This is a genomic window from Afifella marina DSM 2698, from assembly GCF_900102695.1.
GTDB classification, from domain to species: Bacteria; Pseudomonadota; Alphaproteobacteria; order Rhizobiales; family Afifellaceae; genus Afifella; species Afifella marina.
On record NZ_FMVW01000002.1, the window covers coordinates 169,469 to 226,307 of the forward strand.

The following is a 56,839-nucleotide window of genomic DNA, read 5'->3' on the forward strand; positions in this document are numbered from 1 at the left end:
CGGTCTTTTCGGGGCGGTCTCGGAAGCCGGGGAACTGGTCGGCCTTGGAGAAGCACGCCTCCAGCAGGTCGCGCCACGGTGCGCCGGTGCCGACGCTCCGAAGGCCGCCTTGATGATGTGTCTCCGCTTGGGGCTCCAGGAGCCCATATGGCCTAGGAGGCGGCTTTCAACGAGAACGTCACGGTGGCGTTGTCGCCGGACCCCCCGGAATGATCCACGCTGTAATCCGAAGACAGCGGGCCATCCAGCTTGATGTCGTAGCCGTTGGAGCCGACGAAGGGATTGTCCCAATAGACATAAAGGGTCGTTTGCCCATCCTGCAAAAGATAGGTCACAGACCCCTCGGTTCCCGTCATGAAGCCATCGGATTCACTCTCCCAGCTCACCGTCAGGGGCTGGGCTGCGCTGCCCGCGCCGATCTGTTCCGGCGGCAACATGTCTTCGGTCCAAATGCCGTGTGCCAGATTCCAGGATTGCCTTGTCAGAAAGGCATTCGTGCCATTCTGGAACTGGACGAGCGTGCTTCGAGCGGCCGTCATTTGCGCCTGCCTTTCCGGTTCGCGGCAGGCCTTCCGATCGACTCCTGCCCGATGATGTTGTGAGGCCATTGCGGCAGCACCATCGATTGAATGACCGCCGGGGGCGTTGCGGCCTGGGCGGTGATCGCCCAGCCGTCATTGTACGCCGCCCGCGCATAGTATCCCCAAGATGTCGGGAACCCGAGAAGTACGGGTCGAACGTCGTAGGCTGCGTTGTCGTAGAAGAAATATGTCCGGGCGGCAAATCTCCAATCGAGGTAATCGCACTTCTTTAAGGAGTCGGCGAGAAGAAAGCCTGGATCGTCGTCGAATTCGACCGTATATTCGACGTCGTCTTCCGTGACATCGACTTGCGTATCGAGGTACGGGTAGATGGTTCCGTCAAAGTAATAATTTCCATTCGTCGTCAGAATTTGTGTTGCGCGGCCTTTATAGAAAAAATAGTAATTTACATTAACAAGATTTATCGCGTAAATTCTGCCGCTGTTCGCAAAGCTATGAAATTTCGTGAACAGCGTGATGCCGGAATCGTCGTGATCTCCGGCGAATTTCACCCAAAGCTCTCCGTCTTCGTCTTGGATTGTCGCGTGGGCGCCAAAATATTCGAAAGTCGTCGGGTATGCATAGCCGGCCTTTCCCACCTGAAAATCCGAAGAGGCGAAGAACGGTCCTGGGGGATCTCCCGTATATGTTCCTCTCAATTGGACCGTGATTGGAATGAGGACGTTCAAGGGGAGCGCCATCTCCGGAATCATATTGAGGGGATAGGCGTTCATATTGGCCGGGTTCGTCGTCCCGGCGTCGACCGCATAGGCGATGCTGTCAAAAAGATAGGTGTTGCCAAGGACGGTCCAGGCGGGGTCCTGCATCTCTCCGGGCGGAATGGGCACGCCATTGATCGTTCCGATGAATTGGCTGACTTCGCCCGCCTCAAGTGTCTCGTTGGCCTGGACAAGCGCTTCCCCTTCGGCTTGCGCTCGTGCATTGCGCCGCAAGATGGCATCATCAGAAGGTAGTCCTTTTTCTGATGATTTGTTTTTATGTACTGAAATGCCAAATGAATTCATAGAACAAACCTCTCGCCGCAAGAGATATCCTATTGATTTCATGGTACGACAAGATATTATTCTGTCAACGGTGTTGCGATGTCATCTCTTTCTGCCTCTGAGCTGTGTGTTTCACATGGCCAGCGCCCGGCCCGTCGACTTGCTCACCGAGAGCCGGCGGTGGGGCTTCATCTGGGAGGTGGCCGAAAGCTGTCGGGGAGTGGCCAGGGAGGGGCAAGACGTCTTCCGATGATGCGGGGCCTGCTGCATGTGCGCGCGTTGCCGCAGCGCCGAGAAGGCCCGCAAAAAGGGCGGTGTTAGCCGTTTTGTGACCATATTGTTGCCCGAGGAGGCCGTTCTTCTTCCGCGATGTTCGCGGATTTACGGAGCGGGACAGGAATGGGCAGTTTGCCCCCCGAAAGGGGGATGGGGGAAGGCGACGACGGATCGTCCGCAGACCGGATTTTCAAGGCGGGATTTTTCATTTCGCTCGTGTTCATCGCCTTCGTTGCGGGGGCGATCATGACAACGGCGGGGGTGACGCCCGGCCCGCAGATCAGCGATGCCTATCTCGGCGGCAAGGCGCTCTATGATCGCGCCACGACGACGCAGAATCTCTACCTGACGGATCTCTGGTATCCCGAGCGCCGGTCCGACAAGGGCGTGACGGTGAACGATGCGGCACGCACCGAGCAGGGGCTGACGCTCTACACCTCGGGCGACGATGCGGTGGCGCGGCTGATCGCCATGGACGGGACGGTCGTGCACGAATGGCGCCGGCCCTACAGCTCCGTCTGGCACGAGGGCGCCGCCGTGAAGCGGCCGCAGCCCGACGCCTTCGTCTATTTCCGCAAGGCGATCGCCTATCCGAACGGCGATCTTCTCGTCGTCTATGAGGGGGCGGGCGACACGCCCTACGGCTATGGCGTCGCCAAGCTCGACAAGGATTCCAACGTCCTCTGGAGCTATCTCGGCAACGCCCATCACGACATCGATGTCGGGCCGGACGGACGGATCTACGTCATCACCCATGAATTCGTGGACAAGAAGCTCGACGGTTTCGACAATTTCAAGCAGCCGCGGCTCGACGATTTTCTGGTTATCCTGTCGCCGGATGGCAAGGAAGAGAAGAAGATCCCGCTCATCCAGGCAATGGCGCGGTCGGAATTCCGGCAGATGCTCTACACGGTGTCGGCCTTCGCCGTGTCGGACCCGCTGCACACCAACAATGTCGATTACATCACGGCGGAAGAGGCGGCGAATTTCCCCTATGCCAAAGAGGGGCAGCTTCTCGTTTCCTTCCGTGAACTCGGCGCCGTGGCGGTCCTCGATCCCGATGAGGAGACCATCACCTGGGCGAAGCGCTCCGACTGGCTCGGCCAGCACGATCCGGACATTCTGCCGAACGGCGATCTCATCCTTTTCGACAATTTCGGCAATTACGAGCGCGCCAATGCCCGCTCGCGCGTCATCGAGGTCAATCCGCGCACGTCGGAAATTGTCTGGGAATATGGCGGCACGCCCGAAGCGCCGCTCGACAGCATGATCCGCTCGGCGCAGCAGCGGCTCAAGAACGGCAATACGCTCATCACCGAATCCTCCGGCGGGCGGCTTCTGGAGGTGACGCGCGAGGGCGACATCGTCTGGGAGTACATCAATCCCGTGCGGGCCGAGACGCTCGCCGGCGAGACCGTGCCGCGCCTTTCCATCCTGTGCTGGGGCCAGCGACTGCCCCCCGATTATTTCGACGCCTCTTTCACCAGCTCGTTGCAGGCGACGAGCCAGACCGGGAAGAAAACGATATGAGACGGTTTGTGTTTTTTGCTGTGACCGCAGCACTCCTGCCTTCTGCCGCTTTCGCCTATGTGGGCCCGGGCGCGGGGCTCAGCCTTCTCGGCGCCTTGTGGGCGCTTGTCGCCGCGATCGGCCTTGCGATCAGCTTCGTCGTCGCCTGGCCGGTGCGTAAAATGATGCGCAATCGCCGCAAGGCGGGCGCCGCGCGACAGGAGAATGCCACCGGTGCCGCGCCGCTTTCTTCCCAGGCCGCGACCGCAGAGCCGGCCGGCGTCAGCGAACGGACGGCGAATGGGGCTTCTTGATCTGCCGGCGCCGCTGTTCGGCTGGATCGACGGACAGCTGTCGCACATTCTGCCCTCCTTCCTGGTGGTCTTGATCTGGGCGTCGGTCGCCTCGATCGCCTCCATGGAGCTCTATCGGCTGTTGTCGCCGCAGGCGCGGATTGCGGAATTGCGGGTTGCGCTGAAAGGCGCGCAGGAACGGCTTGGCGAATTCGACGGGCCGTTCGAGGAAGCGGGCGGGCTCATCCGCAACATGCTGGGGCTTGCCCTGAAGCGGGTGTTTCTGGTGCTGCCATCGACGCTGATCGCCTCGCTGCCGCTTCTCACCCTCATTTTGTGGCTCGATTCCTCCTATGCGCGCACGATGCCGCCGGAGGGCCAGAGCGTCACCGTGCGGGCCTCGGGCAATTACGGCGGCGAATGGGTGGAGGACCGGCCGGCGCCGCGGGCGATCGTCAAGGATGCGAACGGGACGACGATCGCCGACGTGCCGGTGAAGGCGCCGGTGCCGGTCGTGCACAAGAAGCAATGGTGGAACTACATCATCGGCAATCCGATCGGCTACCTCGCCGACGAGGCGCCGGTCGACGAGATCGAGATCGATTTGCCGAAGCGGGAGATCGTCACGGCCGGCCCGTCCTGGGCGCGCGGCTGGGAGATCATCTTCTTTCCGGCGCTGATCCTGATGTCGTTCGCCGCAAAATCCATCCGCAGGATCGAATAGATGGCGCAGGATCGAATAGATGGCAAAGTCTGAGACGGGCGGCCCGAAGGTCAGCGGCTGGATGGACTTTCTGAGCGGCCTCGTGGAGCGGCATCCGAGGGCGTGGATCCGGCTCGGCGATTTCGAGACGCGGATGGCGCGCGAGCGCATCGCGGAGACGCAGGTGGAGCGGCCGATCTATGTGACGGGACTGGCGCGCTCCGGCAGCACCATGCTTCTCGAACTTCTTGCGACCCATCCCGACGTCGCGACGCATCGCTACCGCGATTTTCCGGCCGTGATGACGCCGTTCGCCTGGAACTGGTTCACCGACCATGCGGCGAGCGGCGAGGCGCCGGCGGAGGAGCGGGCGCACAAGGACCGCATTCTGGTGACGCCGGAAAGCCCGGAAGCCTTCGAAGAGGTGATCTGGATGGCGTTCTTTGCGGGTCTGCACGATCCGGCAGCTTCCGCCGTGCTCGACCGGGCGACCGCACACCCGGAGTTCGAGGCGTTCTACCGCGAGCATATCGCCAAGCTTCTCGTGCTGCGCGGCGGTCGGCGCTATCTCGCCAAGGGCAATTACAACGTCACGCGGCTTTCCTATCTGCAAAAACTCTTTCCCGATGCGCGCTTCCTGGTGCCGGTGCGCGATCCTGTCTGGCATATCGCCTCTTTGATGAAGCAGCACCGGCTGTTCGTGGAAGCCGGGCAGGCCGATCCGCGCATCACGCGGCATCTGAGCCGCACCGGGCATTTCGAATTCGGCCTGGAGCGGCGGGCGATCGGGCTCGGCGATAGCCAGGCGCCGGAGATCATGCGGCTGTGGGCCGAGGGCCAGGACGTCGAAGGTTGGGCGCGTTACTGGGCGGCGCTTTATGGGCATGTCGCCGATAAGCTCGACGCCGATCCGACGCTTGCCGCAGCAACGCGCATCGTGCCGTATGAGCGGCTTTGTGCCGATCCGGCGCGCGAGATGGCCGCGATCGCCGGCCATTGCGGGGTTCAAGGCGGCAATCTGCCGGCGCTTGCGGCCGAGCGGATCAGCGAGCCGTCCTATTATCGGCCCGATTTTACGCCCGACGAGTTGAGGACGATTGCGGCGATCACCGAGGAAACCGCGATGCGCCTTGCCCGGCATGCCGCGGATGTGCCCGCCAAGGCGGAGGCGCGCGCCGTCGCAATGGCCTGAGGGAGCCGGGGCGCGCCGGGGTGAACCGGCGCGCGGACAGTGGACAATCCGAAGGCAGATACCATACGGTAGCAAAAGGTATTACCTTTTGGTGCGGAGACGCGCATGGCATCTGCAACCTCGATCAAGCTCGATGACGAGATGAAGGTGCGTGTCCGGCATCTTGCCGAGGCGCGGCAACGCACGTCGCATTGGATCATGCGGGAAGCCATCGCGCAGTATGTGGAGCGCGAGGAGAAGCGTGAGGCGCTTCGGCGCGACACGCTGCAGGCGTGGGAAGAGTTCCGCGAGACGGGCCTGCACGCGAGCGCTGAAGAGGTCGACCGCTGGCTGGAGAGCTGGGGAACTGACGACGAAACGCCTGCTCCCGGATGTCACAAGTAAGATTTGCCCCGGCGGCGGTCCGAGACCTGCAACGGCTTCGCGAATTTCTGCGGCCGAAGAACCCTGATGCCGTGCGCCGAGCTGGTGAAGCGATCCGGCAGGGCGTGAGGGTTCTTGGGACGCATCCGCGCCTCGGCCGGATGGTCGATGATCTGCCCGAAGAGTTCCGGGAATGGCTCATCGACTTTGGCGAGAGCGGCTACGTCGTGCGCTACCACATCGATGAAAATGCGGTAACCATTCTTGCGATCCGGCACCAGCGTGAAGCCGGATACTCCTGAAGGTCCGTTTAGGGCGCCGTGCGTTGCACGGGCCTGTGAGGCAAGAGGTCGGGTGAACCAGCGCGCCGGGGAGGGCGCGCCGGGATTTTTCAAGCGAGTTCAGGCAGGACGGCTTCGATCTCCGCCCGCCGGGCCTCGTATTCGGCCGGCAGTTTCAGCCTCTGGCCGAGATCCGTCTTTGTCTCATCGATGGCAAAGCCCGGATCGTCGGTTGCGATCTCGAAGAGGACGCCGCCCGGCTCGCGGAAATAGACCGAGCGGAAATATTTGCGGTCCTTCTGCTCGGTCGTGGCGATGCGATGCACCTCGCGCAGACGCCGCGCCATCTCCGCCTGGCCGTCCTCATCGGCACGGAAGGCGATGTGGTGGACAGAGCCCGCGCCCATGCGGCCGCGCAGGAACTCGCCGGCGGCATGCAGGTCGACGATCGTGCCCGGCATGGCCGGCGCGCTGCCCCTGGCCTGGAAGCGCACAAGCGAACCGTCGGTGCCGGCCGCCTCGAAACCCAATACGTCGGTCAGGACCTCCGCCGTCGGCTCCGCATCCTTGAGGAGGAGCTTGACGCTGTGGATGCCGCGGATTGCATGTTCCTGCGGGATCTCGTCCTCCGACCAGCCGGGCGCGGCTTCGGCGCCCGCAACCCCGACGAGCGCGAGATGCGTGCCGTCGGGATCGGTGAAGGAGATCGCCGTCTCGCCGAAGAGTTTTGTGGGCGCCTCATGGGCGACGCCCTTTTCGACGAGCCGGTGCGTCCAGAAGCTGAGCGAAGCTTCCGGCACGAGAAAGCGCGTTTCCTGCGCTTCGCCAATGCCGGCGCGGCCGGGGGCGGCATGCTCCAGCGGGAAGAAGGTGAGGATGGTGCCCGGATGGCCGGCCTCGTCGCCGTAATAGAAATGGTAGCCGCCGGGATCGTCGAAATTCACCGTCTTCTTGACGAGGCGCATGCCGAGGATGCGGGTGAAAAAATCGAGATTGCGTCGCGCCGAAGCCGCGATCGCGGTCACGTGGTGGATGCCGTTGTGGCGCATGGGGGAAGCTCCAATCAGGCGCGCCCTTCAAGAACGCGCGCTTTCGTTCTCTCCACAGATAGGCCGGCCAAGGGCGATTGCGACGGGGAAGACATTGCATTGATGCAATGATATATGTGCGAAGAAGCCGTTTGAATTGCGTGTGGGGAATGTTCAGTTTCGGAGAAGAACAACCGAAATTGGAGCGACAGATGATCGACACCCGCCTTGCCCCCTATGGCGCCTTCCTCCTGCGCATCGCGCTCGGCGTGATGCTTCTTGCCCATGCCTATATGAAGATCGTGACCTTCACCGTGCCGGGCTTTGAAGGCTTTCTCGCCCAGCTCGGGCTCCCGACCGTCCTCGCATGGCCGATCATTCTGGGCGAGCTCTTCGGCGGGCTGGCGCTGGTTGCCGGCGTTTATAGCCGGCTTGTCTCCATCCTGGTGCTGCCGATCCTGTTGGGCGCCATCTGGGTGCATGCGCCGAACGGCTGGAGCTTTTCGGCGACGAATGGCGGCTGGGAATATCCGGCGTTTCTTTCGCTGGCGGCCTTCGTTCAGGCGCTGATCGGCGACGGGGCCTTTGCGCTGCGCCGCACGGTTTTGCCGGCTTCCTCCCCGGCCGGCCGGGTTGCCAAGGCGGCATGAAGGCTCGCGATCCATTTCGACATGACCGGCCGCGCTCTCTTCGGGAGCGCGGCCGCAATTCTGTTTGAGGGAAAGATTGGTCGAGCCGTTCAAGAATCTCGCCTGGGATGATTTCCGCCTGATCAAGGCAATTGCCGAAGCCGGCCGGCTTCCCACCGCCGCCGAGCTTCTCGGCATCAACCATTCGACGGTGTTTCGAAGGCTCGGGCAGATCGAGGCAACGCTCGGGGTGAGCCTCTTCGAACGCCATCGCACCGGCTATGTGCCGACGGCGGTGGGCGAGGAGATGGTGGAGCTCGCAAGCGACATCGACGAGCGCATCACCGGATTCGGCCGCAAGGTCGCCGGTGCCGAGGTGGTGCCGGAAGGCGAGGTGCGCGTGACGACGAGCGACACGCTTCTGACGCATCTCTTCACGCCGCTGTTTGCACGCTTTCGCGAGAAGGAACCGCGCGTGCGCCTCGACATCGTCGTCTCCAACCAGGCGCTCAATCTCTCCAAGCGGGATGCCGACGTGGCGATCCGGGCAACCGACAATCCGCCGGAGAATCTCGTCGGGCGGCGCGTGGCCCGCATCAATTGGGGGCTTTACGGGCGGGCGGCCGATTTTCCCGATCCGGGGAAGGTCGAGGTCTCCGATCTGTTCGAGCGGCCCTGGGTGGCGCTCGGCGAGCGGATGGCGGGGCTCAAGGCGGTGCGCTTCGTCCACGAGCATGTGCCGGCGGAGAAGATCGTCTACCGCATCAGCAGCGTTCTCGGCCTTGCCGAGGCGATCGCGGCGGGGATCGGCATCGGACATCTGCCCTGCTTCATCGGCAATGCCGAGCCCGGTCTGACGCGGATCGCCTCCGCCGAGCCCGCTTTCGCCACCGATCTCTGGCTTTTGACGCATCCCGATCTCCGCCATGCCGCGCGCATCCGCGCGCTTCTCGACTTTCTGGCAGCGGAAATCGCGCGTGATCGCGATTTCATCGAGGGGCGGAAAGGCCGGGAAGTCGAGGACGGGCAGACCGGCAGGCAGACCGGCGGGCACACCGGCGGCCAGATCAGCGGGCCGGGTCGGCAGGCTGGCACCAGCGCCGGCGGATAAAATTCTCTCCGATCTTTAATCTGGAAACAGTTTCACCTGTGGTTGCACAGCGCTATTGTGCAGCGCAGCAACCATATCGATGCGTAGCCGTTTTCCTTTGCCGTTCCAGGGAAGCGGCTGCAGAGGAACCACGTTGAGAAACCTGTCCGACACGATTGCCCGGCTTTCCGCTTTGAAGGGATTTCATGTCCCGCGCGGGCCGGTGGTCGACCGCCTTTTTGACATTGCGCGCTTCGGGTCAAACCCGGGAGCGCTGCGCGCCCGCGCCTATGTTCCGGACGATCTGCCGGAGGAAGCGGCGCTCGTCGTGGTCTTGCACGGATGTACGCAAAGTGCGGCCGGCTATGACCACGGGGCGGGCTGGTCGCGGCTCGCCGACGAGGCGAAATTCGCGCTTTTGTTTCCCGAGCAGCAGCGCGGCAACAACCCCAATCTCTGCTTCAACTGGTTTCAGGACGGCGATATTCGCCGTGGTGCCGGCGAGGCGCTGTCGATCCGCCAGATGGTGGAGCATATGGTGGTGACCTATCGGCTCGACCGGCGGCGCGTCTTCGTCACCGGCCTGTCGGCGGGCGGTGCGATGGCGGGCGTGATGCTTGCGACCTATCCGGAGGTCTTTGCCGGCGGCGCGCTGATTGCCGGCATTCCTTATGGCAGCGCCACCTCGATGCCGGCCGCCTTCGACCGGATGCGCGGCCACGGCCTGCCCGGCGAAGAGGAGCTGCAGGCGGCCGTGCGCGGTGCCTCCGACCATGACGGGCCCTGGCCGATCATTTCACTGTGGCACGGGACGGGCGACCGAACCGTCGATCCGATCAATGTGGAAGCGACATTGGCGCAATGGCGGGCGCTGCATCACGTGGCGGCCGAACCCGACCGGACGGACGAGGTCGACGGCTATCCGCACCGCGTCTGGCACGACCGCAGCGGACGCGCGGTGATCGAGGAATTCTCCATCACCGGCATGGGCCACGGAACGCCGATCGAGGCGGACGGGCCGAACGGCTACGGCACGCCGGCGCCCTTCATGCTCGACGTGGATATCTCTTCCACGCTGCATATCGCGCGCTTCTTCGGGCTCGTCTCGGATGCCGCGGGCGCCCGCACACGCAAGGCGATCATGCGCATGGCGGACACGCCATTGCGGGCGGCGGCGCAGCCGCTTCGAAACGGCGCCGAGGTTGTCGCGAAGGAGCGGGTGGCGAAGGAGCAGACGGGCAAGGAGCGGCCGGGCAAGGAGCAGAGCGCCGAGAAGAAGACGGCGGAGAGCAAGACAGCTCGGGAGAGCGGCAGCCGGTCTAAAAACTCCGGGCCTTCCGTCTCCGGTGTCGGCAAGGTGATCGAGGATGCGCTGCGCAAAGCCGGCTTGATGCGCTGAGTTTCGGATCCGGTGCGCCGGTCTTTCTCCGCCTGATATTTTCAATCTTGTGATAAATTGCCTCCGGCAGACGCCGGAGGGGGCAATGCCCAAGAATATCGTCATTCTCTTCGACGGAACGTCGAACGAAATCTCCGAAGACCGTACCAATATCCTGCGCCTTTACGGCACGCTGGAGAAAACCGACGAGCAGCTCGTCTGGTACGATCCGGGCGTCGGGACTTTGGCGTCCGACAATTCCTGGGTAAGGTGGTGGCCGCGGGTCGTCGAATTCTGGGGCATGGCGACGGGCTGGGGCCTCGATGGGAACGTCAAGGAAGCCTACCGGTTTCTTGCCGAAAACTGGGAGATGGGCGACCGAATCTATCTCTTCGGCTTCAGCCGCGGGGCCTATTCGGCCACGGTGCTCGCCGGCTTCATCCATGCGATCGGCATTCTCGAGACCCGCAATTTCAACCTCCTCGATTATGCCTACCGCGCCTATCGCGGCGTCGGGGCCGAGCGCGAGACGAAGCTCGACGAGATCCGGCTCTACAACCGGGTTTTGCAGACCGAGCATCCGCCGATCCGGCTTCTCGGGCTGTTCGATACGGTCGCTTCCCTGATCGAGCATGGCGGCTATGGCATCCGGCTGCGCTCGCATGCCTTCACCAATGCCAATCCGAGTGTGGAAAGCGTGCGCCATGCCGTGGCGATCGACGAGATCCGCGTGATGTTTCGTGCGCAGCTCTGGCCGGAAACAGAGAGCCAGGATGTGCGCGAGGTGTGGTTTGCCGGCGTGCATGGCGATGTCGGCGGCGGCTATCCAGAGGCGGAGAGCGGCCTTGCCAAGGTGCCGCTCGCCTGGATGATCGGCGAGACGGCGGATATGGGGCTCGTCTATTCCGAAGAATTGGTGCGGCGCCTCGTTTGCGGCGAGGGGGCTGCGAAATACGAAGAGCCCGATCCGCTCGGCAAACGGCACAAATCGATGAACTGGTTCTGGGCGATCTTCGAATTTCTGCCAAGGCTGTGCGCGCCGGGCTCTCACGGGCGGCGCTTTCTCGGTCTTGCCCCGCCCGCCTTCTTCTCGGGGCGGAAGATTTCCGAGGGCGCGCGCATCCATCGCTCGGTGATGATCCGGCGCGACCGGCTCGGCGAGACGCATAAGAACCTGCCGGAGGAGTTTGTCGTCGAGGGTTGAGAGCGATTTTTGGCTGTTGCGGCCGCCTGTGAAGCGAGGCCCGGTCTTTTGAGCTTCCCCGTCATCGGCTATCAAGCGACATGACCTATTCCATTCTGGCCCGGGAGCCCGAGACGGGGGCGCTCGGCATCGCCGTGCAGTCGAAATTTCCGGGCGTCGCCAATCTCATCTGCCATGGAAGGGCGGGTGTCGGGGTGATCGCGACGCAGGCTTTTTCCAATCCCGATCACGGGACAAAGGGGCTCGACCTTCTGGCGCTCGGCGTGCCGCCGGAGACGGTGCTCGATTTGCTTCTCGCCGAAGATCAGGCCCGGGGCGAACGCCAGATCGCCATTCTCGCAGCCGACGGGCGCGCGGCGCAGCACACCGGCGCGGCGGTGGAAAGCTGGGACGGGGCCGCCTCCGTCGCCTTTGGCGAGGATGCGCTCGCGCATGGCAATTCGCTCACCTCAGAAGACGTGCCGGCGGCGATGGTGGCGCGCTTTGAAAGTGCCACAGGCGATTTCCAGGAGCGGCTGATTGCGGCACTCGTTGCCGGTGAGGAGGCGGGCGGGGAACTCCGCGGCGTGCAATCGGCGGGGCTGCAGGTGTTTCTGGCCGGCGCCGGCTATGGCGGGCGGCAGGGCAAGGCCGTCGATATCTCCATTTACGATCATACCGATCCCATTTCGGAGCTATCGCGCTGCTACAGGCTCCACCGTCTTTCCTATTTCGGATCGGATCCCGACAATCTCGTTCAAATTGATAGCAAAATCGCTCCGTATTTAATTCGATTGCTGATGCGTGAGGGCTATCTCGATCCGGATAGCTCCAAATCGGCGGACATCTGGGGGCCGGACAAGATCGCCGCGATGGCGCGCTTCATGGGCGTCGAAAACTACGACAACCGCATCCGCGACGACGATCTCATCGATACCGAAGTGTTGAGCGATATCCGGGCGCGAAAGGGCAGCTGAGGCGCTTTCGGTCATATGACCTTGTAAAGCGGATCATATGGATTAGTTTCCCATGCGGGAGACCATGATGGAAGACGCGCTCAAAGAGCATTCGGCAGAAGATATGCGGGCGGTCGCCTTGAAGGCGGTGGGGCGCATCGCCGATTCATGGTCGCTGACCGGGCGCGAGGCGGCGTTGCTTGCCGACATGTCGGAATCGACCTGGAAGCGGGCACGCAGGCCGGGCTTTGCCGGTGATCTCACGCGCGATCAGATGCTCAGGCTGAGCGCCATCGTCGGCCTCTACAAATCGCTCGAACTCTATTTCAATCCGCCGATCGCGCGCCAATGGGTCCGGCTTGCCAATAGGGGGCCGGAATTCGACGGGCGCCGCCCGATCGACGCGATGATCGAAGGCGGCCTGCCGAAAATTCTGCGCGTACGCAATTACGTCGATGCGCTGCGGGGCGGGGCGTGAAGATCACCGCACTCGAAGCGCGCGGGCTCGTTCGTCTCATTTCGCAAACGCATCACAAGCCGCCGGTGCTGCGCGGCCTCGTCGACAGCGACGAGGAGGCGGAGATCCTGGCGGAACTCGAAGGCGAGACGAGCGCCCGGCTGATTGCCGAACGCGAGGGAAGCCCGGCGCTCGACCGGCGCGAACTGGTCTTCGCCCGCCGCGCGCACGATCTCAAAGTCTATGGCGAGAGCCATATCAACGCCGCCTTCACCTATACGCGCCCGACGGGCAACCGCTTCAATTCCGGCGAGCGCGGCGCCTGGTACGCGGCCGACGATGTGGTGACGGCGACGGCGGAGGTCGGCTTCCACAGGACGCGTGAGCTCGCCTTCATCGGCATCTTCGACGACGAAGCGCATTATGTGGAGCTTCTCGCCGATTTCATCGGCGATTTTCCCGAGATCGAGACGGGCAGAGCCGTGCCGGAGAGGGAGGCGGCGGCGCTCGATCCCGATCCCGCGATCGGCTATACGGCGGGGCAGGCGCTCGCCGCCGAACTCCGCCGCGACGGGCATCGCGGCCTTCTCTATCCGTCGGTGCGGCGACCGGGCGGGCGCTGCTTCGTCGCCTTCGATCCGGGCATCATCCAGAATGTGCGGCCGGGCGCCTCCTGGCGGCTCGTCTGGCGCGGCAGCCCGGAGTTTTCCGTCGAAGGGCGATAGGTTGTGTCTTCGCGGGACGGCCGCGGTTCTTGTTCCGGCAAAGATCTGATCTGCCCTGACCCGACTGCGTGATTGCGGAGCGGTGTGATCTGCCGCCCGACAAGAGATGTCGCCAGAATCTCTCCAAGAAGAACACGAACAAGCGGCCGCAACTCTCAGAGGAAGTCTCCAGCCTCACGACAGCCTGAGATTTTATCGGTTCCAAGACCGTATTTTCTGCTTGGAACGAGACGCCCATGCTCCGACTTGCCATCGCCGCCCTTGTGGCGGTTCCAGCCTTCGCTGCGAACGCCGACCCTCTGCCGACCGATCCCGTGGCGCCCGATCCCACAAGGCTCATCGACGCCCAGGTGATGGACGATATCCGGACGTGGATGAATTCGGAGGTCGTCCGGCTCTCCGTCAGGACCCAGAACCAGCGTTATGGCGCATTGGAGCAGGTAAAGATCGATCAGCTCGACGAGCAATGGAAAACGGAGCGCGAGGCGGTCGACAAGCCGCTGATCGCGGCGACGCTTTCAAACCCGCTGTCGGTCTATCTGACGCGTATGCAGGGGCAGTCGGCCGGTCTTTTCGTCGAGATCTTCGTGATGGACGACAAGGGGCTGAATGTCGGCCAGTCGTCGATCACTGGCGATTTCTGGCAGGGCGACGAGGCGAAATTCCAGGAGACGTTTCCGAAGGGTGCAGGCGCGATCTTCATCGACGCGCCGGAATTCGACGACACGCTGCACATCTGGCGGGCGCAGGTGAACATGACGCTCGCCGAAGAAGCCGACAGGACGCCGATCGGGGCCGTCACCGTCGAAGTCAATCTGACCGAGCTGGCGCGCCGCAAGCTCGCCATGGCCAAGTGATCGGAGACCTGACCGTGCTCAACAATATGTCCGTGACACTGAAAGCAATCCTGGCCTTCACGGTTTTGACCGTGATCGGCCTCGTGCTCAATATCGTCATCTATCTGCAGGCGGTCGAGGCCGAACACGCAGTCGCCAATTACGGCGAACTTCAGACTTCGATCATCGAGATCGGCGAGCTTGAAAGCTTGATCGACGACCAGGCCGTCGGCCTCAAAAACTTCCTCCTGACCGGCAACCGCGACTGGGTTGAGAGGGTCGAGGCGAAACGGGCCGATACCGAAGCCCTGGCGGCGCGGATCGAGCCGCTGCTCGCCCATCTCGATGTCGCCGACAATGTCGGGGACGCCATGACGGAGTGGCGCCAATGGTATGAGGATTTCGTCCTGCGCCAGATCACGCTGATGCGAGATCCGATGACCGTCGATCTCGCCAAGGCGATCGAAGCGGCCGGCAACGGGGAGGCGGCCTTCCGGGCGATCAAAGCGGATATCAAGACGAGCCTTGCAGAGCTCGCCGAGCGCCAAAATGTTCTGGCGATCGCGCAGAACGGCGCCTTGTCCATGGTCGAGACCGTTGCGATCATCAGCGCCGCAATTAGCGCGCTCTGCGCCGTTCTCTTCGGCATCTTCAACCATCTGAGCGTCGTACGTCCGCTCGGCAATCTCGCGAAGGTCACCCAGGATCTCTCCGAGGGCCACACGGATGTAACGATCACGGAAGTGAAGCGCGCCGACGAGATCGGACGGATGCACAACGCGCTGTCCGTCTTCCGGGCGAGCCTGGTGCGGGCGCGAGAGCTTGAGAGCGCCGCTGCCGAAGAGCGCGAGACCGCGAACCGGCAGCGCCGCGAAGCGATGCTGCGCCTCGCCGACGAGTTCGAGGCGTCGGTTCTCAGCCTCTCCGGCGAGATCAGCGCCGCCTCGCAGCAGCTGGAGGAGACGGCCGGTCTTCTGCAGGAGGTTTCGAGCTCCACGAGCGAGCAGTCTCTAACTGTGTCGTCGGCGGCGGAACAGGCGACCAACAATGTGCAGACGGTGGCCAGCGCCACGGAGGAATTGTCCGCCTCCACGCGCGACATCAGTGCCCAGATCGAGGCCTCCTCGAAGGTTGCCCGCACGGCGGCCGACGAGGTGGAGCGCTCGAGCCAGGCGGTCGACGGGCTCAATGCCGTCGTGCGGCGGATCGGCGACGTCACCAAGCTCATCACCGATATCGCTTCGCAGACCAATCTTCTGGCACTCAATGCCACGATAGAGGCGGCGCGGGCCGGCGAGGCGGGCAAGGGCTTTGCGGTCGTTGCCGCCGAGGTGAAGGCTCTCGCCGAACAGACGGCCAAGGCGACGGAGGAGATCAACCGCCAGATCGGCGATATCCGCTCAGCGGCGGACATTTCCATCGAAGCCACTCGCTCGATCGCGGAAATGGTGCGCGACATTGCCGAGCGGTCCGACGATATCGCGACGTCGACCGAGCAGCAGAATGCCGCCACGACCGAGATCGCTCAAAACATCACCGAAGCCGCATCCGGCACGCAGGAGGTCAGTGCCTCGATCAGCAAAGTGTCGGAATCGGCGATGCGGACCGGCGATGCGAGCAACGAGCTGCGCAAATCGGTCGGCGATCTCGACCAGCGGCTCGGATCCCTGCGCGGGGCGATGAACCAGTTCCTGGAAAACGTCCGTGCCGCATAAGGCCCGACTCGGGTAAAGCTGCAGCGACATTGGAGCGGGCGTTGGCCCGCTCCGGAGCCGTCCCAGTTTCGAAAGGTTTCCTTTTCGCGTCGGCAGGGCGGTCCGGCTAGAGAGACGCAAAGCGCGATGCGGATATCGGGCAAGCGGCTCAAGGCAGCGGATCGCCGCCGACGCGAAGTCTCATCGGCCTAGGGGGTGAACCCCAAGCCCGCAATAGAGCGGTTCATCCGAGCCGCTCTATCGGCGCTTCAACATCGCGTCATCGGGCGCGTCATCGGGCGCGTCATCGGCGCGTTCGGGCCAGAATCTCGCCGACGATGCCTCTTCGGAAGGTCAGGACGCAGATGACGAAGATCGCGCCCATGACGACCGTCACCCAGGAGCCGATGGTCGACAGATAGTTCTGCAGCGCGATGACGATGCCGGCGCCTGCGACGGGTCCGAGAATGGTGCCCATGCCGCCGATCAGGGTCATCAGCACGACTTCTCCCGACATGTGCCAATTGACGTCCGTCAGGGTGGCACTCTGGAAGACGATCGCCTTCGTCGCGCCGGCAAGGCCGGTGATCGCCGCCGACATGGTGAAGGCGAGCACCTTCAGGAGCGCGACGGGATAGCCGAGCGAGATCATGCGCGGCTCGTTCTCGCGGATGCCCTTCAAGGCCTGTCCGAAGGGCGAGTGGACCGTGCGGTGGAGAACGAAGAAACCCGCGGCGAAGATCACGGCGACGAAATAATACATGGTCAGCGTGTCGCGGAGATCGATGAGCCCGAAGACCGTGCCGCGCGGAATGCCCTGGATGCCGTCCTCGCCATGGGTGAAGGGCGCCTGCAGGCAGAAGAAGAAGACCATCTGGGCGAGCGCCAGCGTGATCATGGCGAAATAGATGCCCTTCTGGCGGATGGCGATCGCCCCGAAGACGAGGCCCATGATGCCGGCCGTCAAGGTGCCGGCGGCGATGCCGAAGACGGTGCCGATGCCCCAGACCTTGACGGCGTGACCCGCCACATAGGCGGCCATGCCGAAGAAGGCGGCGTGGCCGAAGGACAGAAGCCCGACATAGCCGAGCATCAGATTGAAGGCGCAGGCGAAGAGGGCGAAGCACAGAAGCTTCATCAGGAAGATCGGATAGATGCCGAGGAAGGGCGCCACCGCGAGGGCGGCGATACCGATTGCTGCGATCAGATAGCCGGCGAGACGGTGCCTGCGGAACGTGTCGTCGCTGAGTTCGACATTGGAGGTCGTGTCGGTCATTCGCGGGGCCTCCCGAAAAGGCCGTTCGGCCGCAAGATGAGAACGATCGCCATGATGACGAAGACGACGGTGGAGGAGGCCTCCGGGTAGAAGGTCTTCGTCAGGCCTTCCACGATGCCGATGCCGAGCCCGGTGAGGATGGAGCCCAAGATGGAGCCGAGGCCGCCGATGACGACGATGGCGAAGACGACGATGATGAGATGCTGGCCCATGATCGGGCTCACCGTATAGACGGGCGCGGCGAGAACCCCGGCAAAGGCTGCCAGCGCCACGGCGAAACCGTAGGTGAGGGTCATCATCAAGGGCACGTTGATGCCGAAGGCGCGCACGAGCTCGCGGTTTTCCACCGCGGCGCGCAGATAGGCGCCGAGACGCGTGCGCTCGACGAGAAGCCAGGTGCCGATGCAGACGATGAGCGAGGCGACGATCACCCAGGCGCGGTAGGTCGGCAGGAACATGAAGCCGAGATTGTGGCCGCCGGTCAGAATTTCAGGCGGGGCGTAGGGCTGGCCGGAGACGCCGTAGAAATTGATGAAGGTGCCCTCGATGATGAGGGCGAGGCCGAAGGTCAGAAGCAGGCCGTAGAGATGGTCGAGGTCATAGAGGCGCGACAGCATGGTGCGCTCGATGACGATGCCGAAGACGCCGACGATCAAAGGGGCGACGAGGAGGCTCGGCCAGTAGCCGATGCCGAGATGATGCAACAAGAGCCAGGCGACGAAGGCGCCCATCATATAGAGCGCCCCGTGGGCGAAATTGATGACGTTCAAAACGCCGAAGATGACGGCCAGGCCGAGGCTCAACAGCGCGTAGAACGAGCCGTTGATGAGCCCGATCAGAAGCTGCCCGAACAACAGGGGCGCCGGCACACCCAGGATTTCCTGCATACGAGCCTTTCCTTGCGTGGGGGGACCTGGCGTTGGAGGAAGGCCCGGGCGGCGGTGCCGCGCCGGGCCGTTTTATGGGCGATCAGTTGCTGACGAGCTTGCAGCTGCCCTTGTCGAGCGGTTGGAAGGCCTCATCGCCCGGGATCGTCTTGACGATGTTGTAGTAATCCCACTTGCCTTCGGACTGGTCCGGGCTCTTCACCTCGACGAGATACATGTCGTGAACCATGCGGCCGTCCTCGCGGATCTTGCCGTTCTCGGCGAAGAAATCGTTGATCGGCATTTTCTTCATCTGGGTGACGACCGCTTCGCCGCCGTCATCGTCGATCTCGTCGACGGCCTTCAGGTAATGCGTGACGGCGGAATAGACGCCGGCCTGCACCATGGTCGGCTTCTGGCCGTTCATCTTCTCGGCAAAGCGGTCGGCGAATTCGCGCGTCTCGTCGGTGCGGTCCCAGTAGAAGCCCGTCGTCAGCGTCAGGCCCTGCGCGACATCGAGGCCGAGGGCGTCGACATCGGTGATGAAGCCCAGAAGGGCCGCGAGCTTCTGGCCGCCCTGGACGATGCCGAAGGAGTTCGCCTGCTTGATGGCGTTGGTGGTGTCGCCGCCGGCATTGGCGAGGCCGATGACATCGGCGCCGGAGGCCTGCGCCTGCAGCAGGAAGGAGGAGAAGTCGGAGGTGGAGAGCGGGTGATTGACCGAGCCCAGAACCTCGCCGCCATTCTCCTTCACCACGGCCGAGGTGTCCTTTTCGAGCTGATGGCCGAAGGCGTAATCGGCGGTGAGGAAGAACCAGCTCTTGCCGCCCTGTTCGACGACCGCCTTACCGGTGCCGACCGACATGGCGTAGGTGTCGTAGGTCCAGTGCACGAAGGTCGGGGCGCATTGGTCGTTGGTGAGCGCGGTCGAGCCGGCGCCGGAATCGAGGAAGGCTGTGTCCTTTTCCGAGGTCACCTGCTGCACGGCAAGGGCGACGGAGGAGGTCGGCACGTCGACGATGACGTCGACGCCGTCCTGGTCGATCCATTCGCGTGCGATCGAGGAGCCGACATCGGGCTTGTTCTGGTGGTCGGCGGAGACGACTTCGATGTCGGCGTCGCCGACCTTGCCGCCGAAATCTTCCACCGCCATGCGGGCGGCGACGACGGAGCCTTCGCCGGAGAGATCGGCATAAAGGCCGGAGCGATCGTTCAGGACGCCGATCTTGACGACGTTGTCGGAAATATCTGCCTGGGCGGCACCCACCATCGCGGCAAGTGCGGCAAGCGCGGTTGAGGCCAGTGCGACCGATTTGATGCTCATTGGGGTTCTCCTCTCGTTTGGACTTTTTATGGTTTTCCGGGCGCCGTCCGTTACACGCCCAGAAGTTCGTTGAGTTCGCCCATGCGCGTCTTGATGTCGTCACGCTGGTAACGGTCGACGACGCGGCCATGCTCGATGACGTAGTGACGATCAGCGAGCCGGGCGGCGAAATGGAAGTTCTGTTCAACCAGCAGAACGGTGAAGCCGAGCTCCTGCAGGCGGCGCACGCTGGCGCCGATCTGCTGGACGATGACGGGGGCGAGGCCTTCCGTCGGCTCGTCGAGCAGAAGGAGTTTCGCGCCGGTGCGCAGGATGCGGCCGATCGCCAGCATCTGCTGCTCGCCGCCCGACAGGCGGGTGCCGGAGGCGCCGAGAAGCCGCTCCTTCAGATTTGGAAAAAGCTCGTAGATTTCGGGGATCGGCAGGCCGCCCTTCTGCACGACGGGGGGCAGGAGAAGGTTCTCCTCCACCGTGAGGCTCGCAAAGATGCCGCGCTCTTCCGGGCAATAGGCGATGCCGCGGCGGGCGACCTTGTCGGGCTTCAGGTCGATGAGTTCCTGGTCGTCGAAGCGGATCGAGCCGGTGCGGCGTCCGACGAGGCCCATGATGGAGCGCAAGGTCGTCGTCTTGCCGGCGCCGTTGCGCCCCAGAAGGCTGACGACCTCGCCTTCGCGAACTTCGAAATCGACGCCGTGGAGGACGTGGGATTCGCCGTACCAGGCGTTGAGATCAGAGACTTCGAGGATGGTCTTGCGCACGCTCATGCCTCCGCCTCGTCGCCCGTGCCCATATAGGCCTCTCGGACCTCGGGGTTTTGTGAGACCTCGTCGTAGCTGCCCTCCGCCAGGATCTGGCCGCGCTGTAAGACCGTGATCGTGTCGGAGAGGTCGGCGACGACTTCGAGATTGTGTTCCACCATCAAGACGGTGCGGTTTTGCGCCACCTGGCGGATGAGATCGGAGACGCGGGCGATGTCCTCATGGCCCATGCCGGCCATCGGTTCGTCGAGGAGCATGACCTTCGGTTCGAGCGCCAGCGTCGTGGCGATTTCGAGCGCGCGCTTGCGGCCATAGGGCATTTCGACCGCCAGAGTGTCCGTGAACTCCGACAGGCCGACGGCTGCGAGAAGCTCGTAGGCGCGCTCGTGCAGCCGCTCCAGAACCCGGCTCGACTTCCAGAAATGGAAGGAGAGGCCGGTCGGGCGCTGCAGCGCCAGGCGGACGTTTTCGAGCGCCGTCAGATGCGGAAAGACGGCGGAGATCTGAAAGGAACGCACGAGCCCGTCGCGGGCCACGTGATGCGGCGTCGAGCGGGTGATGTCGTGGCCGGCGTAGCGGATCGTGCCCGAGCTCGGCTGCAGGAATTTGGTGATGAGGTTGAAGCAGGTCGTCTTGCCGGCGCCGTTCGGACCGATGAGGGCATGAATCGTGCCCTCACGTACCCCGAGATTGACGCCATCGACCGCCGTGAAGCCGGCAAAATACTTCGTGAGATTCTCGGTCTCGAGAATGAATTCCGACATTTCCCCGCCTGATCACAGTTGCCCAATGCGCAGCGGGTTTGCGGGGAAGCACGTCAATCCTCCCTGCGGCCCCGCCGTCTTTTGTTCACAGCAGCCGCGGAGCGGTTCTTTGTTTTATTCCGCTCGGTGCATGTTGTCGCACCGCTTTGCCTGAAACTTCAAGTCAGATCGGGCGGGCAATGCGGAGATTTTCTGAGAAACGTCGCCTGACGTAGGGGCGGGAACAGGTTTTTCTTGCGCCTGACGCGGTGTTCTCATCCGAAAGTCGTGTCTCGCAGTTGTGCCGGCAGTCGTGCCTTGCCGTGGTGCCTGGCAGGCGTGCCGGCGAGGCGCCCCGGCCGTGGCGCTCTGCGAAGTGGCAGTCCGGCAGGCGAACAAGAGAAGACGAGGCGAAACAGAAGATGCTTGTCTTCGCCGCCGCTTCCGCCGTTTACTGGGGCGCGGGAGGCGGAAACAGCGGAACGAGGTCGACGATGTGCCATCTCTTTGCGGGCATGCCCCGCGAACTCTACGACAGCGAGACCCGCTCTGTCCGGCTCTCCGGCCATGCCACCTCGATCCGGCTGGAGACGGCCTTCTGGCAGGTGCTCGAAGAGCTCGCCGCCGAGCAGGGTTTTTCGCTCGCCAAGTTTCTGACGACGCTGCACGACGAGGTGCTGGCGCTGCATGGCGAGGCACGGAACTTCTCATCGCTCCTGCGCTGCACCTGCCTCGTGCATCTGGAGCGGCGCGGCGCTGCCGCACGGCCCGACGAGGAAGCGGGGCTTGCCGCCGGCAAGACGCAGCGTCCGACGGGTGTTTCCGGCGAGGCCGTCGCGCTCGGCTGAGGCGGGAGAGGGCTACACGAGACGAGAGCCCAATCGCCCAAAACGGCCGTTTCGGGCGGAAGACGCCGGTGCGACCGGGCGAAAGCATCATTGTATTATCATGATACTACCAGCCTTCCGGGCGGGGCAGTAGACTTGCGTCTGTCAGCCGGGATGAGCTGGCGGATGAGGAAGAGGTGCGCTGCGCTGGCAATCTGGCCCGATTGGGCGCACCGACTGGGCACACCGACTGGGCACACCGATTGCCGCTGCTTGGTGTGGCGGCACGATGTGGTCCCGCGCCAGAGCCGTCCGCTTCGTCCGCCGAGCTGCCCGCTGGCGTGAGACATGAAAGGACGATTGTGGCGAAGATAATTCATATGATGATCCGCGTGGCCGAAGAGGCGCGCTCCGTCGAGTTCTACGACAAGGCATTCGGCCTGAAGGTCGCCCGACGCTTCGACTTCGACGATTTCACGCTCGTCTATCTCGCCAATGAAGAGAGCGAGTTCGAGCTGGAGCTGACTGTCAACAAGGATCAGAGCGAGCCGTATCAGCTCGGCAACGGCTACGGCCATATGGCGGTCTCCGTCGCCGATCTCGAAGGCGAGCATCAGCGCCTCGTGGCCGCTGGCCTTTCGCCCAAGGATATCAAGGCGATGGCACATGAGGGCAAAGCGCTCGCGCGGTTTTTCTTCATCGAAGATCCGGACGGCTACAAGATCGAAGTTCTGGAGCGGCAGGGCCGCTACAAGTGAGTTTGCGGGCCGGTGCCTGGCGCCGGCCCCAAACCGCGGAGACGACCGCAAAATAAGCGGCGCTCCCAATCAAGAAAAAATCCCTAGGAGGAAATGCAAGATGACGAGCCTCACACGACCGACGAGACGCGGCTTCCTGAAGGTTGGAAGCGGGCTTCTCGCCATGACGATTACGCCGGCGGGTACTGTGGTCGGGCGCGCCTGGGCGCAGATGCCCCGTTCCACAAAGCCGGAGACTTTCGCGACCCTCGTGCAGATGTCGCGCGACTGCTATCCGCACGACCAGCTCGAAGACCGCTACTATGCCAAGGCGGTCGATATCCTCGACGAGGCGGCACGCGCCTCGGAGGAAGAGCTCAACCTGCTCGAGGAAGGGGTCGCCGCGCTCGATCAATCCGCGCAGGACGCACATGGCGTCGATTACGCGGCCATCGAGAACGAGGCGGACCGGGTCGCGCTGCTTGAAGCGATCGCAGACGAGCCCTTCAAGCAAAAGGTGCGTTCGAACCTCGTCGTCGGCCTCTACAACCAGAAGGAGCTGTGGCCGATCTTCGGCTACGAAGGGGCTTCGGCGGACAAGGGCGGCTATATCGACCGCGGCTTCGACGACATCGCCTGGCTCTAGGCCGGCAGTCTCAGCGACGAAAAGCACCAAAAACAGACGGGCCCGTCCGGCTGCGCATGCGCGGCCAGCCATCGGAGTCCGGGAGGAAACGACATGCCAGCTCCTTACGACAAGAACGACGACAGCGTCGTCGTCATTATCGGCTCGGGTGCCGGTGGCGGCACGCTCGGCACGCAGCTCGCCCTCAAGGGCATCGACACGGTGATCCTGGAGGCAGGATCGCGCCACGAAACCTGGGATTTCATCAACGACGAATGGGATTCCTTCAGCCAGCTCGCCTGGAAGGACAAGCGTCTCACCTCCGGCGACTGGCGGGTGGCGAAGGATTTTCCGAACCTGCCGGCCTGGATCGTGAAGGCGGTCGGTGGTTCCTCCGTGCACTGGGCGGGCGCCTCGCTGCGCTTCCAGGAGCACGAGTTCAAGACGAAGACGCATTACGGCGAGATCGAGGGCGCGACGCTCCTCGACTGGCCGATCGATCTCGAAGAGATGGAGCCGTGGTATGCCATGGCCGAAGACCGGATGGGCGTGACACGCACCAACGGCATTCCGGGCCTGCCCGGCAACAACAACTTCAAGGTGTTGGAGGCGGGCGCCCGCAAGATCGGCTACAAGGAGGTGCATACCGGGCGCATGGCGATCAATTCCGAGCCGCGCGACGGACGGGCCTCCTGCCTGCAGATCGGCTTCTGTTTCCAGGGCTGCAAATCCGGCGCCAAATGGTCGACGCTGGTTGCGGAAATCCCGAAAGGCGAGGCGACCGGAAAGCTCGAAGTGCGGCCGGATTGCCAGGTTCTGCGCATCGAGCACAATGACGAGGGCCGCGTGACCGGCGTCGTCTATGCCGACAAAGAGGGGCGCGAGCAGCGGCAGAAGGCGCGCATCGTCTGCGTCGCCGGCAATTCGATCGAGAGCCCGCGGCTTCTCCTCAATTCGCATTCGTCGAAATTTCCGGACGGGCTGGCGAATTCCTCCGGCGAGGTCGGCCGCAATTACATGCGCCACACGACCGGCTCGGTCTATGCGATCTTCGACAAGCCGGTGCATATGTATCGCGGCACGACCATGGCCGGGATCGTGCGCGACGAGGCAAAGCACGACACCTCGCGCGGCTTTGCCGGCGGCTACGAGTTCGAGACCCTGTCGCTCGGCCTGCCGTTCATGGCGGCGTTTCTCGATCCCGGCAAATGGGGGCGGGATTTCGCCTCCGCGATGGACGGCTACCGCAACATGGCCGGCATCTGGATCGTCGGCGAGGACATGCCGCGGGCGGAAAACCGGGTCACGCTGTCAGACGAGACCGACGATTTCGGCATGCCGATCCCGGATGTGCATTTCGACGATCATCCGAACGACAACGCCATGCGCCAGCACGCCTACACCCAAGGTTCGGCGATCTATGACGCGGTCGGCGCGGTGCGCACGATCCATACGCCGCCCTATCCCTCGACGCACAATCTCGGCACCAACCGGATGAGCGAGAAGGCGCGCGACGGCGTCGTCAACCGCTATGGCCAGACGCACGACATCGACAATCTCTTCGTCTCCGACGGCTCGCAATTCACGACCGGAGCGGCGGAGAACCCGACCTTGACGATCGTGGCTTTGGCACTGCGGCAGGCGGACCACATCGCCGGGCGGATGAGCAGCGGCGAGATCTGAGACGGGGGATTTCGACGGGGGATTTCGACGGGGGATTTTGACGGGGGATTTTGACGGGGGCGCCCGGCGGGGCCGGGCGTCGGCTTTTCTGACGGTGTTCGACGAGGGCGGGTGCGCCCCCGTTCAGGCGCGTTCGGGCTTCGGCTGGCGGATCATCGGGGCGGCTTCGACGACGAGGGGGTCGAGGCCCGTGGCGCCATTTTCCAGGATCTCGAAGAGTTTTGCCCGCATGCGCGGTTCCCAGAATGAGTTGATGTGGTCGGCGACGCCGGCGGCGGCCTCGTCTTCCGGCCGGCTTTTGAAGAAGGTGGCGATCTGGTTCGCCATATAGGCGAGTTTGTCAGGCGACATGGGTGAGCCTTGCCGAGGTTTCGGGCGTGCCGGTGATGCGGTGGGGATGGGTGAAGACCTCAAAATCGCGGTCGCGGACGATGGCGACGACGGTGATGCCGGCGGCTTCCGCCATCCGCACGGCAAGTGCCGTTGGGGCGGAGACGGCAAGCAGGATCGGGCTGCCGGCGGCGGCCGCCTTCTGAACCATTTCGACGGAGACGCGGCTCGTCAGCACGATGGCGCCCTGGGCGGCCGGGAGCAGGCGGCGGGCGAGCGCGCCTGCAAGCTTGTCTAGCGCGTTGTGGCGGCCGACATCCTCGCGCACCGCGACGAGACCTTCGCCCGGAACGTAGAGGCCGGCGGCGTGCACGGCGCGGGTTGCGGCATGCAGCGGCTGGGCGCGGGAGAGCGCGCCCATGGCACGGGCGATGTCGGCCGGCGACAAGGTGAGATCGGAAGCGGGGACAACCGGCGGCTCGCGCATGGCGCCTTCCAGGCTTTCGATGCCGCAGAGCCCGCAGCCGACGGGGCCGGCAAGACGGCGGCGGCGCTCGGCGAGCTTTTCGTCCGCTTCCTCGGCCAGCATGATCTGGACGTCGATGCCGTCTTCGAGCTCGACGATGTCGATGGCGTCGATCGCCTCCGCCGTCTCGACGATGCCTTCCGTCAGGGTGAAGCCGACGGCGAAATCGACGAGATCGGCAGGGGTCGCCATCATCACCGCCTGGGTGGTGCCGCCATAGGTGAGGGCGACGGCCGTTTCTTCCGGCAGATCGCGTTCGCCCGCCCGCGCCGTGCCGAGGCGATGGGCGATGCGGGCGACCGTGTGATGGGTCTTTTGCATCATGCGCGCTCCCTCATTCGGCCGCTTCCATCGCCGGAGCGATGCGGCGCGCCTGACGGGCCTGCTCCTCGTATTCCTGCTGCCAGTCGCTCGGCCCGTTCGACAGCGCGACCTGGACGGCGGTCACCTTGTATTCCGGGCAGTTGGTGGCCCAGTCGGAGAAATCCGTGGTGATGACGTTCGCCTGCGTGCCGGGATGGTGGAAGGTCGTGTAGACGACACCCGGCGCGACGCGGTCGGTGATGCGGGCTTTCAGCGAGGTCTCGCCGGAGCGGCTTGCGAGCCGGACCCAATCGCCATCCTTGATGCCGCGCTGTTCGGCGTCGTGGGGATGGATTTCGAGGCGGTCCTCCTCATGCCAGACGGTGTTTGCCGTGCGCCGCGTCTGCGCGCCGACATTGTACTGAGTGAGGATGCGGCCGGTCGTCAAAAGGAGCGGGAAGCGCGGGCCGGTCTTTTCGTCCGTCGCCACATATTCGGTGACGACGAATTTGCCCTTGCCGCGCTGGAAGCCGCCGACATGCATGACCGGCGTGCCCGTGGGAGCCTTGTCGTTGCACGGCCATTGCACCGAGCCTTCCTTTTCCAGAAGCTCGTAGGTGACGCCGGCAAAGCTCGGCGTGGTGGCGGCGATCTCGGCCATGATCTCGCGCGGATGGGTGTAGTTCCAGCCGCAGCCGAGCGCGTTCGCCAGAAGCTGCGTCACCTCCCAATCGGCATAGCCGTTCTTCGGGGCCATGACGCGGCGGACGCGGTTGATGCGCCGCTCGGCGTTCGTAAAGGTGCCGTCCTTTTCCAGGAAGGTGGAGCCCGGCAGGAAGACATGGGCGTAATTCGCCGTCTCGTTCAGGAAGAGGTCGTGGACGACGACGCATTCCATGGCGGCGAGGCCTGCGGCGACATGCTTGGTATCGGGGTCGGATTGCAGGATGTCCTCGCCCTGGATGTAGATGCCGCGGAAAGAGCCGTCGACGGCCGCGTCGAGCATGTTCGGGATACGAAGCCCCGGCTCGTCGTCGAGCGTCACGTTCCAGAGCTTTTCGAAGATGTCGCGCGTCGCCTCGTCGGAGATGTGGCGGTAGCCCGGCAATTCGTGCGGGAAGGAGCCCATATCGCACGAGCCCTGGACGTTGTTCTGGCCGCGGAGCGGGTTCACGCCGACGCCCGGACGGCCGAGATTGCCGGTCGCCATGGCGAGGTTGGCGATGGCCATGACAGTGGTGGAGCCCTGGCTGTGTTCCGTCACGCCGAGGCCGTAATAAACCGCGCCATTGCCGCCGGTCGCATAGAGCCTGGCAGCCCCGCGGATGGCGGCGGCCGGCACGCCGGAGATTTTTTCCACCTCTTCCGGTGAGTTGCGCGGGTCGGAGACGAAGGTCGCCCAATCCTGGAACTCGTCCCAGTCGCAGCGCTCGCGGATGAAGGCCTCGTCGAAGAGGCCCTCGGTGACGACGACATGGGCGAGCGCGGTCAGGATCGCGACGTTGGAGCCCGGCTTCAGGGGCAGGTGATAGGACGCCTCGATATGCGGCGAGCGCACGAGATCGATGCGGCGCGGATCGATGACGATGAGTTTTGCGCCTTCGCGCAGCCGCTTCTTGAGGCGCGAGGCGAAGACGGGATGGCCGTCCGTCGGATTGGCGCCGATCAGGATGACGACGTCGGTCTTCTCGACGCTGTCGAAATCCTGCGTGCCGGCGGAGGTGCCAAAGGTGGTCTTGAGGCCGTAGCCGGTCGGCGAATGGCAGACGCGGGCGCAGGTATCGACATTGTTGTTGCCGAAGCCGGCGCGCACCAGCTTCTGGACGATGAAGGTCTCTTCGTTGGTGCAGCGCGAGGAGGTGATGCCGCCAAGCGCGGAGCGGCCATATTGATGCTGGATGCGGCGGAACTCCGAGGCCGTGTGGGCGAGCGCCTCCTCCCAGGAGACTTCGCGCCAGGGATCGGTGATCTTTTCGCGGATCATCGGATTGAGGATGCGGTCCTTGTGATTGGCATAGCCGTAGGCGAAGCGGCCCTTGACGCAGGAATGGCCGCGGTTCGCCTTGCCGTCCTTGTAGGGGACCATGCGGATCAGCTCTTCGCCGCGCATCTCCGCCTTGAAGGAGCAGCCGACGCCGCAATAGGCGCAGGTGGTGACGCGCGCATGCTCCGGCAGGCCGTTGTCGATCACCGACTTTTCCTGGAGCGTCGCCGTCGGGCAGGCCTGGACGCAGGCGCCGCAGGAGACGCATTCCGATGCCAGGAACGCCTCGTCCTGGCCGGCGGCGACGACGGAGCCGAAGCCGCGGCCTTCGATCGTCAGCGCGAAGGTGCCCTGCACCTCTTCGCAGGCGCGCACGCAGCGCGAACAGACGATGCATTTCGACGGGTCGAAGGTGAAATAGGGGTTGCTCTCGTCCTTCGGCCGGTAGCGCGGGTTTGCCTCGCCATTGTCGCGCGCCTTGACGTGGTTGGCGCCGTCATAGCCGTAGCGCACGTCGCGCAGGCCGACCTCGCCCGCCATGTCCTGAAGCTCGCAATCGCCGTTCGCCGCGCAGGTGAGGCAGTCGAGCGGGTGGTCGGAGATATAAAGCTCCATGACGCCGCGGCGGATCTCCTTGAGGCGCGGCGTCTGCGTGTGCACGACCATGTCGGGTGCGACCGGCGTGGTGCAGGAGGCGGGCGTGCCGCGCCGGCCCTCGATCTCGACGAGGCAAAGGCGGCAGGAGCCGAAGGATTTCACCATGTCGGTGGCGCAGAGCTTCGGTACCTGAATGCCGGCTTCGGCGGCGGCGCGCATCAGCGACGTGCCGACCGGAACGGTGACTTCAAAGCCGTCGATGGTGAGGGTCACCGCCTCTTCGGAGGTGGAGGCGGGGGTGCCGTAGTCGATTTCGTGGATGAGGCTCATCAGGGCTACTCCTCGGCTCTACTCGGCAGCTTCGGCAAAGCGGGCGGGGTGGAAATCGTCGGGGAAATGTTCGATCGCGCTCAAGACCGGGAAGGGCGTGAAGCCGCCGAGGGCGCAGAGCGAACCGAAACGCATGGTCTGGCAGAGGTCGGTCATGAGCGCGATCTGCGCCTCCGGGTCCTCGCCCGCCGCGATCTTGTCTGCGACCTCGACACCGCGCACGGAGCCGATGCGGCAGGGGGTGCACTTGCCGCAGGATTCAATCGCGCAGAATTCCATGGCGAAGCGCGCCTGCTTCAGCATGTCGACGGTGTCATCGAAGACGACGATGCCGGCATGGCCGATCAGGCCGCTCTTGGCCGTATAGGCCTCGTAATCGAAGATCGTGTCGAAGAGGGCGCGCGGGAAATAAGCGCCGAGCGGGCCGCCGACCTGCACCGCCTTGACCGGGCGGCCGCTTCTCGTGCCGCCGCCGATCTCGTCGACGAGCTCGTGCAAGGTGAGACCGAAGGCGATCTCGAAGAGGCCGCCATTCTTGACGTTGCCCGCGATCTGGATCGGGATCGTGCCGTGCGAATGGCCGACGCCGAAATCGCGGAAGAATTCCGGACCGTGGTCGAGGATCGCCGGGACGGTGGCAAGCGAGATGACGTTGTTGACCACGGTCGGGCGGCCGAGAAAGCCCTCATGGGCGGGAAGCGGCGGCTTGGCACGTACGACGCCGCGCTTGCCTTCGAGGCTGTTGAGAAGCGAGGTTTCCTCGCCGCAGACATAGGCGCCGGCGCCCATGCGGATTTCCATGTCGAAGGCATGGCCGGAGCCCAGAATGTCGGGCCCGAGAAAGCCGTGGCGGCGGGCAATCGCGATCGCGTCGCGCATCGTCGCAATCGCATGCGGGTATTCGGAGCGCGTGTAGACGTAGCCGCGCGTCGCGCCGGTGGCGAGGCCCGCGATCACCATGCCCTCGATCAGCATGAAGGGGTCGCCCTCCATGATCATGCGGTCGGAATAGGTGCCGCTGTCGCCTTCGTCGGCGTTGCAGACGATGTATTTCTGCTCGCCCTTCGCTTCCGCCACGGTCTTCCATTTGATGCCGGTCGGAAAGCCGGCGCCACCACGGCCGCGGAGGCCAGAGGCGATCATCGTTTCCACGATTTCTTCCGGCGCCATCATGACGGCGTGGCGGAGGCCCTTCAGGCCGCCATGCGCCTCGTAATCGGCCGGATCGAGCGGATCGATGATGCCGCAGCGCGCGAAGGTGAGGCGGGTCTGGCGGGCGAGGAAGGGGATTTTTTCCGTTTCGCCCTGAGCGAGCGGGTGGTCGCCGCCGGTGAGAAATCCGGCGTCGAAGAGGGAGGCGACATCTTCGGGCGCGACCGGGCCATAGGCGAGGCGGCCGTCTTCGGTCACCACCTCCACCATCGGCTCCAGGAAGAAGAGCCCGCGCGAGCCGTTGCGGATGAGGCGAATGTCGAGGCCGCGGGCCTCGGCCTCGCGGGCGATTTCGGCCGCGACCTTGTCGGCGCCGAGCGCGAGCGCGCCGGCATCGCGCGGGACGTAGACTTTCAGGGGCTCGGTCATCGCCGGGCCTCGTCGAGAAGCGGCGCGAGGCGGGTCTCGTCGAGGCGGCCGGTCACCTCGCCGTCGAGCATCGCGGCCGGGGCGCAGGAGCACAGGCCGAGGCAGTAGACGGGTTCGAGCGTGACGGCGCCGTCGGGCGTCGTCTCATGCCAGTCGATGCCGAGCGCTGAGCGGACACGGTCGGCGATCTTCTCGCCGCCCATCGACTGGCAGGCCTCGGCCCGGCAGACTTTCAGGACATGGCGGCCGGACGGGCTGTGGTGGAAATCGGGATAGAAGCTGACGACGCCATGGACTTCGGCGCGGCTCAGATTGAGGCGGTTCGCGATGACCGGCACGGCCTCTTCGGGCACGCAGCCGAACTCGTCTTGCAGATCGTGCAGGATCGGCAGGAGCGGGCCTTCGAGGGCGGCATTGGCATCGACGATCGCTGTGGCGCGGACGGCAACGTCCGCTGCGCCTGACTGGGCAGTCATTCTTCCTCCCATGGCCGGCGATTGTTTTTGCCGGATTTCTTATTGCGGCAATTTTGACGCGCGACGTCATGTCTTATCAATAGCGTTATCCCGTCGAGTGATCGGGAAAACCTATCGAGCGCTAAGCTGAAGGCCGTTTCTCTCGGGGCAGAAGCTGCGAAACCTTGCGGGCTTCTGCGAGAAGGGCGGCAAGGACCGGCGTGTGCGGCTCGCGGTAGGCGGCGACGAGGCCGATGCTTTCCACGGCCTCCGGTTCGACGATCGGGATCGCCTGCAATTGGTCGGAGGGGCCGAAGGCTTCGACGAGCCGCCAGGGCATGATGCTCGACCAGCGGCCGGTGCGCACATGCGCGAAGAGGGTGATGACGGAATTGGATTCGAGCGTCGGGTTGGCGGTGGCGCCGGCCTCGCCCATCTTCTGGTTGACGATGCGGCGGTTCTGCATATCGGGCGTCAACAGGCAGAGAGGGGCCTCCGCCACCTCCTTCCAGGTGATGCTCATCTTGCCCGCATATTGGCCGTCCGCCTGGGTCACGAAGGCGTAGCGCTCCTCGTAGAGCGGCACGGTGGTGACGCGGCCGAGCGGCTCGTTGTCGAGATAGGTGATGCCGACATCGATCTCGAGATTTTCCAGAAGCGACAGGATCTCCACGGAGGTGCGCGATAGCACCGAGAACGTGATGCCGGGATGCGCCTCGGCGAAAGGCGTCGTCAGCTCGGCGACGGCGGAGAGCGCCGTCGGGATCGCGGCGATGCGCAGATGGCCGGAGAGGCCGTAGCGCGCTGTTCGGAGATCCTCCTGCATGGAGCGGACGTCGGCGACAATGCGGCGCGCCCATTCCAGGACCCGCTGGCCTTCCGGCGTCAGCCCCTGATAGCGCGAGCCGCGGCGAACGAGCATGACGCCGAACTGATCTTCGAGCTGCTTGATGGCCGAGGAGAGCGTCGGCTGGGTGACGCGGCAATCCTCTGCGGCGCGGCCGAAATGTTTCTCGCGGGCAAGCGCGATGAACATTTCCAGCTTGTCGATCATAAGCGTCTCCCGCCGCCTTGCGGGTCTTCGGCCCGCCTGCGACCTGCCCACGATACAGGATGCGGGCGTTCTGGGAAGGCGTCCGGGCGACAGGTCCGGACGCGGGGCGGCAAAGCAGCCGGCTGCAAGGCCCGGCTATGGGCGGGAAAGAGGGCCGGGCGATGTGCCCGGCCGCAAGCTTTGTCATTCGGCAGCGGCGACGACGCGCCCTTCCACCTCTTCCGTCGTCTCGTCGATATGGTGCTTCTCGTGCACCGGACGGACGAGGGAATTGGCGATGAGCGCCAGCACCAGGAGCCCCGCCATGCAGTACATGGTGGTGTTGTAGAGGCTCGGCGTCGGATCGACCGTGCCGGCGGGGGCGATCTCCATCAGCCGTCCGATCGTCACCGTGTTGGCGGCGATCAGCTGGTCGAGCTGTTCGACGCCGGCACCGAATTTCTCCCGGAAGACCGTCGGATCGATGCGCGTGGCGAGATCGTGGATGGCATTCGACAGGGACATTTCGCGCAGCTGCGTGATGGCGAGAGGTCCGAGAACGCCCGCGGTGCTCCACGCCGTCAGAAGCCGGCCATGGATGCCGCCCACATATTTGGTGCCGAAAATGTCGGCGAGGTAGGCGGGGATGGTGGCAAAGCCGCCGCCATACATGGTGAAGATGATCATCGTTGCGGCGTAGAACATGACGAGCCACGTCACCGCCGGATCGACGCTCACCTGCTGGGCCGCGAACGGGATCGACAGGTAGAGCAGCGTGCCGAGAACGAAGAAGCAATAATAGGTGTTCTTGCGGCCGATATAGTCCGACGCCGAGGCCCACAGGAAACGGCCGACCATGTTGAAGACCGAGATCATGAAGACGTAGGTCGCCGCGAAGGCGGAATTCACGATCAAGGGCAGAGTGGTGCCAAAAATCTCCGTCATCATGGTCTTGGCGACGCCGATGACGCCGATGCCTGCCGTGACGTTGAAGCAGAGCACGATCCACAGAAGATAGAATTGCGGCGTCTTCAGCGCCTGGTCGATGTGGACGTCGTTGTCGGAGATCATCTTGCGCTGGGCGACATGCGCGGCGGCAGGCTCCCAACCGGCCGGCTTCCAGCCTTCCCGCGGCACGCGGTAGGAGAAGGAGGCGATGACCATGACGATGAAATAGATGATGCCGAGGGTGAAGAAGGTCATCGCGGCGCCGGTGTTGCCGGTGCCGGCGACGTAGATGCCGGGCTCGATGGCGACGGGCGCTGCGGCGACCTGCTTGGCGCCGGCGACGACGACCTCGACCATCTGGCCGTTGACCTCGGCCATGCGGCGGCCGCCTTCGGTGACGAGGGAGACGGCGCTTTCCGGCCCGAGATAGGTCGGGACCTCGTAGAAGGTGCGCAGCAGAAATTCCTTGATCGGGGTGGCGATCATGGCGCCGCCGCCGAAGCCCATGATGGCCATGCCGGTCGCCATGCCGCGCCGGTCCGGGAACCAGCGGATCAAAGTCGAGACGGGCGAGACATAGCCGAGGCCGAGACCGCAGCCGCCGATGACGCCGTAGCCGAGATAGACGAGCCAGAGCTGGTGGGTGACGATGCCGAGGCCGCCGACGATGAAGCCGCCGCCCCAGCAGAGTGCCGCGACGACGCCGACCATGCGCGGGCCGACCTCTTCCAGCCACTTGCCGGCGAAGGCCGCGGCAAGGCCCAGAAAGACGATGGCGACGGAGAAGATCCAGACGACGGATTGCAGGCTCCAATCGCCGGCGGAGGCGGCGACGACGCCGAATTCACGCGTCAGCGGCGGGTTGAAGATACTCCAGGCATAGACGGAGCCGATGCACAGATGGATGGCGATCGAGGCCGGCGGCACCTTCCAACGGTTGAAGTTCTCGCCGGCGACGATGTGTTCCTTCTTGAGGCTGTCGAACATGTCGCGATTTTCCCTCCCGGGCTCGCCCCGCCGTGCCGCGTGACCGCGGTCTTTCGGCAAGTGAGCGCCCCTTGTCGTTTCCTCCCTGCGCGAGCGAAGCCGCGCAGCGCCCGCCCTTTTTTTCGGCGTGGCGTGAGGAAGCTACGCAAGCGCGATGCCAGAATGGGAAAGGCGCGGAAGTGGCGGATTTCCGGGCTTTTTCGCAGGGGCGAGATGGACAAAAGGTCCCGAGGTCGGGAATTCGTCATGGAAAAAATAGGACAAATTGTCTCTGTGGCGCTGCGAGCGAGGTTGCGGGCGAGGGGCGCGTCAGGTGGGGGCGCGTCAGCGCGCTTCGGGAAGCCAGATCACGAAGACCGTGCCTTCGCCGGGCGTGCTTGAGACCGTGAGCGCGCCGCCCTGCTGGGCGATCAACGTCTGGCTGATCGACAGGCCGAGGCCGGTGCCCTCCCGGCGCTTGGTGGTGAAGAAGGGATCGAAGATCTTCGACAGAACCTCCGGGGGGATGCCGATGCCGGTGTCTTCGACCGCGATCTGAATGCCCGGCGTGGCGTCGCGATCTTCATCGGAGGTGGCGATGGTCAGCCGGCCGCCTTCGGGCATGGCGTGGATGGCGTTGACGATGAGGTTGACCAGCACCTGCTGCAGCTCGGTGCGGTTCATGAGGACGAGGCGGGTGGCGGTGTCGCGGCGTATGACCTCGATTTCCGCCTTGTTGAGGAGGTGCTGGACGAGGGGCAGGCAGTCGGCCACGACATCGGAAGGGGCGTGGCGGTCGACGAAGCCCGCATATTCCTCCGGCCTGGCGAATTGCAGGAGTTTCGTGACGATCTGGCCGATGCGGTCGATCTGTTCGTCGATGAGGCGGATCTCCGTCTCGGCCGGGACGGCCGCCTCGCCGAGGATTGACCGCACGACTTCCAGATTGCCCTGCATGACGGCGACGGGATTGTTGATTTCGTGGGCGACGCCTGCGGTGATTTCGCCGATGGCGGCGAGCTTTTCCGACATGATGAGTTGCCGGGTCGTCGCCTCGAGCTGGCGGTTCGCCTCGCTCAGCTCGCGCGTGCGTTCGGCGACGCGGGCGTTGAGCTCCTCGTTCCAGGAGCGGAGCTGCCGGTCGCGCTCCTGCACCTGGTTGAGAAGCCCGTCGAGATGGGCGGCGACGCGGGCGATCTCGTCTTCATTGTCGGGAAGGGCGGTGCGGGCGCTCATATCGCCGGCCTCGACCTTGGAGATCGTCTCCGTCATGCGCTCCAAGGGGCGGAAGACGGAGCCCGCCCAGCGCAGGAAGAGCGGCACGCTCAAGGCTGTGACGGCGGCGAAGGCGGCGATGAGGGTGAGAAGCGAAACGAGCTTGGTGCGCTGAAACGGCGCTTCCAGGAAGCCGACATAGAGCATGCCGACGCGGCGCCCAAAACTGTCGGTGATCGGCTCGTAGGCGGAGATGTACCAGTCGTTGACGACGAAGGCGCTGTCGAGCCAGACGCGGCCTTCGCCGAGAACGGCGGAACGCACGGCGGCGGAAACGCGGGTGCCGAGGGCGCGCTTGTCCTCAAAGAGGCGGACATTGGTGGAGACGCGCACATCGTCGAGGAAGAGGGTCGCTGTGCCCTGGCTGCCCGAGGGCAGGCTTTCGGCGCGGTAGACGAGGTCGTTGATCGTGTCGATGAAGACGAGGTTCTGGTTGAGGAGGAGGCCGCCGACGAGGGCGGCGGAGCCGGAAGCCGCAAGGCGCACGGGGGTTGCCGAATGCACGACCATGCCGCGGGTTTCGGCTTTTCTTTCGGTCGGCACGGCATTGGGCGTGTCGACGAGGGGAAGGCGCGCCTGCGCGGCGAGGGCCGGTGAAATGGCGGCAAGTTCGTCGCCTGAAAAGATGTCGATCGCCGTGGTGGGCTTGCCAGATAGGGCGCTTTGGACGACCGGGCTGTCGCCCGAAAGGCTCGGGCTGGCGCCTGGCGGGGAAGTGGCCCGCACGCCCTCGCCTGGGCTGACGAGATAGAGAAAATCGAGGCCGAGCGTCTTGCGGCTCTTCTCCAGATAGGCGGCGAGCGGGTCGGGCGCGCCGGCTGCGACCACGTCGCGGAATTCGGCGGAGCGGCCGAGCGCGTTGATCTCGTCGCCGGTCGTCTCGAGGATGCGGTTGAAATACTGATCGGCGATGGTGAGATCGCCATGCACCTTCGACTTCAGAAGCTGGTCGAATTTTGCGTTCCAGCGCACGATGGTGACGCCGAGAAGAAGCGGCAGGATGACGAAGGTCGGCAGGAGCGCGATCGCGAGGAGACGGAAGCGGACCGAGCGGTGCCGGCCGATTTTCTCCGGACTGGGCCGCGCAAGGCTGGACTGCGCAAGTCCGGACCGCGCCGGCTCCGACGTCATTTCAGCGGCTCCGGCTCAGATGTTCCAGGCTGAGCATTTGCGGTCGATGGTCTTGCGCGAAATGCCGAGGCGGCGGGCGGCCTCGGCGCGGTTGCCGCCGGTCGCTTCGAGGATGCGCAGGATATGGCGGCGCTCCACCTCTTCGAGCGCTTCGCCCGGCGCGCCGGCAATATCCGGGGAGGAGGCGCTTTCCGCGCCGGGGGCGGGATCGGCGCGAAATTCCGGCGGGAAGCGGCCGAGGATGAGCGAGCGTTCGATGAGGTTTCTGAGCTCGCGGACATTGCCGGGCCAGTCATAGGCGGCAAGGCCGTCACGTACGGCGGCATCGATTTCGACCGGGGGCATGCCGAGCTGCTTCGACAGGCGCTGCATGAAGAGGGTGGCGAGCTCGATCACGTCCTCGCCGCGGGCGGCGAGCGGCGGCATGGCGATCTGCATGACGTTGATGCGGTAGAAGAGATCGGTGCGGAAGCGGCCGTCCTCCACGGCGGCTTCGAGGTCGGCGTTGGTGGCGAAGATGAAGCGCACATCGACCGGCACTTCGCGCTCCGAGCCGACCGGGCGCACGCGCCGGTCTTCGATCGTGCGCAGGAGCTTGCTCTGCATGGCAAGCGGCAATTCGGCGATTTCGTCGAGGAAGAGCGTGCCGCCATGGGCGTGGATGAAGAGGCCCTCGCGGCCAGAATCGGCGCCGGTGAAGGCGCCTTTCAGGTGGCCGAAAAGCTCCGCCTCCAGCATGTCGGTCGGCATGGCGGCGCAATTGACGGCGACGAAGGGCTTGTCGGCACGCTCGGACAAGGCGTGGATGGAGCGTGCCGCCACCTCCTTGCCCGTGCCGGACTGGCCGGTGATCAGAACCGAGGTCGGCAGGGGCGCGACGCGGGCGATGGTGTCGCGCACCTCGCCGATGCCGGCGGAATGGCCGATCAGCTTGTCGCGCAGAAGCATGTGATCGGCGGTGGAGCGCAATTCGTGGCGCAGGACATGGATTTCGCGCTGCAGACGGATGCGGTCGAGGCAGCGGGCGACGGCGTTGAGGATCTGGTTGGAGCGAAAGGGTTTTAACACGAAATCGACGGCGCCGGCGCGCAGCGCCTGGATCGCCGTTTCGAGATCGGCATAGGCGGTGATCAGGATCGCATCGGCGAAGAGGCCGATCTCGCGCTGTTCCGTCAGCCATTCGACGCCGCTCTTGCCGGGCATGATGTTGTCGAGAATGACGACGTCGAAATGATGCTCGTCGAGCCTTTTGGAGGCTTCGGCGGTGTCGGCCGCCTCTTCCAGACGCTTGCAGCGGGGTTTCAGCGTGCGGACGAGAAAGTTGCGCATGCCCGGCTCGTCGTCGACGACGAGGATCGACGCCTGGGCGAGCCAGGGCCCGAATTCGGGAACGCGCGGCGCAGGCTCAACGCTGCGCGCGGCCGTGAAGCTCATGGGGCGAGACTCACGGGGGCGAGGCTCATGGGGGCGAGGCTCATGGACGGTCCTCAAGAGGGTTTCCTCGGTCTCTCCCGAGGAAGGGCCCCGAGAGAAATCGTTTTCTTGTTTGCGGCCATGATGGGCACAAGCCGGCCGGAATGCAAAGAGCCGGGGAAGGCGCGTGCGGACAGCGGCTAGTTTGCGAGTGAGGACGCGGCTTCGGCGTTGCTCTGGCGCGCGATGGTCTGGCGCACGAGGAGGTCGGTGTTGGGCGAAAAGCGCGCCTGGAGCGGCAGCATGGCAGCGCCCAGAACCCGCGCCATCGGCCCGACGGAGCCGGAGACGATCTCGGCCGGGCTGAGGCCGAGACGGTTGAAATCCTGCACGGCCTCGGCGAGATGGCCGGTGATACGGGCGCGCCAGGCCGGGGGCAGCAGGCCGTCGACCACGATCGTCTCGAAATCGATGACGCTCATGGCCGAGATGACGGCGCGCGCCATCTCCTCCGCCGCCTGCGGGGCCCAGACGTCGAAGATACGTGCCGCTCCCGGAACGTCGTCGCCGCGCAGAAGCGCCTCGCCGGCGTCGATGCCTTCCTCGGCGAAGGCCTGTTGCAGCTGGATGATGGAGGCGGTGTGGATGAGCTGCTGGGGGGCGCCCGTGGGGCTTTGATGGGCGGTGGGCATGGAGCCGATGGCGCCGGCGTTGAACTGCTCGCCGCGATAGAGCTTGCCGTCGATGACGATGCCGCCGCCGATGAAGGTGCCGAGATAAAGATAAAGCGCGCTGCGGCGGGTGACGGCGTCACCCAGGATGACTTCCGCGGCGCAGGCGGCCGTCGCGTCGTTGTGGAGGGAGGCGGGGAGGCCCGTCGCCTCCTGAAGTGCTGCGGCGACGTCGATGTCGCGCCAGGCGTCGAGCGTGCCCGGCGCCAGATCGAGCTCCGGCGCCCAGGATTCAAGCTCGCTCGGCATGGCGATGCCGAGGCCGACGACGCGCTTTCTCGACGGGGCGTCGAGGGAGGCGAGAAGACCGGTCGCCTGGGCGATGGCGAGGCGGACCGTCTCTTCGGGCAGGGGCGCATCATAGTTTTCCTGGGCCGAGGCGATCACCTCCCCCAGGAGATTGACGAGGATCGCCTCGAGGCTGCGGCGGCCGATCTTGACGCCGAGCGAAAAGGCGCCCTTCGGATTGGGGGCGATCGGGGTCGAAGGCTGGCCGACCTGGCCGCGGACCTTGTCGCGCTTGATGAGGAGACCTTCGGCCAGGAGCCGGTTGACGATGACGGAGGCGGCCTGGCCGGACAGGCCGGTCTCGCGCGCGATCTCCGCCTTCGACAAGGCGCCGGCGCGCAGGAGCGCATGGATGATCAGCCGCTCGTTGTAGGCGCGCAGCCCGGTTGTGTCTCCGCCTCGCATCTCTCCGTGCCTTTGCAGTCCTTGCGGTTTTTCCTCTTGCGGCAGGGGAGGCTAGCCGAAAGGAAATTAAAAAACCAATGTGATTTAGTTATTGACTTTAGGTGTCCGATGTGGATGGGTGCTGAGGCTATGGCTGCCGGTCAGGCGGCGTTGCGCTGCCTGCATCTTGGGGCCGGCTCGTGTGGAAGCCGCCGGTCCGAGCGCGGCGCCGCCGGCCAGCCCGGCCCACGGCGCAAGATTAGCCGCGCAAGATTATAAGGCCGGAAACCGGCCGGAAAGACAGGCCAAAACCGGCCCAGAAAAAACGGGCCGAGAAAAACAGGCCGCCGGAGGGGAGGAGAAGATGCAGCGAGGCTTCGTTCAAATCCCGGCGGGAGCGCTCTGATGTTCGTCGTCTGCGGCGAGGCGCTCTGGGATCTCTATGGTTCCGACAAGGGCGAAGGGCTCTCCTTCGACGCGCGCATCGGCGGATCGCCTTTCAACGTCGCCGTCGGGCTCGCCCGGCTCGATCAGGAGGCGGCGCTCTTTACCGGTCTTTCGACCGATCTTCTGGGCGAAAAGCTCTTTGCGGCACTCAAAACGGAAGGCGTGGAGACGGGGTTTCTTCTGCGCTCCAGCCGACGCACGACCTTGAGCCTGGTGACGCTCGGCAAGGACGGCTCGCCGTCTTACGCGTTTTATGGAGACGGGGCGGCGGACCGAGCCGTGAACCTGTCCGATCTGCCGGTCTTCAGCCGCGATATCTGGGGCGTCCATGCCGGCTCGTTTTCACTCGTCACCGAGCCGATCGGCACGAGCCTTCTGTCGCTTCTGGGGCGCGAGGCGGGCGAGCGGCTCGTAACGCTCGATCCCAATGTGCGGCTCAATGTGGAGCCGGATCTCTCCCTCTGGCGCGAGCGCCTCGACGCTTTCGTGCCGACGACGGATCTCATCAAGGTGAGCGAGGAGGATCTGGGGCTTCTCTATCCGAGCGCGCCGCCGGCGGAGACCGCCGAACGCTGGCGGGCGGCGGGCGCGACGCTGGTCGTCGTCACCTATGGCCGGGAAGGTGCGGAAGCTTTCGGCACGTTCGGGCGGGTGTCCGTCAGAGGTTCCGCCGTCGATGTGGTCGACACGGTCGGGGCGGGCGACAGTTTTATGGCCGCCTTGATCGCGGGCCTTGCGGAGCGCTCGACGAAGTCGCGCGAGGCGCTCACCATGCTGCGCCGGGACGAGGTGGAGGCGCTTCTCGCCTTCGCCACGGAGGCTGCCGGCATCACCTGCGGACGCCGTGGCGCCGATCCGCCCCGGCGGGCGGAGCTTGGTGCTGCCGCCTGCCTGGACGGGTGATGGAGGTTATTTCGAAAAATCGCTTTTCGGGCGGCCATTTAACGTTGGTGCGGGAATGGCCGACCGCTCGGAGAACGACAGATCAGGCGCGGGAGCGGCCGTAGGCGCCTTCATACGCGACGCGACGGATCTCGCTGCGGTCGAAGCCCATATCGGCGAGGTCGCGATCCCGATAGCCTTCCAGCTCGCGCACGAGTTCGCCGTACTGGTAGCGCTGCTTCACGGACGTCCAGGCGCGCGAGAAGAGATTACGAGCGCTTGCGCCGATCGGGGTGGCGAGCGGAGCGGATGCGGGACGTGCGAGAGTGAGGGTCTTCATGTGGCTTCTCCATCATGGGACGGCAGGGGAATTGCCGTCTGAATTTCTGTTCGTGGGTCGGCAATCTGCCAGGGGGTGCTTTCGCCGGCCTGTGTTGCGTTGCGGTAGTCGCTTGCAGCCGTTCTTTTGCGCGTTTCCACGAACCCGTTTTTATCTTGATGGTGTCGGGCCCTACGCCGATATTGCGGCGCATCATAATCGTGCTGTGATGCACAAATAATGACGGTGGCGGCGCTTGCGAAGGCGTCGTTGGGTCAAAGGGGCTGTGACCCAGCTGCAAAGCCGAGGTGTGATGGAACTTCCGAGCCAGATGATCCTGTTTGCGACCGTGGTGGAGAGCGAGAGCTTTTCGGCGGCGGCACGCTCGCTCGGCCTGTCGCCATCGGCCGTCAGCCGGCAGATCGGCTTTCTGGAAGATCGGCTCAAGGTGCGGCTTCTCAACCGCAGCAAGCACGGCCTGTCGCTGACCGAGGAGGGGCGCGCCTTCTACGAGCGCTGCGCCGATCTCGTGGCCAGGGTGTCGGAGGCGGAAAATCTCGCCACCGCGATCAGCGGCCAACCTGTCGGGGTCTTGCGGGTCGCAGCCACCGTCGCCTTCGCCAAGGCGCAGCTTCTGCCGATCATGCCGGAGTTCATGGCGCGCTATCCGGAGCTCAAAGTGTCGCTCGAAGTGACGGACCGGCCGATCGATCTCGCGGCGGAAGGCATCGACGTCGCCATCCGCTTCACCGAGCAGGTGGAGGACAGTTTTGCGGTGGCACGCAAGCTTGCCCGCAACCGCCGGGTGATCTGTGCCGCGCCCGCCTATCTCACGCGCGCCGGCACGCCCACGACGCGCCAGGATCTCGCGCATCACAATTGCCTGCGCCTGTCGACCGTGACGCGCTGGAACGACTGGCATCTGGAGGGGGCGGAGGGGGCCGATCCCGTGCCGCTCACCGGCAATTTCGAGGCCAACAGCGCCGATGCGATCTATCATGCAGCCCTTGCCGGGCTCGGGATCGCGCGGCTTTCGACCTATCTCGTCGGCGAGGACATCAAGGCGGGGCGGCTCGTCAGGCTGTTGCCGGATTATGCCGACGACGGATCGGACATTCTGGCGCTCTATTCGGAAAAGCGGAACCTGTCGCCGCGGGTGCGCGCCTTCATCGATTATCTGAGCGCGCATTTCGGCAGCGTGCCGCCCTGGGAACGCGAAGAATAAAAGCGCCTTTCAGGATTTGATACTCGGCAGTTTCAAATTTTATAGACTGTACGACATTGGCGCTAAGTCACGAGGGAATCGGGACTTATTCTGCTGTCATGCTAATTGCAAAATCAAAGTGATTTATTTATTTGACAGCGGCAAACCCGCGTGATCTAGTCTTGTGCAAGTTGCCGTCGGGTCTTTCCCTTCGCGCAATGGACGACAATTTAGATATCGGAAGATGAGGCGGGGGCCGCGGTTTCGCGCAACTTCGCCCTTAATGTCCGTGCCGTTCGGCGCGGGCAGAGGGATGCGATATCGACATCCGGTGTCGTGTCTTTCCCGTCAAGATAAGCCGCGAGGCCTTCGGGCCGAAGACGCGCAACGGAGGAAACCTGATGAGACGCTCCATTTGGGCGGCCGGCGCTGTATCCGTCCTCGCCTTCACTGCCGCAGCTCATGCCGAAACGATCACCATCGCCACCGTCAACAATGGCGACATGATCCGCATGCAGAAGCTCGCCGAGGATTTCACCAAAAATCATCCCGATATCCAGTTGGAATGGGTGACTTTGGAAGAAAACGTGCTGCGCCAGCGTGTGACGACGGATATCGCCACCAAGGGCGGGCAATACGACGTCATGACCATCGGCAATTACGAGGTGCCGATCTGGGCGAAGCAGGACTGGCTCGTCGCTCTCGACGACATGCCGGACGGCTACGACACCGACGACATCCTGCCGTCGATCCGCAGTGCGCTGACCTATGAGGACAAGCTCTACGCGGCGCCGTTCTACGGCGAGTCCGCGATGGTCATGTACCGCACCGACCTTGCCGAGAAGGCCGGCGTGGAGATCCCCGATCAGCCGACCTGGACGGACATCAAGAAAGCCGCCGAGGCGATGACCGACAAGTCGAACGAGGTCTACGGCATCTGCCTGCGCGGCAAGCCCGGCTGGGGCGAGAACATGGCGTTTTTGACCGCCATGGCGAATTCGTACGGCGCGGCCTGGTTCGACAAGGACTGGAAGGCCCAGCTCGACAGCGACGAATGGAAAGCGGCGGTCAACGACTACCTCGACATGATGAACGAGGACGGCCCTCCGGGAGCCTCCTCGAACGGCTTCAACGAGAATTTGTCGCTGTTCCAGCAGGGCAAATGCGGCATCTGGATCGACGCCACGGTCGCCGCCTCCTTCGTGACCGATCCGGACGAATCGACCGTTGCCGACAAGGTCGCCTTCGCGCAGTTCCCGAACAAGGAAGGCGTCGACAACCACGGCAATTGGCTGTGGTCGTGGAACCTCGCCATCCCGACTTCGACGGATTCGGAGGATGCCGCCAAGCAGTTCATCGCCTGGGCGACATCGAAGGATTACACCAAGCTCGTCGCCGACAAGGAAGGCTGGCGTGCCGCACCTCCGGGAACCCGCACCTCGCTCTATGAGAACGAGGAATATCAGAAGGCGGCGCCCTTTGCGGAAATGACGCTGAACTCCATGCAGGCGGCAACCCCCGACAAGCCGTCCGTCCAGGACGTGCCTTATACGGGCGGGCAGTTCGTCGCCATTCCGGAGTTCCAGGGCATCGGAACGGCCGTCGGGCAGATGTTCTCAGCCGCTCTTGCCGGGCAGATGAGTGCGGATCAGGCGATCCAGAACGCTCAGCAGCTGACGAACCGCGAGATGACGAAGGCCGGCTATCCGAAGTGATGGGCCGCGCGTGACCGGCCGCATATCGTCGGCCGCACGCATCTGCCTGGGGCGGTCGCTTTCGACGTGACCGCCTCGACATGATCGGCCCGGACGGGCGGTCTTTTCAGCCTTCGCCCGGGCCTCTTTCACCGGCTCGTTTCTCATCGCCCGAGAGGGTTCGCTCATGGCCACTGCGCATTCGCGTTCTGCCGCGCGACTGATGATCTCTCCCGCCGTGCTTCTTCTGCTCGGCTGGATGCTGATCCCCTTGTCGATGACGCTCTACTTTTCGTTCCTGCGCTACAATCTTCTGATGCCGGGAGCGCACGATTTCATCGGCTTCATGAATTATCGGTTCTTCCTGACCGATCCGGCGTTCTTCTCCGCGCTCATCAACACGCTTCTCCTCGTCGGCGGCGTTCTCGTCATCACCGTCTTCGGCGGCGTGCTTTTGGCGATCCTGCTCGATCAGCCGATGTGGGGGCAGGGGATCGTGCGGGTTCTGGTGATCGCGCCGTTTTTCGTCATGCCGACGGTCTCCGCGCTCGTGTGGAAGAACATGTTCATGAACCCCGTGAACGGGCTCTTCGCGAACATTTTTCGGGCGCTCGGGATGCAGCCCTTCGACTTTCTCGGGCAGGCGCCGCTCGCCTCCATCATCCTCATCGTCTCATGGGGGTGGCTGCCGTTTGCGACACTCATCCTGCTGACGGCGCTGCAATCGCTCGACCGCGACCAGCTGGAAGCCGCCGAGATGGACGGGGCGGGGCCGTTGAGCCGCTTCTTCCACATCATGCTGCCGCATCTGGCACGCGCCATCACCGTCGTCGTGCTCATTCAGACGATCTTCCTGCTCTCGGTGTTCGCGGAGATCCTCGTCACCACCAATGGCGGGCCGGGCTATGCCACGACCAACATCACCTATCTCGTCTATGCCCAGTCGCTCCTGCAGTTCGACGTGGGCGGCGGATCGGCCGGCGGCATCGTCGCCGTCATTCTCGCCAATATCGTTGCGATCTTCCTGATGCGGATGATCGGCAAGAACCTGGACGTCTGAGCCATGGCCCACACTCCGACAAAAGGTCGAAAGCTGCTCTTCACGCTGATCGCCTGGACGATCGGCTTCCTGATCTTCTTTCCGATCCTGTGGACGATCCTGACGAGCTTCAAGACGGAGGCGGAGGCGATCGCTTCGCCGCCCTCCTTCGTGTTCTTCGACTGGACGCTCGACAATTACGTCGAGGTGCAGGAGCGCTCCGCCTATTTCCGGCATTTCTGGAATTCGGTGGTGATCTCGGTCGGCTCGACGGTTCTGGGTCTCCTCGTCGCCATTCCGGCGGCGTGGTCGATGGCCTTCGTGCCCAGCAAGCAGACCAAGAACGTGTTGATGTGGATGCTCTCGACCAAGATGCTGCCGCCCGTCGGCGTCTTGATCCCGATCTATCTCATCTTCCGCGACGCCGGGCTCCTCGACACGCTGACCGGCCTCGTCATCGTGGTGATGCTGATCAATCTGCCGATCATCATCTGGATGCTGTTCACGTATTTCCGCGAGATTCCGGGCGAGATCCTGGAGGCTGCGCGGATGGACGGGGCGGGGCTGCGCTCGGAGATCCTTTACGTGCTGACGCCGATGGCGGTGCCTGGGATCGCCTCGACGCTTCTCCTCAACATCATCCTCGCCTGGAACGAGGCGTTCTGGACGTTGAACCTGACGGCGGCGAAATCGGCGCCGCTGACGGCGTTCATCGCCAGCTATTCGAGCCCGGAGGGGTTGTTCTACGCCAAGCTCTCCGCCGCTTCGACCATGGCGATCGCGCCGATTTTGATCCTCGGCTGGTTCAGCCAGAAGCAGCTCGTGCGCGGCCTCACCTTCGGTGCGGTCAAATAGGGGCGCGGCCAAGACGCGGCTGCCGCCCCGGCGGCACCCGACAATAAGCGGCGCGGCGACAAACGCGGCGAAAAGGGACGGATATGGGACACATCTCGCTCAACCAGATCACCAAGACTTTCGGCAACGTCCAGGTGATCCCGCCGCTCGATCTCGAAATCGAGGATGGCGAATTCATCGTCTTCGTCGGCCCGTCCGGCTGCGGAAAGTCGACGCTTCTGCGGCTGATCGCGGGTCTCGAAGACGTGACGTCCGGCGAGATCAAGATCGACGGGCGGGACGCCACGGAAACGCCGCCGGCCAAGCGGGGTCTTGCCATGGTGTTCCAGTCCTACGCGCTCTATCCGCATATGAGCGTGCGAAAAAACATCGCCTTTCCTTTGAAGATGGCGGGGTTCGACAAGGCCGAGATCGACCGCAAGATCGACGATGCGGCGCGGGTTTTGAACCTCACCGATTATCTTGACCGGCGGCCGGGGCAGCTTTCCGGCGGACAGCGCCAGCGCGTCGCCATCGGGCGGGCGATCGTGCGCGAGCCGGCGGCGTTTCTGTTCGACGAGCCGCTCTCCAACCTCGATGCGGCGCTCAGGGTGAATATGCGCCTCGAAATCTCCGAGCTGCACAACAAGCTCGAGACGACGATGATCTACGTCACGCATGATCAGGTGGAGGCCATGACCATGGCCGACCGGATCGTGGTTTTGCGTGCCGGCATCATCGAGCAGGTGGGCACGCCGCTCGAACTTTATTCCAAGCCGCGCAATCTCTTCGTCGCGGGCTTCATCGGGTCGCCGAAGATGAATTTCATCGAAGGTGCGGTGGCGGAACGGCGCGATGCGGCCAAGGTCGGCATCCGGCCGGAGCATATGCAATTGTCTCTCGAAGAAGGCCGCTGGGAGGGAACCGTCAGCGTCTCAGAACATCTCGGCTCCGACACGTTCCTGCATGTGGAGACGGAGCGCGCCGGCATGCTGACGGCGCGGGCCGACGGCGAGTTTCCCGTCCGCCACGGCGACCGCGTGTTTCTGACGCCGCAGGACGACAAGATCCACCGCTTCGATGCCGAGGGCATGGCGCTGTCATGAGGCGGCTTGAAGGCAAATCCGCCATCATCACCGGCTCGGCACGCGGCATAGGGCGCGCTTTCGCCGAGGCCTATGTGCGCGAAGGGGCGAGGGTGGCGATCGCCGACATCAACCTCGACCGCGCCGAGACAACGGCAGCAGAGATCGGCGAGGCGGCCTATGCGGTGCCGCTCGACGTGACCGATCAGGCCTCGATCGACGCGGCGGTGGCGCGGGTTCTCCAGCGCGCGGGACGCATCGATATTCTCGTCAACAATGCCGCGCTCTTCGATCTGGCGCCGATCGTCGAGATCCGCCGGGAGAGTTTCGACCGGCTTTTTGCGATCAACGTCTCCGGCACGCTCTTCATGCTGCAGGCGGTGGCGAAGGCGATGATTGCAAAGGGCGATGGCGGCAAGATCATCAATATGGCGAGCCAGGCGGGGCGGCGCGGCGAAGCGCTCGTCGCGGTCTATTGCGCGACGAAGGCGGCGGTGATCAGCCTCACGCAATCGGCGGGGCTCGACCTCATCAAGCACAAGATCAACGTCAATGCGATCGCGCCGGGCGTGGTCGACGGCGAGCATTGGGACGGGGTCGATGCGCTGTTTGCGAAGTACGAGAACCGGCGGCTCGGGGAAAAGAAGCAACTCGTCGGCGAGGCTGTGCCTTACGGGCGCATGGGGCGGGCGGAGGATCTGACCGGCATGGCCGTGTTCCTGGCAAGTTCCGAGGCCGATTACATCGTCGCCCAGACCTACAATGTCGACGGCGGCAATTGGATGAGTTGAGGGGGGCATCCCTGCTGCGGGTTGGCCTGTGCTTGCGAACTCATGCCGGCACGCCTTGTGACGGGCGACCCCCACCCCTGTCCCCTCCCCACAAGGGGGAGGGGGACGCATGACGATCCGCTCTTCACGCGGTCTCGCAGGGCCGGAAAGTGCGGACTTATCGAATGGGGCGCGGCCCCGGAGGGGTTTGGAGAGGACGTTCCTCCACCCCGGAAGGAGTGACATGACGACGAAGCTTGCAGCCGAGAACCTTACCGAGATTTCGTCCAGGGTGCATGTCCCTGGCTATGACCGGGCCGGGTTGTCGGCCGGGATTTTGCATTTCGGCATCGGCAATTTTCACCGAGCGCATCAGGCCGTCTATCTCGACGAGCTGTTTGAAACCGGGCGCGACCATGATTTCGCGATCCTCGGCGCAGGCGTCATGGCGGGTGACGAAAAGATGCGCCAGGCGCTCAGCGGCCAGGATTTTCTGACGACGGTGGTCGATCAGTCGGCGGCAGCTTCCAATGCGCGCGTCACCGGCGCCATGGTCGGTATGCTGCCGGTGGGCGATGCGCAGGCGATCATCGAAAAACTCACCGATCCCTCAATCCGCATCGTCTCGCTGACGGTGACGGAGGGCGGCTACTTCATCGATTCCACCGGGCGCTTCAATCCGGAGCATCCGGCGATCGCCGCCGACGGCAAGACGCCCGACGATCCGAAGACCGTCTTCGGGCTGATCGCGGCGGGGCTCAAGGAGCGGCGGGGCCGCGGGCTTCAGCCCTTCACCGTGATGTCGTGCGACAACATCCCCCACAATGGCGTGGTGGCGAAGAATGCCGTCGCCGGGACGGCGCGGCTGTCAGACCCGGCCTTCGCCGACTGGATCACCGAGAACGTCGCCTTTCCGAACGGCATGGTCGACCGGATCACGCCGGCGACGGGGGATCGGGAACGGCGGCTGCTTGAAGAGGAATTCGGCGTCGAAGATGCCTGGCCGGTGTTCTGCGAGGATTTCAAGCAATGGGTGCTGGAGGACAATTTTCCCTCCGGGCGGCCAGCGCTTCAGAATGTCGGCGTGCAGTTCGTGCCGGACGTGACGCCGTTCGAGATCATGAAGATCCGCATCCTGAACGGCGGGCATGCGGTGATCGCCTATCCGGCGGGGCTCCTCGATATCCATTTCGTGCATGAGGCGATGGAACACCCGCTCGTCGCGGCGTTCCTGGAGAAGATCGAGCAGGATGAGATCGTGCCGGCCGTGCCGCCGGTGCCGGATACGGATCTGCAGGTCTATTTCGGCGAGATCAAGCGCCGCTTCGCCAATCCGAAGATCGGCGACACGGTGCGCCGTCTCTGCCTCGACGGGTCCAACCGGCAGCCGAAATTCATCGTGCCGACGATCGCCGACCGGCTGAAGGAGGGACGCAGCGTGGCGGGGCTGGCGCTCGAATCGGCGCTGTGGTGCCGCTATTGCTTCGGCGAGACGGAGAGCGGCGCCGTTATCGAACCGAACGATCCGAACTGGGATCTGCTCGTGCCGAAGGCGCAGGCGGCGCGCGCCGATCCCGGCGAATGGCTCGGCATGGACGATGTCTATGGCGATGTCGGGCGGAACGACGATTTCCGCGAGCTCTTTGCGCATTGGCTGCGCACGCTGTGGGACGAAGGGACCGAGAAGACGCTTCAGCGCTATCTTGACGGCACGCGCTAACCGCACGCCGACATTTCGCTCTTCGAAAGGGGCCACTCTTGGAAGAAGGCCTGTCCGCACCGGGCTGCGGGCAGGCCTTTTTTGTTGGATTTGTGCGGCGGGTGAAGGCCAGCGTGCGCCTTACGCCTTTATTCAGCGTATGCAATGGGAGCCGTATTCGGCCGTTTCTCTCTCTAAAGGGCGTTGAAAGGCCCCAACGTTGAGGTATACGTTGTTGGCAATCGGGCGGCCCGTGAGGCGCCTTCCTCACGCGCCAAACCCTTTGGAGACGAGATGACCGACCGCCCCAATCTGCCGCAACTGCGCTCGCGTGCCTGGTTCGACAATCCCGACAACCCCGATATGACGGCGCTTTATCTGGAGCGCTACCTGAATTTCGGCCTGTCCCAGGAAGAGCTGCAATCGGGCAAGCCGATCATCGGCATCGCGCAGACGGGGTCCGATCTGTCGCCGTGCAACCGGCATCATCTGGAGCTCGCCAAGCGGGTGCGGGACGGCATTCGCGAGGCCGGCGGCATCGCCATCGAATTTCCGGTGCATCCGATCCAGGAGACGGGCAAGAGGCCGACGGCGGCGCTCGACCGCAATCTCGCCTATCTCGGGCTCGTCGAGGTGCTTTACGGCTATCCGCTCGACGGCGTCGTTCTGACGATCGGTTGCGACAAGACCACGCCGGCGTGTCTGATGGCGGCGGCGACGGTCAATCTTCCGGCGATCGCGCTGTCCGTCGGGCCGATGCTGAACGGCTGGTTCCGCGGCGAGCGCACCGGCTCCGGCACGATCGTGTGGAAGGCGCGCGAGCTTCTGGCCGCCGGCGAGATCGATTATCCGGGCTTCGTCAAGCTCGTCGCCTCCTCGGCGCCTTCGACCGGCTATTGCAACACGATGGGCACGGCGACGACGATGAATTCGCTCGCCGAAGCGCTCGGCATGCAGCTTCCGGGGGCCGCCGCGATCCCCGCTCCCTACAGGGACCGGCAGGAGATGTCGTATCTGACGGGCCTTCGGATCGTCGAGATGGTGCGCGAGGATCTGAAGCCGTCCGATATACTGACACGCGACGCCTTCATCAATGCGATCCGTGTGAATTCGGCGATCGGCGGTTCGACCAATGCGCCGATCCATCTCAACGCGCTCGCCCGCCATGTCGGAGTGGAGCTTTCGATCGACGACTGGCAGACCTATGGCGAGGACATTCCGCTTCTCGTCAATCTGCAGCCGGCGGGGGAATATCTCGGTGAGGATTATTATCACGCGGGCGGTGTGCCGGCGGTCGTCAACCAGCTGATGGGGGCGGGGCTCATCAACGAAGGGGCGCTCACGGTGAACGGGCGCACGATGGGCGACAATTGCCGGGGTGCCGAAATCGCCGACGAGAATGTCATCCGTCCGTTCGACAAGCCGATGCTCAAGGGCGCGGGCTTCCGGGTTCTGAGGGGCAATCTCTTCTCCTCGGCGATCATGAAGCTCTCCGTCATCTCCACCGAATTCCGCGAGCGTTACCTCTCCAATCCCGACGATCCGATGGCGTTCGAGGGCAAGGCCGCCGTTTTCGACGGGCCGGAGGATTATCATCACCGCATCGACGATCCGGCGCTTCAGATCGACGAGAACACCATCCTGTTCATGCGCGGGGCGGGGCCGATCGGCTATCCGGGGGCGGCGGAGGTCGTGAATATGCGCGCGCCCGATTATCTCCTGAAGCGGGGCATCCATTCGCTGCCCTGCATCGGCGACGGGCGGCAATCGGGCACGTCGGGTTCGCCCTCGATCCTCAACGCCTCGCCGGAGGCGGCGGCCGGCGGCGGTCTGGGGCTGTTGAAGACAGGCGACCACGTGCGCATCGATCTCGAGCGCGGGGAGGCGAATATCCTCATCAGCGACGGGGAGCTCGAACAGCGGCGCGAGGCGCTGAAAGAGGCGGGCGGCTATCCCTTCCCGGAGAGCCAGACGCCCTGGCAGGAGATCCAACGCGCCATGGTCTCGCAGCTCGAAACCGGCATGGTTTTGGAGCCGGCGGTCAAATACCACCGCATCGCCCAGACGAGCGGCATTCCGCGCGACAATCATTAAAGGGCGCGGTGTCGTGGGCTTCGCGTCTGGTGCGGCAGCTGACACCAGACGGGCGTGAAAAGCAAAGTGTCTCAAGAATGTGAGGAGGGGCGAACCCTCCCTCAAAAAGACCAATAAACGAGGAACGGAGGAAGCCTGATGGGGCGGCGACTTGAGGGAAAGATCGCAGTGTGCACGGCGGCGGGGCAAGGGATCGGCCGCCGCGTGGCGGAACGGTTTCTGGAAGAGGGGGCGCGTGTTTATGCGACCGATCTCGACGCCGAGAAGCTGAAGGGGCTTAATACTCTGGGCGAGGTCGATACGGCCGTGCTCGACGTAACCGACGGGCGCGCCGTCGGCTCCTATATGAAGACGGTCGACACGCCCGACATTCTCTTCAATTGCGCGGGCTTCGTGCACCATGGGACGGTGCTCGATTGCGACGACAAGGACTGGGATTTTTCCTTCGACCTCAACGTCACCTCCATGCACCGCACAATCTCGGCCCTGCTGCCGCGGATGCTGGAGAACGGGGGCGGGTCGATCATCAACATGTCGTCGGCCGCCTCCTCGATCAAAGCTGCGCCCAATCGCTACGTCTATATGACGACGAAGGCGGCGGTGATCGGGCTGACGCGTTCGATCGCCATAGACTTCATCCGCAAAGGCATCCGCTGCAACGCCATCTGCCCGGGCACGATCGAGAGCCCGTCGCTGGAGGCGCGGATTTCCGCGCTCGGCGAGGAGGTGGGCGGCGTGGAGAAAGCGCGGGCGATGTTCGTCGAGCGCCAGCCGATCGGCCGGATCGGCACGCCCGACGAGATCGCCGATCTCGCCGTCTATCTCGGCTCCGACGAGAGCCGCTTCACGACCGGCACGACGCAGGTGATCGACGGCGGCTGGTCGCTTTGAACGATAAAAGGCCCGAAGGGCTGGGGAGGATTTGATGCGGATATTGGTGCTCGGCGCGGCCGGCATGGTCGGACGGCGCCTGGTCGAAAGGCTTCTTGCCGACAAGGAGCTCGGCGGGCGGGCGATTGCGGCAATCGACGCCTTCGACGTGGTGGCGCCGGACTTTCCCGATGTGCCGGAGACGATCACGGTGACCTGCGAGGCGGGCGACATTTCTTCGGCAGAGACGGTCGAAGGGCTGATCACGCGCCAGCCGGATGTGATCTTCCATCTCGCGGCCATCGTTTCGGGCGAGGCGGAAGCGGATTTCGACAAGGGCTACCGCATCAATCTCGATGGCACCCGCCATCTCCTGGAGGCGATCCGGCAGGCGGGCGAGGCCTATCGGCCGCGGCTCGTCTTTACCTCGTCGATCGCCGTCTTCGGCGCGCCGTTTGAGGAAAAAATCTCGGACACGTTCCTCTCGGCACCTTTGACGAGCTACGGCACGCAAAAGGCGATCTCGGAGCTGCTTCTCGCCGATTACACGCGCAAAGGGTTCGTCGACGGGGTCGGCATCCGCCTGCCGACGATCGTGGTGCGGCCGGGCAAGCCCAACAAGGCGGCGTCGGGCTTCTTCTCCGGCATCATCCGCGAGCCGCTTGCGGGGCTCGAGGCCATCCTGCCGGTCGAAGACGATGTGCGCCACTGGATCGCGAGCCCGGCAGCGGCCGTCGGCTTTCTCGTGCATGCGGCGACAATGGATACGTCGACGCTCGGGCCGCGGCGCTCGCTCAACATGCCGGGGCTTTCGGTGACGGTGGGCGAGATGATCGCGACCTTGCAGGAGGTGGCGGGCGACGAGGTTGTGGGACGCATCCGGCGCGAGCCGGACGAGCCGATCCGCAGCATGGTCCATGGCTGGCCGCGCGACTTCGACACGGCGCGGGCAAGCGAGGTGGGCTTTTCCGCCGACGCCGATTTCGCCTCCATCATCCGCGCGCATATCGCCGACGAAGAGGCGCGACAGGCCAAGGAGACCGGATCATGAGCGAGAAACCAGCGATCGGCTTCATCGGCGTCGGGCTGATGGGCCAGGGCATGGCGAAGAACCTCGTCGAAAAGGGCTATCCCTTGACGATCCTCGGCCACCGCAACCGCGAGCCGGTGGAGGATCTGAAGGGCCGGGGCGCCAAAGAGGCAGAGAGTGTCGCGGCGCTGACAGAGGCCTCCGACGTCATCTTCCTGTGCCTGCCGGGAAGCCCGCAGGTCGAAGCCGTTGTCGGCGAGATCCTGGCGGTAGGGGCGTCTGGCAAGACGATCATCGACACCTCGACCAGCAATCCGGTGTCGACGCGCGCCCTCGTCGAAAAATGCCGGGCGGACGGCGCGACGCTCATCGATGCGCCCTTGTCGCGCACGCCGAAGGAGGCCTGGGAAGGGCTTCTCGATGCGATGGTCGGGGCGAGCGAGGCGGATTTCGACCGCGTTCAGCCGATCATCGCCACCTGGGCCGGCAAGATCGTGCGTGTCGGTGAGCCGGGCGCCGGCCACACGATGAAGCTTCTCAACAATTTCCTGTCGCTCGGCTATGCCGCGATCTATTCGGAGGCGCTGGCGATCGGGGCGAAGAACGGCATCGATGCGGCGACGTTTCATTCCATCATCGGCGGCGGGCGGATGGATTGCGGCTTCTACCAGACCTTCATGAAATGGGTGGTGGAGCGCGATCCGGAGGCGCACAAATTCGCGCTCAAGAACGCGCACAAGGATATGCGCTATGTCGTGTCTCTGGCGAACGAAAGCGGCATCGCCTCGCATGTCTCCTCGGCGGTGAAGAACAATTTCGCCACCGCCGATGCGACCGGGCATGGCGAGGAATATCTGCCGCGCATTGCCGACATCGTGGCGGAGCTCAACGGCATCAAACATGAGACAGGATCGTGACAACGCTGCGGGCGGTGAGCCCCTGGATGCGGCGGGCGTGAGAGCGCCGGCGGACAATGCCCGACGGCGCCCGACGCCGCCGTCGGTGACGGGGGCACGCGGGCGGCCGAGCCTTGAAGGCGTTGCCGACATGCCGGCGCGCGAGCGCGCCTATCACGAGCTCAAATTCCGCATCATGGAAGGCCGGCTGCCGCCCGGGACGACGCTTCTCGAAGCGGAGGTGGCGAACCTTCTCGGCCTGTCGCGCACGCCGGTGCGGGAGGCTCTGATCAAGCTCGAAGAGGAGGGGCTCGTCGATGTGCGCCCGCGCCACGGCATCAGCGTCCGGGCGCAATCGATCGACGATCTCTCCGACATCTACGACGTGTTTTCGACGCTCGAAGTGAAGGCCGTGGAGCTTGCGGCAAGGCGCGGCATCGAGACGAACGACGGTCGCCGGCTTTCCGGCATTCTCGACCAGCTGGAGCGGGCGACGCAGCGCGAAGACCCGGTGCGCTGGTCGCATCTCGACGATCAGTTCCATTCCGAGCTCGTGACGCTGAGCGGCAACAACCGGCTTTGTGCGACTTTGCGCCAATACTGGGACCAGCAATATCGGGCGCGCATGGCGATCGTGCATCTGCGGCCGAGCACGGCGCAGTCGGACCGGGAGCATCGCGCCATCCTTCAGGCGGTGGTGGAGCGCGATATCCGCCGCGCGGCGCATCTGCATCAACAGCACCGCGACCGCGCCGACCGGCTGGCGCTCGAACTTCTGCGGCGGGGGCCGGCGTGAGGCCGTCCACAGCCGTCTTCTCTGCGCACAACGACCAAGCCGCGGCAAAGCGGCAACGATAAACGATACGAGGAACACGCCCCATGAACAGGATCGACCTTGAAAACCGCACGGCCGTCATCACCGGCGGCGCCCGCGGCATCGGCTTTGCGACCGCAAAACGCGTGCTCGACAGCGGCGGGCGGGCCGTCATCTGGGATATCGACGGAGAGGCGATCGAAACGGCGCTCGGGGAACTCGGCGAGAAAGCGAGCGGCGCCGTCGTCGAACTGACCGATGCGGGAGCCGTTGCAGACGCCGCGAAAGAGGCGGCCGAGAAGGGCGGCGGCATCGACATTCTCGTCAACAATGCCGGCATCACCGGCGGCAATGCCAAGACCTGGGAGCTCGATCCCGACACCTGGCGCAAGGTGATCGAGGTCAATCTCGTCGCGCCGTTTCTGACGAGCCATGCCGTCGTGCCCTTGATGCTCGAAAAGGGCTATGGGCGGATCGTCAACGTCGCCTCGATCGCCGGCAAAGAGGGCAATCCCAACGCCTCGCATTATTCGGCCTCGAAGGCCGGGCTGATCGGGCTGACGAAATCGCTCGGCAAGGAGCTCGCCGGCCACAACATCCTCGTCAATTGCATCACGCCGGCGGCGGCCCGCACGGCGATCTTCGATCAGATGACGCAGGAGCATATCGATTACATGCTGTCGAAGATCCCGATGAACCGGTTCGTGGAGCCGTCCGAGGTGGCGGCGATGATCTGCTGGCTCGCCTCGGAGGATTGCTCGTTTTCGACGGGCGCCGTCTTCGACATTTCCGGCGGCCGCGCCGTCTACTGATCCTCAGAAATCCCTCAAGATAATCCGAGAAAGGATGCCATGAAGCTCGTTCGCTACGGCCCTGCCGGCCAGGAAAAGCCCGGCCTCATCGATGACGAGGGCGCGCTGCGCGATCTGTCCGGCGAGGTCGACGACATCGCCGGGGAGGTGATCTCCGATGCCGGGCTCGAGAGACTGCGCGCGCTCGATCCCGCCTCGCTGCCGAAGGTTGCGGGCAATCCGCGTTTCGGCCCCTGCGTCGGCCAGGTCTCGAAGATCCTGTGCATCGGCCTCAATTATTCCGACCATGCGGCGGAGACGGGTGCCGAGCCGCCGAGCGAGCCGATCATCTTCGCCAAGGCGTTGTCGGCGCTCTGCGGCCCCAATGACGATGTGGAGATGCCGCGCGGTTCCAAGGCGCTCGACTGGGAGGTGGAGCTCGCAATCATTATCGGCAAGCGCGCCAAATACGTCTCCGAGGAGGAGGCGATGCAGCATGTGGCGGGCTTCGCCATCATGAACGACGTCTCCGAGCGCGACTTCCAGACGAAGCGCATGGGCCAGTGGACGAAGGGCAAGAGCCACGACACGTTCGGCCCGCTCGGGCCGTGGCTCGTGACGCGCGATGCCGTTGCCGATCCGCACAACCTCGACATGCATCTCGACGTCAACGGCGAGCGGCGCCAGAGCGGCAACACCAACACGCTCATCTTCAACGTGCCGCATGTCGTCTCGTATCTGTCGCAGTTCATGACGCTGATGCCGGGCGATGTCATTTCCACCGGCACGCCGCCGGGCGTGGGCATGGGCATGAAGCCGCCCGTCTATCTGAAGGTCGGCGACGTGATGGAGCTCGCCATCGAAGGGCTCGGCACGCAGCGGCAGACAGTCGTCGCCGCCTGACGTTGACGGATTGCGCCGGTGGAGCACCCGTGCTGCGCCGGCGCATGGAAAAGCGGTCCGGCCGTGTCTGGATCTCAATGTATACATTGACATCGCGGGCAACCGCAGGAGATAGTCTCTCCGTGAACAAAAAGAGCTGCGCATGACGCAGCCGGACAGAGCCTCCGCAGAATAGG

The 56,839-nt window shown here is 64.3% G+C and carries 53 protein-coding genes; 34 read left to right on the forward strand and 19 right to left on the reverse strand.

The features are described 5' to 3' along the window. Window positions 1-152: 152 nt before the first annotated feature. On the reverse strand, window positions 153-539 hold the full coding sequence (locus BLP76_RS05540) for an aegerolysin family protein (protein WP_170130496.1): 387 nt from the start codon (window positions 537-539) through the stop codon (window positions 153-155). Beyond that, window positions 536-1,606, reverse strand: coding sequence for a hypothetical protein (locus BLP76_RS05545; protein ID WP_139163700.1), 1,071 nt, complete (start codon window positions 1,604-1,606; stop codon window positions 536-538). Before BLP76_RS05545 ends, BLP76_RS05540 begins: the two co-directional genes overlap by 4 nt. Before the next feature lie 378 nt (window positions 1,607-1,984). On the opposite strand from BLP76_RS05545, the gene BLP76_RS05555 reads away from it, so the two are divergent. The 6 genes from BLP76_RS05555 (at window position 1,985) to BLP76_RS05580 (ending at window position 6,223) form a co-directional block, all read left to right on the forward strand. After that, a complete protein-coding gene (locus BLP76_RS05555) occupies window positions 1,985-3,391 on the forward strand; it encodes an arylsulfotransferase family protein (protein ID WP_170130495.1) in 1,407 nt (468 codons plus the stop codon). Beyond that, the gene (locus tag BLP76_RS18875; protein WP_174549442.1) at window positions 3,388-3,684 is read left to right on the forward strand and encodes a hypothetical protein; all 297 of its coding nucleotides are present in this window, start codon (window positions 3,388-3,390) and stop codon (window positions 3,682-3,684) included. The genes BLP76_RS05555 and BLP76_RS18875 overlap by 4 nt, the downstream gene beginning before the upstream one ends. After that, complete coding sequence (locus BLP76_RS05565) at window positions 3,671-4,387, forward strand: hypothetical protein (RefSeq protein WP_092810442.1); 717 nt, start codon at window positions 3,671-3,673, stop codon at window positions 4,385-4,387. The genes BLP76_RS18875 and BLP76_RS05565 overlap by 14 nt, the downstream gene beginning before the upstream one ends. Before the next feature lie 19 nt (window positions 4,388-4,406). After that, the gene (locus tag BLP76_RS05570; RefSeq protein ID WP_244514465.1) at window positions 4,407-5,558 is read left to right on the forward strand and encodes a sulfotransferase; all 1,152 of its coding nucleotides are present in this window, start codon (window positions 4,407-4,409) and stop codon (window positions 5,556-5,558) included. Between the two features lie 105 nt (window positions 5,559-5,663). After that, on the forward strand, window positions 5,664-5,942 hold the full coding sequence (locus BLP76_RS05575; RefSeq protein WP_092810445.1) for a CopG family ribbon-helix-helix protein: 279 nt from the start codon (window positions 5,664-5,666) through the stop codon (window positions 5,940-5,942). Further along, complete coding sequence (locus BLP76_RS05580; RefSeq protein WP_092810447.1) at window positions 5,930-6,223, forward strand: type II toxin-antitoxin system RelE/ParE family toxin; 294 nt, start codon at window positions 5,930-5,932, stop codon at window positions 6,221-6,223. Before BLP76_RS05575 ends, BLP76_RS05580 begins: the two co-directional genes overlap by 13 nt. 89 nt (window positions 6,224-6,312) lie before the next feature. Here the strand turns inward: BLP76_RS05580 and BLP76_RS05585 are convergent, their stop codons facing one another. After that, the gene (locus tag BLP76_RS05585; protein ID WP_092810449.1) at window positions 6,313-7,251 is read right to left on the reverse strand and encodes a ring-cleaving dioxygenase; all 939 of its coding nucleotides are present in this window, start codon (window positions 7,249-7,251) and stop codon (window positions 6,313-6,315) included. Between the two features lie 191 nt (window positions 7,252-7,442). Here BLP76_RS05585 and BLP76_RS05590 point away from each other — a divergent pair, with 191 nt between their 5' ends. From BLP76_RS05590 to BLP76_RS05630, 9 genes are all read left to right on the forward strand, one after another. Next, a complete protein-coding gene (locus BLP76_RS05590) occupies window positions 7,443-7,880 on the forward strand; it encodes a DoxX family protein (RefSeq protein WP_092811314.1) in 438 nt (145 codons plus the stop codon). Between the two features lie 76 nt (window positions 7,881-7,956). Further along, complete coding sequence (locus BLP76_RS05595; protein WP_092810451.1) at window positions 7,957-8,970, forward strand: LysR family transcriptional regulator; 1,014 nt, start codon at window positions 7,957-7,959, stop codon at window positions 8,968-8,970. Between the two features lie 133 nt (window positions 8,971-9,103). After that, complete coding sequence (locus BLP76_RS05600) at window positions 9,104-10,348, forward strand: extracellular catalytic domain type 1 short-chain-length polyhydroxyalkanoate depolymerase (RefSeq protein WP_170130494.1); 1,245 nt, start codon at window positions 9,104-9,106, stop codon at window positions 10,346-10,348. Window positions 10,349-10,433: 85 nt separating this feature from the next. After that, on the forward strand, window positions 10,434-11,531 hold the full coding sequence (locus BLP76_RS05605) for a DUF2235 domain-containing protein (protein ID WP_092810455.1): 1,098 nt from the start codon (window positions 10,434-10,436) through the stop codon (window positions 11,529-11,531). A gap of 80 nt (window positions 11,532-11,611) precedes the next feature. After that, a complete protein-coding gene (locus tag BLP76_RS05610) occupies window positions 11,612-12,487 on the forward strand; it encodes a DUF1028 domain-containing protein (protein WP_092810457.1) in 876 nt (291 codons plus the stop codon). Window positions 12,488-12,539: 52 nt separating this feature from the next. Next, a complete protein-coding gene (locus tag BLP76_RS05615; RefSeq protein WP_244514467.1) occupies window positions 12,540-12,944 on the forward strand; it encodes an antitoxin Xre-like helix-turn-helix domain-containing protein in 405 nt (134 codons plus the stop codon). Beyond that, window positions 12,941-13,648, forward strand: a complete 708-nt coding sequence (locus BLP76_RS05620) for an RES family NAD+ phosphorylase (RefSeq protein WP_092810461.1) — start codon at window positions 12,941-12,943, stop codon at window positions 13,646-13,648. The genes BLP76_RS05615 and BLP76_RS05620 overlap by 4 nt, the downstream gene beginning before the upstream one ends. A gap of 236 nt (window positions 13,649-13,884) precedes the next feature. Then, a complete protein-coding gene (locus BLP76_RS05625) occupies window positions 13,885-14,505 on the forward strand; it encodes a hypothetical protein (protein WP_200170572.1) in 621 nt (206 codons plus the stop codon). Between the two features lie 32 nt (window positions 14,506-14,537). Then, window positions 14,538-16,199: a methyl-accepting chemotaxis protein gene (locus tag BLP76_RS05630; protein ID WP_170130493.1), complete on the forward strand. Its 1,662-nt coding sequence runs from the start codon at window positions 14,538-14,540 to the stop codon at window positions 16,197-16,199. Between the two features lie 283 nt (window positions 16,200-16,482). Here BLP76_RS05630 and BLP76_RS05635 read toward each other — a convergent pair whose 3' ends face one another. The 5 genes from BLP76_RS05635 to BLP76_RS05655 all read right to left on the reverse strand — a co-directional run bounded on the left by BLP76_RS05635 (window position 16,483) and on the right by BLP76_RS05655 (window position 21,166). Then, window positions 16,483-17,454: a branched-chain amino acid ABC transporter permease gene (locus BLP76_RS05635; protein ID WP_092810465.1), complete on the reverse strand. Its 972-nt coding sequence runs from the start codon at window positions 17,452-17,454 to the stop codon at window positions 16,483-16,485. After that, window positions 17,451-18,341, reverse strand: a complete 891-nt coding sequence (locus BLP76_RS05640) for a branched-chain amino acid ABC transporter permease (RefSeq protein WP_092810467.1) — start codon at window positions 18,339-18,341, stop codon at window positions 17,451-17,453. The genes BLP76_RS05635 and BLP76_RS05640 overlap by 4 nt, the downstream gene beginning before the upstream one ends. 82 nt (window positions 18,342-18,423) lie before the next feature. Then, the gene (locus BLP76_RS05645; RefSeq protein ID WP_420867625.1) at window positions 18,424-19,638 is read right to left on the reverse strand and encodes an ABC transporter substrate-binding protein; all 1,215 of its coding nucleotides are present in this window, start codon (window positions 19,636-19,638) and stop codon (window positions 18,424-18,426) included. Window positions 19,639-19,694: 56 nt separating this feature from the next. Further along, entirely contained in the window at window positions 19,695-20,408 is a 714-nt protein-coding gene (locus BLP76_RS05650; protein WP_092810471.1) for an ABC transporter ATP-binding protein, read from the reverse strand. Next, on the reverse strand, window positions 20,405-21,166 hold the full coding sequence (locus BLP76_RS05655) for an ABC transporter ATP-binding protein (RefSeq protein WP_092810473.1): 762 nt from the start codon (window positions 21,164-21,166) through the stop codon (window positions 20,405-20,407). Before BLP76_RS05655 ends, BLP76_RS05650 begins: the two co-directional genes overlap by 4 nt. Window positions 21,167-21,639: 473 nt before the next feature. On the opposite strand from BLP76_RS05655, the gene BLP76_RS05660 reads away from it, so the two are divergent. From BLP76_RS05660 to BLP76_RS05675, 4 genes are all read left to right on the forward strand, one after another. Next, on the forward strand, window positions 21,640-21,993 hold the full coding sequence (locus tag BLP76_RS05660) for a ribbon-helix-helix domain-containing protein (RefSeq protein WP_092811318.1): 354 nt from the start codon (window positions 21,640-21,642) through the stop codon (window positions 21,991-21,993). Window positions 21,994-22,334: 341 nt separating this feature from the next. After that, complete coding sequence (locus BLP76_RS05665; protein ID WP_092810475.1) at window positions 22,335-22,730, forward strand: VOC family protein; 396 nt, start codon at window positions 22,335-22,337, stop codon at window positions 22,728-22,730. A gap of 100 nt (window positions 22,731-22,830) precedes the next feature. Beyond that, window positions 22,831-23,355 carry a Twin-arginine translocation pathway signal gene (locus tag BLP76_RS05670; protein WP_092810477.1) on the forward strand — a complete coding sequence of 175 codons (525 nt, stop codon included), beginning with the start codon at window positions 22,831-22,833 and terminating at the stop codon, window positions 23,353-23,355. Window positions 23,356-23,448: 93 nt separating this feature from the next. Continuing rightward, complete coding sequence (locus BLP76_RS05675; RefSeq protein WP_092810479.1) at window positions 23,449-25,017, forward strand: GMC family oxidoreductase; 1,569 nt, start codon at window positions 23,449-23,451, stop codon at window positions 25,015-25,017. Between the two features lie 123 nt (window positions 25,018-25,140). On the opposite strand, the gene BLP76_RS05680 is transcribed toward BLP76_RS05675, so the two are convergent. From BLP76_RS05680 to BLP76_RS05725, 10 genes are all read right to left on the reverse strand, one after another. After that, window positions 25,141-25,368 (reverse strand): formate dehydrogenase subunit delta, encoded by a 228-nt coding sequence (locus BLP76_RS05680; protein WP_092810481.1) that lies wholly within the window; start codon window positions 25,366-25,368, stop codon window positions 25,141-25,143. After that, window positions 25,358-26,197 carry a formate dehydrogenase accessory sulfurtransferase FdhD gene (gene fdhD / locus BLP76_RS05685; protein ID WP_092810483.1) on the reverse strand — a complete coding sequence of 280 codons (840 nt, stop codon included), beginning with the start codon at window positions 26,195-26,197 and terminating at the stop codon, window positions 25,358-25,360. The genes BLP76_RS05680 and fdhD overlap by 11 nt, the downstream gene beginning before the upstream one ends. Before the next feature lie 10 nt (window positions 26,198-26,207). Next, complete coding sequence (fdhF, locus tag BLP76_RS05690; RefSeq protein ID WP_092810485.1) at window positions 26,208-29,087, reverse strand: formate dehydrogenase subunit alpha; 2,880 nt, start codon at window positions 29,085-29,087, stop codon at window positions 26,208-26,210. 18 nt (window positions 29,088-29,105) lie between these two features. Further along, on the reverse strand, window positions 29,106-30,668 hold the full coding sequence (locus BLP76_RS05695; protein WP_092810487.1) for a formate dehydrogenase beta subunit: 1,563 nt from the start codon (window positions 30,666-30,668) through the stop codon (window positions 29,106-29,108). Beyond that, window positions 30,665-31,144 carry a formate dehydrogenase subunit gamma gene (locus BLP76_RS05700; RefSeq protein WP_092810490.1) on the reverse strand — a complete coding sequence of 160 codons (480 nt, stop codon included), beginning with the start codon at window positions 31,142-31,144 and terminating at the stop codon, window positions 30,665-30,667. Before BLP76_RS05700 ends, BLP76_RS05695 begins: the two co-directional genes overlap by 4 nt. A gap of 121 nt (window positions 31,145-31,265) precedes the next feature. After that, a complete protein-coding gene (locus BLP76_RS05705; RefSeq protein WP_092810492.1) occupies window positions 31,266-32,177 on the reverse strand; it encodes a LysR family transcriptional regulator in 912 nt (303 codons plus the stop codon). 183 nt (window positions 32,178-32,360) lie between these two features. Next, on the reverse strand, window positions 32,361-34,091 hold the full coding sequence (locus BLP76_RS05710; protein WP_092810494.1) for an OFA family MFS transporter: 1,731 nt from the start codon (window positions 34,089-34,091) through the stop codon (window positions 32,361-32,363). Between the two features lie 324 nt (window positions 34,092-34,415). Next, window positions 34,416-36,476, reverse strand: a complete 2,061-nt coding sequence (locus BLP76_RS05715) for a sensor histidine kinase (RefSeq protein ID WP_092810496.1) — start codon at window positions 36,474-36,476, stop codon at window positions 34,416-34,418. 15 nt (window positions 36,477-36,491) lie between these two features. Then, window positions 36,492-37,910: a sigma-54-dependent transcriptional regulator gene (locus BLP76_RS05720; RefSeq protein WP_092810498.1), complete on the reverse strand. Its 1,419-nt coding sequence runs from the start codon at window positions 37,908-37,910 to the stop codon at window positions 36,492-36,494. Window positions 37,911-38,089: 179 nt separating this feature from the next. Beyond that, window positions 38,090-39,313 carry an ROK family transcriptional regulator gene (locus tag BLP76_RS05725; RefSeq protein WP_092810500.1) on the reverse strand — a complete coding sequence of 408 codons (1,224 nt, stop codon included), beginning with the start codon at window positions 39,311-39,313 and terminating at the stop codon, window positions 38,090-38,092. A gap of 384 nt (window positions 39,314-39,697) precedes the next feature. Here BLP76_RS05725 and BLP76_RS05730 point away from each other — a divergent pair, with 384 nt between their 5' ends. Then, window positions 39,698-40,642: a carbohydrate kinase family protein gene (locus BLP76_RS05730; RefSeq protein WP_092810502.1), complete on the forward strand. Its 945-nt coding sequence runs from the start codon at window positions 39,698-39,700 to the stop codon at window positions 40,640-40,642. Between the two features lie 82 nt (window positions 40,643-40,724). On the opposite strand, the gene BLP76_RS05735 is transcribed toward BLP76_RS05730, so the two are convergent. Then, window positions 40,725-40,961 (reverse strand): DUF1127 domain-containing protein, encoded by a 237-nt coding sequence (locus BLP76_RS05735; RefSeq protein ID WP_092810504.1) that lies wholly within the window; start codon window positions 40,959-40,961, stop codon window positions 40,725-40,727. Between the two features lie 292 nt (window positions 40,962-41,253). Between BLP76_RS05735 and BLP76_RS05740 the strand changes: the two genes are divergently transcribed. The 14 genes from BLP76_RS05740 to BLP76_RS05805 all read left to right on the forward strand — a co-directional run bounded on the left by BLP76_RS05740 (window position 41,254) and on the right by BLP76_RS05805 (window position 56,663). Then, entirely contained in the window at window positions 41,254-42,165 is a 912-nt protein-coding gene (locus BLP76_RS05740) for a LysR family transcriptional regulator (RefSeq protein WP_092810506.1), read from the forward strand. Between the two features lie 380 nt (window positions 42,166-42,545). Beyond that, on the forward strand, window positions 42,546-43,859 hold the full coding sequence (locus BLP76_RS05745) for an ABC transporter substrate-binding protein (protein WP_092810508.1): 1,314 nt from the start codon (window positions 42,546-42,548) through the stop codon (window positions 43,857-43,859). Window positions 43,860-44,025: 166 nt separating this feature from the next. Then, window positions 44,026-44,898, forward strand: coding sequence for a carbohydrate ABC transporter permease (locus BLP76_RS05750; protein WP_092810510.1), 873 nt, complete (start codon window positions 44,026-44,028; stop codon window positions 44,896-44,898). Between the two features lie 3 nt (window positions 44,899-44,901). Further along, window positions 44,902-45,732 (forward strand): carbohydrate ABC transporter permease, encoded by an 831-nt coding sequence (locus BLP76_RS05755; RefSeq protein ID WP_092810512.1) that lies wholly within the window; start codon window positions 44,902-44,904, stop codon window positions 45,730-45,732. Window positions 45,733-45,815: 83 nt separating this feature from the next. Next, window positions 45,816-46,817, forward strand: a complete 1,002-nt coding sequence (locus BLP76_RS05760) for an ABC transporter ATP-binding protein (protein ID WP_092810514.1) — start codon at window positions 45,816-45,818, stop codon at window positions 46,815-46,817. Further along, entirely contained in the window at window positions 46,814-47,587 is a 774-nt protein-coding gene (locus BLP76_RS05765; protein WP_092810516.1) for an L-iditol 2-dehydrogenase, read from the forward strand. Before BLP76_RS05760 ends, BLP76_RS05765 begins: the two co-directional genes overlap by 4 nt. A gap of 223 nt (window positions 47,588-47,810) precedes the next feature. Further along, complete coding sequence (locus tag BLP76_RS05770) at window positions 47,811-49,286, forward strand: mannitol dehydrogenase family protein (RefSeq protein WP_092810518.1); 1,476 nt, start codon at window positions 47,811-47,813, stop codon at window positions 49,284-49,286. A 273-nt stretch (window positions 49,287-49,559) separates the two neighbouring features. Beyond that, window positions 49,560-51,359, forward strand: coding sequence for an IlvD/Edd family dehydratase (locus BLP76_RS05775; protein ID WP_092810520.1), 1,800 nt, complete (start codon window positions 49,560-49,562; stop codon window positions 51,357-51,359). A 138-nt stretch (window positions 51,360-51,497) separates the two neighbouring features. Further along, complete coding sequence (locus BLP76_RS05780) at window positions 51,498-52,250, forward strand: SDR family oxidoreductase (protein WP_092810522.1); 753 nt, start codon at window positions 51,498-51,500, stop codon at window positions 52,248-52,250. A gap of 34 nt (window positions 52,251-52,284) precedes the next feature. Then, window positions 52,285-53,280 (forward strand): D-erythronate dehydrogenase, encoded by a 996-nt coding sequence (denD, locus tag BLP76_RS05785; protein WP_092810524.1) that lies wholly within the window; start codon window positions 52,285-52,287, stop codon window positions 53,278-53,280. Further along, on the forward strand, window positions 53,277-54,176 hold the full coding sequence (locus BLP76_RS05790) for an NAD(P)-dependent oxidoreductase (protein WP_092810526.1): 900 nt from the start codon (window positions 53,277-53,279) through the stop codon (window positions 54,174-54,176). The genes denD and BLP76_RS05790 overlap by 4 nt, the downstream gene beginning before the upstream one ends. After that, window positions 54,160-54,951: a GntR family transcriptional regulator gene (locus BLP76_RS05795; RefSeq protein WP_092810528.1), complete on the forward strand. Its 792-nt coding sequence runs from the start codon at window positions 54,160-54,162 to the stop codon at window positions 54,949-54,951. Before BLP76_RS05790 ends, BLP76_RS05795 begins: the two co-directional genes overlap by 17 nt. 83 nt (window positions 54,952-55,034) lie before the next feature. Beyond that, the gene (locus BLP76_RS05800) at window positions 55,035-55,781 is read left to right on the forward strand and encodes an SDR family oxidoreductase (RefSeq protein ID WP_092810530.1); all 747 of its coding nucleotides are present in this window, start codon (window positions 55,035-55,037) and stop codon (window positions 55,779-55,781) included. A 39-nt stretch (window positions 55,782-55,820) separates the two neighbouring features. Continuing rightward, the gene (locus tag BLP76_RS05805; RefSeq protein WP_092810533.1) at window positions 55,821-56,663 is read left to right on the forward strand and encodes a fumarylacetoacetate hydrolase family protein; all 843 of its coding nucleotides are present in this window, start codon (window positions 55,821-55,823) and stop codon (window positions 56,661-56,663) included. The last annotated feature ends 176 nt before the right edge of the window (window positions 56,664-56,839 follow it).

Bases quoted from the DNA above. Each gene is read 5' to 3' on its own strand.
- BLP76_RS05765 (WP_092810516.1), top strand. From the start codon at position 46,814: ATGAGGCGGCTTGAAGGCAAATCCGCCATCATCACCGGCTCGGCACGC.
- BLP76_RS05640 (WP_092810467.1), bottom strand. From the start codon at position 18,341: ATGCAGGAAATCCTGGGTGTGCCGGCGCCCCTGTTGTTCGGGCAGCTT.
- fdhD (WP_092810483.1), bottom strand. From the start codon at position 26,197: ATGATGCAAAAGACCCATCACACGGTCGCCCGCATCGCCCATCGCCTC.
- BLP76_RS05590 (WP_092811314.1), top strand. From the start codon at position 7,443: ATGATCGACACCCGCCTTGCCCCCTATGGCGCCTTCCTCCTGCGCATC.
- BLP76_RS05610 (WP_092810457.1), top strand. From the start codon at position 11,612: ATGACCTATTCCATTCTGGCCCGGGAGCCCGAGACGGGGGCGCTCGGC.
- BLP76_RS05775 (WP_092810520.1), top strand. From the start codon at position 49,560: ATGACCGACCGCCCCAATCTGCCGCAACTGCGCTCGCGTGCCTGGTTC.
- BLP76_RS05675 (WP_092810479.1), top strand. From the start codon at position 23,449: ATGCCAGCTCCTTACGACAAGAACGACGACAGCGTCGTCGTCATTATC.
- BLP76_RS05760 (WP_092810514.1), top strand. From the start codon at position 45,816: ATGGGACACATCTCGCTCAACCAGATCACCAAGACTTTCGGCAACGTC.
- BLP76_RS05615 (WP_244514467.1), top strand. From the start codon at position 12,540: ATGCGGGAGACCATGATGGAAGACGCGCTCAAAGAGCATTCGGCAGAA.
- BLP76_RS05780 (WP_092810522.1), top strand. From the start codon at position 51,498: ATGGGGCGGCGACTTGAGGGAAAGATCGCAGTGTGCACGGCGGCGGGG.
- BLP76_RS05555 (WP_170130495.1), top strand. From the start codon at position 1,985: ATGGGCAGTTTGCCCCCCGAAAGGGGGATGGGGGAAGGCGACGACGGA.
- BLP76_RS05720 (WP_092810498.1), bottom strand. From the start codon at position 37,910: ATGAGCTTCACGGCCGCGCGCAGCGTTGAGCCTGCGCCGCGCGTTCCC.
- BLP76_RS05570 (WP_244514465.1), top strand. From the start codon at position 4,407: ATGGCAAAGTCTGAGACGGGCGGCCCGAAGGTCAGCGGCTGGATGGAC.
- BLP76_RS05585 (WP_092810449.1), bottom strand. From the start codon at position 7,251: ATGCGCCACAACGGCATCCACCACGTGACCGCGATCGCGGCTTCGGCG.
- BLP76_RS05670 (WP_092810477.1), top strand. From the start codon at position 22,831: ATGACGAGCCTCACACGACCGACGAGACGCGGCTTCCTGAAGGTTGGA.
- BLP76_RS05755 (WP_092810512.1), top strand. From the start codon at position 44,902: ATGGCCCACACTCCGACAAAAGGTCGAAAGCTGCTCTTCACGCTGATC.
- BLP76_RS05655 (WP_092810473.1), bottom strand. From the start codon at position 21,166: ATGTCGGAATTCATTCTCGAGACCGAGAATCTCACGAAGTATTTTGCC.
- BLP76_RS05545 (WP_139163700.1), bottom strand. From the start codon at position 1,606: ATGAATTCATTTGGCATTTCAGTACATAAAAACAAATCATCAGAAAAA.
- BLP76_RS05725 (WP_092810500.1), bottom strand. From the start codon at position 39,313: ATGCGAGGCGGAGACACAACCGGGCTGCGCGCCTACAACGAGCGGCTG.
- BLP76_RS05660 (WP_092811318.1), top strand. From the start codon at position 21,640: ATGTGCCATCTCTTTGCGGGCATGCCCCGCGAACTCTACGACAGCGAG.
- BLP76_RS05745 (WP_092810508.1), top strand. From the start codon at position 42,546: ATGAGACGCTCCATTTGGGCGGCCGGCGCTGTATCCGTCCTCGCCTTC.
- BLP76_RS05605 (WP_092810455.1), top strand. From the start codon at position 10,434: ATGCCCAAGAATATCGTCATTCTCTTCGACGGAACGTCGAACGAAATC.
- BLP76_RS05790 (WP_092810526.1), top strand. From the start codon at position 53,277: ATGAGCGAGAAACCAGCGATCGGCTTCATCGGCGTCGGGCTGATGGGC.
- BLP76_RS05735 (WP_092810504.1), bottom strand. From the start codon at position 40,961: ATGAAGACCCTCACTCTCGCACGTCCCGCATCCGCTCCGCTCGCCACC.
- BLP76_RS05740 (WP_092810506.1), top strand. From the start codon at position 41,254: ATGGAACTTCCGAGCCAGATGATCCTGTTTGCGACCGTGGTGGAGAGC.
- BLP76_RS05805 (WP_092810533.1), top strand. From the start codon at position 55,821: ATGAAGCTCGTTCGCTACGGCCCTGCCGGCCAGGAAAAGCCCGGCCTC.
- BLP76_RS18875 (WP_174549442.1), top strand. From the start codon at position 3,388: ATGAGACGGTTTGTGTTTTTTGCTGTGACCGCAGCACTCCTGCCTTCT.
- BLP76_RS05795 (WP_092810528.1), top strand. From the start codon at position 54,160: ATGAGACAGGATCGTGACAACGCTGCGGGCGGTGAGCCCCTGGATGCG.
- fdhF (WP_092810485.1), bottom strand. From the start codon at position 29,087: ATGAGCCTCATCCACGAAATCGACTACGGCACCCCCGCCTCCACCTCC.
- BLP76_RS05710 (WP_092810494.1), bottom strand. From the start codon at position 34,091: ATGTTCGACAGCCTCAAGAAGGAACACATCGTCGCCGGCGAGAACTTC.
- denD (WP_092810524.1), top strand. From the start codon at position 52,285: ATGCGGATATTGGTGCTCGGCGCGGCCGGCATGGTCGGACGGCGCCTG.
- BLP76_RS05650 (WP_092810471.1), bottom strand. From the start codon at position 20,408: ATGAGCGTGCGCAAGACCATCCTCGAAGTCTCTGATCTCAACGCCTGG.
- BLP76_RS05800 (WP_092810530.1), top strand. From the start codon at position 55,035: ATGAACAGGATCGACCTTGAAAACCGCACGGCCGTCATCACCGGCGGC.
- BLP76_RS05700 (WP_092810490.1), bottom strand. From the start codon at position 31,144: ATGACTGCCCAGTCAGGCGCAGCGGACGTTGCCGTCCGCGCCACAGCG.
- BLP76_RS05705 (WP_092810492.1), bottom strand. From the start codon at position 32,177: ATGATCGACAAGCTGGAAATGTTCATCGCGCTTGCCCGCGAGAAACAT.
- BLP76_RS05730 (WP_092810502.1), top strand. From the start codon at position 39,698: ATGTTCGTCGTCTGCGGCGAGGCGCTCTGGGATCTCTATGGTTCCGAC.
- BLP76_RS05625 (WP_200170572.1), top strand. From the start codon at position 13,885: ATGCTCCGACTTGCCATCGCCGCCCTTGTGGCGGTTCCAGCCTTCGCT.
- BLP76_RS05680 (WP_092810481.1), bottom strand. From the start codon at position 25,368: ATGTCGCCTGACAAACTCGCCTATATGGCGAACCAGATCGCCACCTTC.
- BLP76_RS05575 (WP_092810445.1), top strand. From the start codon at position 5,664: ATGGCATCTGCAACCTCGATCAAGCTCGATGACGAGATGAAGGTGCGT.
- BLP76_RS05695 (WP_092810487.1), bottom strand. From the start codon at position 30,668: ATGACCGAGCCCCTGAAAGTCTACGTCCCGCGCGATGCCGGCGCGCTC.
- BLP76_RS05770 (WP_092810518.1), top strand. From the start codon at position 47,811: ATGACGACGAAGCTTGCAGCCGAGAACCTTACCGAGATTTCGTCCAGG.
- BLP76_RS05580 (WP_092810447.1), top strand. From the start codon at position 5,930: ATGTCACAAGTAAGATTTGCCCCGGCGGCGGTCCGAGACCTGCAACGG.
- BLP76_RS05635 (WP_092810465.1), bottom strand. From the start codon at position 17,454: ATGACCGACACGACCTCCAATGTCGAACTCAGCGACGACACGTTCCGC.
- BLP76_RS05565 (WP_092810442.1), top strand. From the start codon at position 3,671: ATGGGGCTTCTTGATCTGCCGGCGCCGCTGTTCGGCTGGATCGACGGA.
- BLP76_RS05540 (WP_170130496.1), bottom strand. From the start codon at position 539: ATGACGGCCGCTCGAAGCACGCTCGTCCAGTTCCAGAATGGCACGAAT.
- BLP76_RS05750 (WP_092810510.1), top strand. From the start codon at position 44,026: ATGGCCACTGCGCATTCGCGTTCTGCCGCGCGACTGATGATCTCTCCC.
- BLP76_RS05715 (WP_092810496.1), bottom strand. From the start codon at position 36,476: ATGACGTCGGAGCCGGCGCGGTCCGGACTTGCGCAGTCCAGCCTTGCG.